The sequence below is a fragment of the Pseudomonas defluvii genome, from assembly GCF_001695625.1.
GTDB lineage: Bacteria > Pseudomonadota > Gammaproteobacteria > Pseudomonadales > Pseudomonadaceae > Aquipseudomonas > Aquipseudomonas defluvii.
In genome coordinates this window covers 1-45,092 of record NZ_MBPN01000038.1, presented here as the reverse complement: position 1 = coordinate 45,092, position 45,092 = coordinate 1, and the positions used below count along the sequence as shown (strand labels likewise).

The 45,092-nt window shown below is 61.0% G+C and carries 44 protein-coding genes; 25 read left to right on the top strand and 19 right to left on the bottom strand.

The annotated features are described in order from the left end of the window. Positions 1 to 80 precede the first annotated feature (80 nt). On the bottom strand, positions 81 to 443 hold the full coding sequence (locus EKA13_RS12855; RefSeq protein WP_065759775.1) for a cupin domain-containing protein: 363 nt from the start codon (positions 441 to 443) through the stop codon (positions 81 to 83). Positions 444 to 643: 200 nt separating this feature from the next. Between EKA13_RS12855 and EKA13_RS12850 the strand changes: the two genes are divergently transcribed. Both EKA13_RS12850 and EKA13_RS12845 read left to right on the top strand, forming a co-directional pair. Then, positions 644 to 2,137: an aldehyde dehydrogenase gene (locus tag EKA13_RS12850; protein ID WP_065759774.1), complete on the top strand. Its 1,494-nt coding sequence runs from the start codon at positions 644 to 646 to the stop codon at positions 2,135 to 2,137. Positions 2,138 to 2,248: 111 nt separating this feature from the next. After that, complete coding sequence (locus EKA13_RS12845; RefSeq protein ID WP_065759773.1) at positions 2,249 to 3,391, top strand: MFS transporter; 1,143 nt, start codon at positions 2,249 to 2,251, stop codon at positions 3,389 to 3,391. Here the strand turns inward: EKA13_RS12845 and EKA13_RS12840 are convergent. Then, the gene (locus EKA13_RS12840; RefSeq protein WP_065759772.1) at positions 3,388 to 4,926 is read right to left on the bottom strand and encodes a phospholipase D family protein; all 1,539 of its coding nucleotides are present in this window, start codon (positions 4,924 to 4,926) and stop codon (positions 3,388 to 3,390) included. The genes EKA13_RS12845 and EKA13_RS12840 overlap by 4 nt on opposite strands. A gap of 81 nt (positions 4,927 to 5,007) precedes the next feature. Beyond that, the gene (locus EKA13_RS12835) at positions 5,008 to 6,432 is read right to left on the bottom strand and encodes an aminotransferase-like domain-containing protein (RefSeq protein ID WP_065759771.1); all 1,425 of its coding nucleotides are present in this window, start codon (positions 6,430 to 6,432) and stop codon (positions 5,008 to 5,010) included. Between the two features lie 177 nt (positions 6,433 to 6,609). Between EKA13_RS12835 and EKA13_RS12830 the strand changes: the two genes are divergently transcribed. Beyond that, positions 6,610 to 6,840: a DUF1127 domain-containing protein gene (locus EKA13_RS12830; RefSeq protein ID WP_065759770.1), complete on the top strand. Its 231-nt coding sequence runs from the start codon at positions 6,610 to 6,612 to the stop codon at positions 6,838 to 6,840. On the opposite strand, the gene EKA13_RS12825 is transcribed toward EKA13_RS12830, so the two are convergent. Beyond that, positions 6,837 to 8,150, bottom strand: coding sequence for an NAD(P)/FAD-dependent oxidoreductase (locus tag EKA13_RS12825; protein ID WP_065759769.1), 1,314 nt, complete (start codon positions 8,148 to 8,150; stop codon positions 6,837 to 6,839). The two genes, EKA13_RS12830 and EKA13_RS12825, sit on opposite strands and share 4 nt — an antisense overlap. 114 nt (positions 8,151 to 8,264) lie before the next feature. On the opposite strand from EKA13_RS12825, the gene EKA13_RS12820 reads away from it, so the two are divergent. Next, complete coding sequence (locus tag EKA13_RS12820; protein WP_065759768.1) at positions 8,265 to 8,618, top strand: YkgJ family cysteine cluster protein; 354 nt, start codon at positions 8,265 to 8,267, stop codon at positions 8,616 to 8,618. Positions 8,619 to 8,621: 3 nt separating this feature from the next. Here EKA13_RS12820 and dadR read toward each other — a convergent pair whose 3' ends face one another. Further along, a complete protein-coding gene (dadR, locus tag EKA13_RS12815) occupies positions 8,622 to 9,110 on the bottom strand; it encodes a transcriptional regulator DadR (protein ID WP_042121505.1) in 489 nt (162 codons plus the stop codon). A gap of 156 nt (positions 9,111 to 9,266) precedes the next feature. Here dadR and dadA point away from each other — a divergent pair, with 156 nt between their 5' ends. The 5 genes from dadA to EKA13_RS12790 all read left to right on the top strand — a co-directional run bounded on the left by dadA (position 9,267) and on the right by EKA13_RS12790 (position 13,276). Further along, a complete protein-coding gene (gene dadA, locus EKA13_RS12810; RefSeq protein ID WP_065759767.1) occupies positions 9,267 to 10,568 on the top strand; it encodes a D-amino acid dehydrogenase in 1,302 nt (433 codons plus the stop codon). Beyond that, positions 10,540 to 10,893: a RidA family protein gene (locus EKA13_RS12805; protein ID WP_065759766.1), complete on the top strand. Its 354-nt coding sequence runs from the start codon at positions 10,540 to 10,542 to the stop codon at positions 10,891 to 10,893. Before dadA ends, EKA13_RS12805 begins: the two co-directional genes overlap by 29 nt. 90 nt (positions 10,894 to 10,983) lie before the next feature. Then, a complete protein-coding gene (gene alr, locus EKA13_RS12800) occupies positions 10,984 to 12,057 on the top strand; it encodes an alanine racemase (RefSeq protein ID WP_065759765.1) in 1,074 nt (357 codons plus the stop codon). A gap of 107 nt (positions 12,058 to 12,164) precedes the next feature. Next, positions 12,165 to 12,713 carry a cupin domain-containing protein gene (locus EKA13_RS12795; RefSeq protein WP_065759764.1) on the top strand — a complete coding sequence of 183 codons (549 nt, stop codon included), beginning with the start codon at positions 12,165 to 12,167 and terminating at the stop codon, positions 12,711 to 12,713. A gap of 140 nt (positions 12,714 to 12,853) precedes the next feature. Next, positions 12,854 to 13,276: a c-type cytochrome gene (locus EKA13_RS12790; RefSeq protein ID WP_176717423.1), complete on the top strand. Its 423-nt coding sequence runs from the start codon at positions 12,854 to 12,856 to the stop codon at positions 13,274 to 13,276. An 80-nt stretch (positions 13,277 to 13,356) separates the two neighbouring features. Here the strand turns inward: EKA13_RS12790 and xpt are convergent, their stop codons facing one another. Beyond that, on the bottom strand, positions 13,357 to 13,926 hold the full coding sequence (xpt, locus tag EKA13_RS12785; RefSeq protein WP_065759762.1) for a xanthine phosphoribosyltransferase: 570 nt from the start codon (positions 13,924 to 13,926) through the stop codon (positions 13,357 to 13,359). A 63-nt stretch (positions 13,927 to 13,989) separates the two neighbouring features. Further along, positions 13,990 to 15,999: a DNA helicase Rep gene (gene rep / locus EKA13_RS12780; protein ID WP_065759761.1), complete on the bottom strand. Its 2,010-nt coding sequence runs from the start codon at positions 15,997 to 15,999 to the stop codon at positions 13,990 to 13,992. Positions 16,000 to 16,265: 266 nt separating this feature from the next. On the opposite strand from rep, the gene EKA13_RS12775 reads away from it, so the two are divergent. Further along, positions 16,266 to 17,930: a putative bifunctional diguanylate cyclase/phosphodiesterase gene (locus EKA13_RS12775; protein WP_065759760.1), complete on the top strand. Its 1,665-nt coding sequence runs from the start codon at positions 16,266 to 16,268 to the stop codon at positions 17,928 to 17,930. A gap of 78 nt (positions 17,931 to 18,008) precedes the next feature. On the opposite strand, the gene EKA13_RS12770 is transcribed toward EKA13_RS12775, so the two are convergent. Continuing rightward, entirely contained in the window at positions 18,009 to 18,302 is a 294-nt protein-coding gene (locus EKA13_RS12770; protein WP_065759759.1) for a DUF3077 domain-containing protein, read from the bottom strand. Between the two features lie 874 nt (positions 18,303 to 19,176). Between EKA13_RS12770 and EKA13_RS12765 the strand changes: the two genes are divergently transcribed. Genes EKA13_RS12765 through EKA13_RS12750 form a run of 4 tightly spaced genes read left to right on the top strand, consistent with a single transcriptional unit; the run spans position 19,177 to position 21,377 of the window. Continuing rightward, on the top strand, positions 19,177 to 19,716 hold the full coding sequence (locus tag EKA13_RS12765; RefSeq protein WP_065759758.1) for a phage tail protein: 540 nt from the start codon (positions 19,177 to 19,179) through the stop codon (positions 19,714 to 19,716). A 34-nt stretch (positions 19,717 to 19,750) separates the two neighbouring features. Next, positions 19,751 to 20,287 (top strand): phage tail protein, encoded by a 537-nt coding sequence (locus EKA13_RS12760; RefSeq protein WP_065759757.1) that lies wholly within the window; start codon positions 19,751 to 19,753, stop codon positions 20,285 to 20,287. Between the two features lie 17 nt (positions 20,288 to 20,304). Beyond that, positions 20,305 to 20,871: a phage tail protein gene (locus tag EKA13_RS12755; protein ID WP_065759756.1), complete on the top strand. Its 567-nt coding sequence runs from the start codon at positions 20,305 to 20,307 to the stop codon at positions 20,869 to 20,871. Between the two features lie 5 nt (positions 20,872 to 20,876). Continuing rightward, positions 20,877 to 21,377, top strand: coding sequence for a GNAT family N-acetyltransferase (locus tag EKA13_RS12750; protein ID WP_065759755.1), 501 nt, complete (start codon positions 20,877 to 20,879; stop codon positions 21,375 to 21,377). A gap of 227 nt (positions 21,378 to 21,604) precedes the next feature. Here EKA13_RS12750 and EKA13_RS12745 read toward each other — a convergent pair whose 3' ends face one another. Further along, positions 21,605 to 22,219, bottom strand: a complete 615-nt coding sequence (locus EKA13_RS12745; RefSeq protein WP_065759754.1) for a hypothetical protein — start codon at positions 22,217 to 22,219, stop codon at positions 21,605 to 21,607. A 54-nt stretch (positions 22,220 to 22,273) separates the two neighbouring features. Between EKA13_RS12745 and EKA13_RS12740 the strand changes: the two genes are divergently transcribed. The 4 genes from EKA13_RS12740 to EKA13_RS12725 are packed head-to-tail and all read left to right on the top strand — an operon-like array spanning position 22,274 to position 24,471. Continuing rightward, entirely contained in the window at positions 22,274 to 22,792 is a 519-nt protein-coding gene (locus tag EKA13_RS12740; RefSeq protein ID WP_065759753.1) for a hypothetical protein, read from the top strand. Then, on the top strand, positions 22,789 to 23,643 hold the full coding sequence (locus EKA13_RS12735) for a sulfotransferase domain-containing protein (protein ID WP_065759752.1): 855 nt from the start codon (positions 22,789 to 22,791) through the stop codon (positions 23,641 to 23,643). The genes EKA13_RS12740 and EKA13_RS12735 overlap by 4 nt, the downstream gene beginning before the upstream one ends. A 59-nt stretch (positions 23,644 to 23,702) precedes the next feature. Continuing rightward, entirely contained in the window at positions 23,703 to 24,005 is a 303-nt protein-coding gene (locus EKA13_RS12730) for a PqqD family peptide modification chaperone (protein ID WP_065759751.1), read from the top strand. Next, the gene (locus EKA13_RS12725) at positions 23,989 to 24,471 is read left to right on the top strand and encodes a lasso peptide biosynthesis B2 protein (protein WP_065759750.1); all 483 of its coding nucleotides are present in this window, start codon (positions 23,989 to 23,991) and stop codon (positions 24,469 to 24,471) included. Before EKA13_RS12730 ends, EKA13_RS12725 begins: the two co-directional genes overlap by 17 nt. Here EKA13_RS12725 and EKA13_RS12720 read toward each other — a convergent pair. The 9 genes from EKA13_RS12720 to EKA13_RS12680 are packed head-to-tail and all read right to left on the bottom strand — an operon-like array spanning position 24,465 to position 35,981. Then, positions 24,465 to 26,318, bottom strand: coding sequence for an asparagine synthetase B family protein (locus EKA13_RS12720; protein WP_065759749.1), 1,854 nt, complete (start codon positions 26,316 to 26,318; stop codon positions 24,465 to 24,467). The two genes, EKA13_RS12725 and EKA13_RS12720, sit on opposite strands and share 7 nt — an antisense overlap. Beyond that, on the bottom strand, positions 26,309 to 27,535 hold the full coding sequence (locus tag EKA13_RS12715; RefSeq protein ID WP_065759748.1) for a sugar-transfer associated ATP-grasp domain-containing protein: 1,227 nt from the start codon (positions 27,533 to 27,535) through the stop codon (positions 26,309 to 26,311). Before EKA13_RS12715 ends, EKA13_RS12720 begins: the two co-directional genes overlap by 10 nt. Continuing rightward, positions 27,528 to 28,316, bottom strand: coding sequence for a WecB/TagA/CpsF family glycosyltransferase (locus tag EKA13_RS12710; protein ID WP_083199807.1), 789 nt, complete (start codon positions 28,314 to 28,316; stop codon positions 27,528 to 27,530). Before EKA13_RS12710 ends, EKA13_RS12715 begins: the two co-directional genes overlap by 8 nt. Further along, on the bottom strand, positions 28,297 to 29,589 hold the full coding sequence (locus tag EKA13_RS12705; RefSeq protein WP_065759747.1) for an O-antigen ligase family protein: 1,293 nt from the start codon (positions 29,587 to 29,589) through the stop codon (positions 28,297 to 28,299). Before EKA13_RS12705 ends, EKA13_RS12710 begins: the two co-directional genes overlap by 20 nt. Next, positions 29,586 to 30,587: a class I SAM-dependent methyltransferase gene (locus tag EKA13_RS12700; protein WP_065759746.1), complete on the bottom strand. Its 1,002-nt coding sequence runs from the start codon at positions 30,585 to 30,587 to the stop codon at positions 29,586 to 29,588. Before EKA13_RS12700 ends, EKA13_RS12705 begins: the two co-directional genes overlap by 4 nt. Next, entirely contained in the window at positions 30,580 to 32,421 is a 1,842-nt protein-coding gene (gene asnB / locus EKA13_RS12695) for an asparagine synthase (glutamine-hydrolyzing) (protein WP_065759745.1), read from the bottom strand. The genes EKA13_RS12700 and asnB overlap by 8 nt, the downstream gene beginning before the upstream one ends. A gap of 19 nt (positions 32,422 to 32,440) precedes the next feature. Then, positions 32,441 to 33,838: a hypothetical protein gene (locus EKA13_RS12690; RefSeq protein WP_125862931.1), complete on the bottom strand. Its 1,398-nt coding sequence runs from the start codon at positions 33,836 to 33,838 to the stop codon at positions 32,441 to 32,443. Then, positions 33,835 to 34,764 (bottom strand): NAD-dependent epimerase/dehydratase family protein, encoded by a 930-nt coding sequence (locus EKA13_RS12685; protein ID WP_065759743.1) that lies wholly within the window; start codon positions 34,762 to 34,764, stop codon positions 33,835 to 33,837. Before EKA13_RS12685 ends, EKA13_RS12690 begins: the two co-directional genes overlap by 4 nt. Then, a complete protein-coding gene (locus tag EKA13_RS12680) occupies positions 34,761 to 35,981 on the bottom strand; it encodes a hypothetical protein (RefSeq protein ID WP_065759742.1) in 1,221 nt (406 codons plus the stop codon). Before EKA13_RS12680 ends, EKA13_RS12685 begins: the two co-directional genes overlap by 4 nt. 258 nt (positions 35,982 to 36,239) lie before the next feature. Here EKA13_RS12680 and EKA13_RS12675 point away from each other — a divergent pair, with 258 nt between their 5' ends. Continuing rightward, entirely contained in the window at positions 36,240 to 37,199 is a 960-nt protein-coding gene (locus EKA13_RS12675; protein WP_065759741.1) for a class I SAM-dependent methyltransferase, read from the top strand. An 81-nt stretch (positions 37,200 to 37,280) separates the two neighbouring features. Here the strand turns inward: EKA13_RS12675 and EKA13_RS12670 are convergent, their stop codons facing one another. Further along, positions 37,281 to 38,432 (bottom strand): nucleotidyltransferase family protein, encoded by a 1,152-nt coding sequence (locus EKA13_RS12670; RefSeq protein WP_065759740.1) that lies wholly within the window; start codon positions 38,430 to 38,432, stop codon positions 37,281 to 37,283. A gap of 113 nt (positions 38,433 to 38,545) precedes the next feature. Here EKA13_RS12670 and EKA13_RS12665 point away from each other — a divergent pair, with 113 nt between their 5' ends. The 6 genes from EKA13_RS12665 to EKA13_RS28610 all read left to right on the top strand — a co-directional run bounded on the left by EKA13_RS12665 (position 38,546) and on the right by EKA13_RS28610 (position 44,990). Next, positions 38,546 to 39,841, top strand: a complete 1,296-nt coding sequence (locus EKA13_RS12665; RefSeq protein WP_065759739.1) for a hypothetical protein — start codon at positions 38,546 to 38,548, stop codon at positions 39,839 to 39,841. Further along, positions 39,841 to 40,908, top strand: a complete 1,068-nt coding sequence (locus EKA13_RS12660) for a glycosyltransferase family 4 protein (RefSeq protein WP_065759738.1) — start codon at positions 39,841 to 39,843, stop codon at positions 40,906 to 40,908. Before EKA13_RS12665 ends, EKA13_RS12660 begins: the two co-directional genes overlap by 1 nt. Continuing rightward, the gene (locus EKA13_RS12655) at positions 40,905 to 42,680 is read left to right on the top strand and encodes an ATP-binding cassette domain-containing protein (RefSeq protein WP_065759737.1); all 1,776 of its coding nucleotides are present in this window, start codon (positions 40,905 to 40,907) and stop codon (positions 42,678 to 42,680) included. Before EKA13_RS12660 ends, EKA13_RS12655 begins: the two co-directional genes overlap by 4 nt. Beyond that, the gene (gene wecB / locus EKA13_RS12650) at positions 42,671 to 43,801 is read left to right on the top strand and encodes a non-hydrolyzing UDP-N-acetylglucosamine 2-epimerase (RefSeq protein ID WP_065759736.1); all 1,131 of its coding nucleotides are present in this window, start codon (positions 42,671 to 42,673) and stop codon (positions 43,799 to 43,801) included. Before EKA13_RS12655 ends, wecB begins: the two co-directional genes overlap by 10 nt. 55 nt (positions 43,802 to 43,856) lie before the next feature. Next, a complete protein-coding gene (gene cysC, locus EKA13_RS12645) occupies positions 43,857 to 44,438 on the top strand; it encodes an adenylyl-sulfate kinase (protein WP_065759735.1) in 582 nt (193 codons plus the stop codon). Between the two features lie 429 nt (positions 44,439 to 44,867). Continuing rightward, complete coding sequence (locus tag EKA13_RS28610; RefSeq protein WP_269076700.1) at positions 44,868 to 44,990, top strand: hypothetical protein; 123 nt, start codon at positions 44,868 to 44,870, stop codon at positions 44,988 to 44,990. The last annotated feature ends 102 nt before the right edge of the window (positions 44,991 to 45,092 follow it).

Sequence of the window (45,092 nt, the reverse complement as noted above, 5' to 3'; positions counted from 1 at the left end):
TGCCCTCTCAGGGTGCTGGCACACAAAAAACCCGGCCTTCGTGCCGGGTTTTTTGTTGCTGTCATACCTGAACGTTGGGCTTAGGCCTTCTGTTCAAACATCACATAGATTTTACGGCACGGCTCCAGCACCTCCCAGGTGCCCGTGAAACCGGCGGGGATGACAAAACGGTCGCCTGCCCGCAGGGTTTTTGCCTGCCCTTCGCTGTCACGCAGTACCGAGACGCCCTGAAGGATCTCGCAGTACTCGTGTTCGGTGTAGTTCACTGTCCATTGGCCGACAGCGCCTTCCCATACGCCGGCGGCAAATTGCCCGCAGGGGCTGGAATAGTGGTTGAAGACCGCCTGCTCAGGATCGCCCTTGAGGATTTTCTCTGCTGCAGGGCGGTAACGTTCCGCTTCCGTCATGGCTTGGCTGAAATCGACGATCTGCTGAATCTTCATAGACGGGTCACCCTTATTGTGTTTAATAAACTGCACATCAGTAGGCTTTTTGCCTATTTGTGTCAAATATATTGATAATTTGGGTGCTGCTGGTTTAGGGTGTCTGATGCCGTCGAGCGTCGTATCGCTCCGGCAAAATTTCTGACAGCACCCGTGAGCCCTCGTGCGGTGCTGCACTTCAATAAGAGGAGGAGTTTCGTATGACCACCCTGACTCGTGCGGACTGGGAACAGCGTGCCCAGCAACTGAAGATCGAAGGCCGTGCTTTCATCAATGGTGAATACACCGCCGCCGCATCGAATGCGACGTTCGAGTGCATCAGCCCGGTCGACGGACGCCTTCTGGCGCACATCGCCAGCTGTGATGAAGCCGATGCCCAGCGCGCCGTCGAAAATGCCCGTGCCACCTTCAATTCCGGTGTCTGGTCGCGCCTGGCCCCGGCCAAGCGCAAGGCAACCCTGATCCGCTTTGCCGGCCTGCTCAAGCAGAACGTCGAAGAGCTGGCCCTGTTGGAAACCCTGGACATGGGCAAGCCGATCAGTGACTCGCTGAGCATCGACGTGCCAGGCGCGGCCAATGCACTGAGCTGGAACGGTGAGGCCATCGACAAGGTTTACGACGAAGTGGCCGCTACGCCGGATGATCAGCTGGGTCTGGTCACCCGTGAGCCGGTGGGCGTGGTCGCGGCCATCGTACCGTGGAACTTCCCGCTGCTGATGTCGTGCTGGAAGCTCGGCCCGGCGTTGGCCACCGGTAACTCGGTGATCCTCAAGCCTTCGGAAAAGTCGCCACTGACCGCCATTCGCATCGCTCAACTGGCCATCGAAGCCGGTATCCCTGCAGGCGTGCTGAACGTGCTGCCAGGCTATGGCCACACCGTCGGCAAGGCCCTGGCCCTGCACATGGACGTGGACACCCTGGTGTTCACCGGTTCGACCAAGATCGCCAAGCAACTGATGATCTATGCCGGCGAATCGAACATGAAGCGCGTCTGGCTGGAAGCCGGTGGCAAGAGCCCGAACATCGTCTTCGCGGATGCCCCGGACCTGAACGCGGCCGCACAAGCCGCAGCCAGTGCGATTGCCTTCAACCAGGGCGAAGTTTGCACGGCAGGTTCCCGTCTGCTGGTTGAGCGTTCCATCAAGGATCGTTTCCTACCGCTGGTGCTTGAGGCACTGAAGGCCTGGAAGCCGGGCAACCCGCTTGACCCGGCGACCACGGTCGGCGCGCTGGTCGACACCCAGCAAATGAACAACGTGTTGTCGTACATCGAAGCCGGTCATAGCGACGGCGCCAAACTGCTGGTCGGTGGCAAGCGTATCCTCGAAGAAACCGGCGGCACTTATGTCGAGCCGACGATTTTCGACGGCGTCAGCAATGCCATGAAGATCGCGCAGGAAGAGATCTTTGGCCCGGTGCTGTCGGTGATCACCTTCGACAGCGTTGAAGAGGCCATCAACATTGCCAACGACACCCCCTACGGGTTGGCGGCGGGCGTATGGACGGCAGATATCTCCAAGGCACACAAGACTGCCAAGGCGCTGCGTGCCGGTAGCGTCTGGGTCAACCAGTACGATGGCGGCGACATGACCGCACCGTTCGGTGGCTTCAAACAGTCGGGTAACGGCCGTGACAAGTCGCTGCATGCGCTGGACAAGTACACCGAACTCAAGGCGACCTGGATCAAGCTGTAAGCCTTGCGCGGCCGGGTGCCGCGCGCGTTCAGTGACACGGCCGGGCCTTGCATCGCAGCAAGCCCGGCTGTGTTGTTTGTGCCTGTTTAAAACAACAAAAAGGGGGCGGTAATGCGCTGGGGTACCTACTTTGCGGTACTGGCGGCAGTGCTCAGTGTTGGCTTGGCGCTAGGCGTGAGCATGCCACTGGTGTCGTTGCGGCTGGAGAGTTGGGGCTACGGTGGCTTTGCCATTGGTGTGATGGCGGCAATGCCGGCAATCGGTGTGCTGTTCGGGGCCAGCCTGGCCAGCCGCCTGGCGGCGTATTTCGGCACCCCCGGGTTGATGCGTCTGTGCCTGTGGGGCGGCGCGCTGTCGATCGGGTTGTTGGCATTGTTGCCCAGTTACCCGGTGTGGCTGGTGCTGCGCCTGTTGATTGGCATGGTGCTGACCATCGTCTTCATCCTTGGTGAAAGCTGGATCAACCAGTTGGTGGTCGAGGCGTGGCGTGGGCGCCTGGTCGCGCTGTACGGCAGCAGCTATGCACTGAGCCAGTTGGCCGGGCCGCTGGTGCTGGGATTTTTGGGGCCGGAGGGTGACTTCGGTTTTTGGGCGGGTGCAGGCCTGTTATTGCTGGCCCCCCTGTTGTTGATCGGGCGCAGTGGTGCGCCGACAACCGAAGCCTGTTCGGTGACCTTGGGTGATCTGGTCTGGTTCTGTCGCAACCTTCCGGTCATTGCCTGGGCCATTTCCCTGTTTGCCGCGTTCGAGGCGATGATTTTGACCCTGTTGCCGGTGTACTGCCTGCAGCAGGGCTTTGGCACTGAAATGGCGCTGTTTATGGTCAGTACCGTCGTGATTGGCGATGCGCTGCTGCAATTGCCGATAGGTGCGCTGGCCGACCGCATGTCGCGGCGCACATTGTTCTCGGGGTGCGCACTGGTGCTGTTGATCTCCAGCCTGATGATTCCGCTGCTGCTGCACACCTCGTTGATCTGGCCGCTGTGGGTGCTGTTCGGCGCCAGCGCCGGTGGCTTGTTCACCTTGTCGCTGATCCTGATTGGTGAACGTTACCGTGACGATGCGCTGGTGCGCGCCAACGCCCACGTGGCTCAACTGTGGGGTATTGGTTGCCTGATCGGGCCTTTGCTGGCTGGCGCTGGCAGCCAGTGGATCAGTGGGCATGCCTTGCCCTTGCTGATGGCCGTTGGCGCGTTTGGCCTAGTGTTGCTGGCCCGGCGACCGAATGCCTTTGAGGTGAAGCTGGCCTCTTAAAGCATGCGCTCCAGGCCGACGGCCTTGCTGATCCAGGCATTGAAACGACGCCATAGGCCGCCTGGCTCGGTTGTCAGGGTGTGCAACTGGTTGTTGTCCTGCGTGACCCAGGCCACGCGACCGTTTTCCAGTTTGGGCTGATAGCTCCGGGCGGGGGCCATGCCTTGAGCCGCCAGGTCGCGGGTGTACTCCGCCAGCTCGGGGCTGTCGACCAGCACGCCGACTTCGGTGTTCCACAACACTGAGCGTGGATCGAAGTTGAACGAGCCGATAAAGGTCTTCTTGCGGTCAATGACAATGGCTTTGCTGTGCAGGCTTGAGTCTGAGCTGCCGTGCAGGCGATAAAGCGGATGGCGATGAGGCGCGCCGGGCTGGCGGCGCAGCTCAAACAGGTGCACGCCATGTTCCAGCAAGGCCTTGCGGTAGGGGGCGTAGCCGCCATGAACCGCCGGCACATCGGTCGCCTCCAGCGAGTTGGTCAGCAAATTGACCGAGACACCTGCGTCAGCCCGGCTGGTCAGGTACAGCAGGCCGGTGTCGCGCGGTACGAAGTAGGCCGAGATCAGGATCAGTTCGTGGGCCACGGCATTCAGGTCGGGCGCCAGTTGCGGGGTCATCAGCAACTGTGGGTCGGGTTCTTCCGGGGCCAGTACCTTGCTGGGCGCATCCCACAGTGCCTGGTTATGGGCCCAGATCAACTCGTTGCGCCAGATGTCCAGGCGCGGCTGTGTGCGATAGGCCATCAACCGGTCGTAGAGGGCCTTGCGCTGGGTGCTGGCCTCTTGCAAGGCGCTGTCCAGGCGCTGGCGGGTGCGACGCAGGTCGTCGGCATCCGGTTGGCGCAGGAAAAAGTCGTTGATCGGCCGGCTCAGGGCACTGTTCCAGTATTGGTCAAAACTATGCCCCAACTGCTCCGCCACCGGGCCGACGCCAAGCAGGTCAATATCGGTGAAGTTCAGGTTGGGTTCGGCGTCGAAGTACTCATCACCCAGGTTGCGCCCGCCGACGATGGCCATGCTGTTGTCCACCAGCCATAGCTTGTTGTGCATGCGCCGATGTTGCCGCGACAGGTTGAACAGCCGTCCCAGGGTTCGTGTCACTCCGGTGCTGCGGCCCAGGTGCAGCGGGTTGAAGACGCGCAACTGGATGTTGGGGTGGGCCGTGAGGGTGTCGATCAGGTTGTCCAGGCCATCGCTGGTCGTGTCATCGAGCAGGATGCGCACCCGTACACCACGGTCGGCGGCTTGCAGCAGTTCGCTGACCAGTGCGCGGGTGCTCAGGCCGTCGCGGACGATGTAGTACTGCAGGTCGATACTGCTCTGGGCGTTGCGAATCAGCTCGGCACGGGCACGGAATGCTTCGCTGCTATTGGGCAGCAGGCGGAAGCCGGAGCGGCCACCGTAGGCTTGGGCCTGGCGCTGGACCGAGCGCCCGAACGCCGAGTCGCTGGCTGGCAGTGCCTGACTGACTTCACGGGGGCTGTCGACACTGGCGCAGCCTGCCAGGGCAAACACCAGCCATAGCAACAGAGGCATTAGCCGAGGGTGATTCAAAGGGCGATTCCTTAACCGCTCAGGGAGATGAACAGGGCCCGCAAGGGCGGCGCAACGTTACCCTCAGCCTATATCCTCGGCCAGTAGACGAATGGCGGTTTCACCCACTTTGCGTACCGCCGCTTCGATCTCGGCGCTGGGGCGGGCCGCGAAATTCATGCGCAGGCAGTTTCGGTACTTGCCTGAGGCCGAAAAAATACAGCCCACGGCAATTTGTACGCCCTGCTCCAGTAAAGCCCGATTCAGCCGCAGCGTATCGAAACTTTCCGGTAATTCGACCCAGAGCATGAAGCCGCCCTGTGGTCGGCTGGCCCGGGTACCTGCCGGGAAGTAGCGTGTCACCCAGTCGATCATCAGGTCACGGCTGCGCTGGTACTGGCTGCGCATCCGGCGCAGGTGTGGCTGATAGTGGCCACCCTCGATGAAGTCGGCAATCGCCAACTGCGGTTGTGTGGCGGTGCAGCCGGTGCTGATGTACTTCATGTGCAGCACCCGCTCCAGATAACGCCCGGGCGCCACCCAGCCGATCCGCAGGCCTGGGGCGAGGGTTTTCGAGAACGAACTGCACAGCAGCACGCGGCCGTCGTCGTCGAAGGACTTGATGGTACGTGGGCGCGGGTAGGTGTAGGCCAGGTCGCCGTACACGTCGTCTTCGAGAATCGCCACGTCGAAGCGTTGCGCCAGGGTCAACAAGGCCCGCTTGCGGGCTTCAGGCATGCTGTAGCCCAGCGGGTTGTTGCAGCTTGGCGTGAGCTGAATCAGCTTGATCGGCCATTGCTCCAGCGCCAGTTCCAGTGCTTCGAGGCTGATCCCGGTGAGCGGGTCGGTGGGGATTTCCAGGGCTTTCATGCCCAGGCCCTTGAGGGTCTGCATGGCGCCGTGAAAGCTGGGTGAGTCGACCGCGACAATGTCGCCCGGCTCGCAGACCGCGCGAATACTGGCAGACAACGCCTCATGGCAACCCGTAGTGACCACCAGGTCGGCCGCACTGAGGTGGCAGCCGGAGTCGAGCATCAACCGGGCGATCTGCTCGCGCAGGGGCTGAGTGCCGTAGATGGTGTCGTAATACAGGCCGGGCATGTCCTGGCGTCGGCTGAGTTGGGCGAGGCTGCGCAGCAAGGGCTTGAGGGTCGGGCTGTCGACATCGGGCATGCCCCGGCCCAGTTGCACCACGTCCTTGCGCGGCACGCTGCGCATCAGTTCGACGACCTGATCCCACTGGGAGATATCCACCGGGCGTTGTGCGGGGCGGCTGATCGCGGGCAGGGCGGGGAGGGATCGGGTGCTGGGCACGAAATAGCCCGATTTGGGCCGCGGTGCCGCCAGGCCATGGTCTTCCAGCACCCGGTACGCCTGCTGGACCGTACTGAGGCTGACACCATGCTCGACACTCAAGGCCCGTACAGAAGGCAGGCGATCGCCTGGGCGGTAGAACCCTTGTTCGATACGTGCGCCGAGCAGCTCGGCGAGGTTGACGTAAAGCGTCATGGTTCGTTCCTTGGTGATTGTTTGCGATGGTTCCATACAGATAAGGCAAAAATACAGCATTCAGTCGCCGTTTTGCCAATTCTGTATTGGCGTAATAGTTGGACTTTGAATCTGTAATGCTTTTTGCCTGACGCGCATCATGGCTCCACGCTCGGAACTACCTAGGAGGCAGGCGTGATGAACGGATTAAGCGATGTGCGGCTGAAGATCTACAGCGGTGAGTTGCAGGCGCAACAAACCCCTGACGTGTCTGGTGTGGCGTGTGGCATGGGTCGATGGGCGCTGATGGTGCACCGCTGGCACTCACGCCGCGAACTGCTGACGCTGGACGCTGAGCAGTTGCGCGACGTTGGCCTGACCCGCGAGCAGGCCCTGCATGAGGGGTTGAAACCCTTCTGGCGTCCTTAGATCAGCTCTTTGAAGCGGTGCCAGAGCATGCCCAGGGCCAGCAGTGGCGAGCGCAGGTGTTTACCGCCGGGGAAGGTGATGTGTGGCACCTGGGCAAACAGGTCGAAGCGGCCGCTGTGCTGGCCGCTGATGGCTTCGGCAAGGAGCTTGCCGGCCAGGTGTGTGGCGTTTAGGCCATGGCCGGAATAGGCCTGCGCGTAGTACACGTTGGGTTGATCGTGCAGGCGCCCAATCTGCGGTAGGCGGTTGGCACCGATGCCGATCATGCCGCCCCATTGGTAGTCGATGCGCACGTTGGCCAGTTGCGGGAAGACCTTGAGCATCTTGGGTCGCATGTAGGCGGCAATGTCCTTGGGATCGCGCCCGGAGTAGTGACAGGCACCCCCGAACAGCAGGCGGCGGTCGGCAGACAAGCGGTAGTAGTCCAGCGCAACACGCTGGTCGCAGACCGCCATGTTTTGCGGCAGCAACTGCCGGGCCATGGCCTCGCTCAACGGCTCGGTGGCGATGATGTAGCTGCCGGCCGGCAGCACCTTGCCGCTCAGTTCGGCGTTCAGGCCATTGAGGTAGGCATTACAGCCCAGCACCAGGGTGCTGGCGCGGACCGAGCCTTGTTCGGTATGCACGTGCACCTGGTTGCCGTGGTCGATGCGGGTTACGGTCGATTGTTCGAACAGGCGCACGCCCAGGCTTTCGGCAACGCGCGCTTCGCCCAGCGCCAGGTTCAGTGGGTGCAGGTGGCCCGAGCCCCTGTCGATCAGGCCGCCGACATAGCGGTCGGAGCCGACCACGCGATGCATTTCTTCAGGTTGCAGCAGGCGCAGTTCATGGCGGTAACCGAGCGCGCGCAGTTCTTCGGCATCGGCTGCGAAACCCTCCAGGTCGCTGGGTTTGTTGGCCAGGTCGCAGTAGCCCCAGGTCAGGTCGCAGTCGATGGCATGCTGCTCGATGCGCTGGCGGACGATATCCACAGCCTCCAGGCCCATCAGCTTGAGCTGGCGTACGCCGTCGCTGCCTATGATCGGGGCGAACTGGTCCAGGCCGTGGCCGACACCGCGAATCAACTGCCCGCCATTACGCCCACTGGCGCCCCAGCCGATCTTGTGCGCTTCCAGCAGGACAACGCGCATGTCACGTTCAGCCAGCTCAATGGCGGTGTTGAGACCTGAAAAGCCACCGCCGACCACGCAGACATCGCAGCTCATCTCGCCCTGCAGCGCCGGGTAGTCCGGCTGTGCGGCACTGCTGGCAGCGTAGTAGGAGGCGGTATGCAGGGCGCTGGAAGCGGGCTGCTGAACGCGGACGTTCATGTGCGTTATCCTGATTGTTATGTTTGGAAAACTTGACGGAGCATAAGCCGCGCTTTCGCGCAGAGGCAACCGTCAGGCAAAATCGACGTTCACACCGATATTGCGCAGGCCGCCATGAGTTGCAACAGCCACAAGATCCGCTTCCTGCGTGAGCAGATCCCGTCGTTTGAGTGCGTGCCGGGTTGCCATGACTGCTGCGGGCCGGTCACCACGTCGACGGAAGAAATGGCCCGGCTGCCGCGCAAGACTGAAGCGGAGCAGGACGCTGCCCTGGCCGAACTCAACTGCGTACACCTGGGGCCGAACGGTTGCACGGTGTATGAAGAGCGGCCGTTGATCTGCCGCTTGTTCGGTACCACGCCACGCTTGCCGTGCCCGCGCGGCCGCGGCCCCGAGGAACCGATTGATCCCGGGGCCGAGCAACTGATCCACCACTACATCGCCACCACCCGTCAGGTGTTGGTCTGAGCCTCAGTCCGGAATCGGCAGGTTCAGGCTTTCCTTCACTTCTTCCATGACGATGTAGCTCTTCGACTCACGCACATGCGGCAGTTTCAGCAGGATGTCGCCCAGCAGCTTGCGGTAGGAGGCCATCTCCGAAATCCGCGCTTTCACCAGGTAGTCGAAATCACCGGAGACCAGGTGGCACTCCAATACGTGGGGCAGTTTGAGCACCGCACGTCGGAATTCCTCGAAGGTATCGCCAGACTTGTAGTCCAGGCTGATTTCAACGAACACCAGCAGGCTGCCCTTCAGGTGTTGCGGGTTCAGCCGGGCGTTGTAGCCCATGATGATCCCTTCACGTTCCAGGCGTCGAACCCGCTCGGTGCACGGCGTAGTCGACAGGCCGACCTTTTCGCCCAGCTCGGTGAAGGAAATGCGCCCGTCCGTTTGCAGGATGCGCAGGATATTGCGGTCGATCTTGTCCAGTTCACGTTTACTTTGATGCTGGGTTCTCATAGGGGATGCCCCTCCGTAAAAGCTGACTCTGCCGAGAATTCTCGCCAAATATAGGCTTTTATATAGTGAAAAGCACTGCCCATACCTTCCTATACTGCGCCCATCTACGCCATTAACAACAAATGTCTGCGGTGCGCCGCGTCGAGGGATACAAACATGCGAGTTCTGGTACTTGGTAGCGGTGTAATCGGAACCGCCAGTGCCTACTATCTGGCCCGGCAAGGTTTCGAAGTGGTCGTGGTCGATCGTCAGCCGGCGGTGGCCATGGAAACCAGTTTTGCCAACGCCGGGCAGGTCTCGCCAGGTTACGCCTCGCCGTGGGCTGCACCGGGTGTTCCACTCAAGGCTATCAAATGGTTGCTGGAGCGCCATGCGCCGCTGGCGATCAAGGCTACGGCAGACATTGACCAGTACCTGTGGATGGCCCAGATGCTGCGCAACTGCACGGCCAGCCGCTATGCCGTGAACAAGGAGCGCATGGTCCGCCTGTCCGAGTACAGCCGCGACTGCCTCGACGAGCTGCGCGCCGAAACGGGCATTGCCTATGAAGGCCGCACCCTGGGCACCACCCAACTGTTCCGTACCCAGGCGCAACTGGACAACGCCGCCAAGGACATCGCTGTGCTTGAGCAGTCCGGCGTGCCTTACGAGCTGCTCGACCGTGAGGGCATCGCCCGCGTTGAGCCGGCCCTGGCTGGCGTCACCAATATTCTCGCGGGCGCCCTGCGTCTGCCTAATGACCAGACCGGTGACTGCCAACTGTTCACCACCCGCCTGGCGGAAATGGCCGTCAACCTGGGTGTCGAGTTCCGTTTCGGGCAGAACATCGAGCGTCTGGACTATGCCGGTGACCGTGTGAACGGCGTGTGGATCGACGGCAAGCTGGAAACCGCCGACCGCTACGTGCTGGCGCTGGGCAGCTACTCGCCGCAATTGCTCAAGCCGCTGGGCATCAAGGCCCCGGTCTACCCGCTCAAAGGCTATTCGTTGACCGTACCGATCACCGACCCGGCCATGGCGCCGACGTCGACCATTCTCGACGAAACCTACAAAGTCGCGATTACTCGTTTCGACAACCGTATCCGCGTTGGTGGTATGGCTGAAATCGCCGGTTTTGACCTGTCGCTCAACCCGCGTCGGCGTGAAACACTGGAGATGATCGTCAACGATCTTTATCCTCGCGGCGGTGATCTGAGCCAGGCCAGCTTCTGGACCGGCTTGCGTCCGACCACCCCGGACGGTACGCCGATCGTCGGTGCGACCCCGTTCCGCAACCTGTTCCTCAACACAGGTCACGGCACCCTCGGTTGGACCATGGCGTGCGGTTCCGGTCGCCTGCTTGCAGACCTGATGGCCCGCAAAAAGCCGCAGATCAGTGCTGAAGGCCTCGATATTTCTCGCTACGGCAACAACCAGGAGATTGCAAAGCATGGCAGTCCAGCGCCTGCTCACCAATGAGCGCATGAGCCAGATCGTTACCCACAACGGCACCGTCTACCTGGCGGGCCAGGTGGGTGACGACATGAACGCGGGTATCGAGCAACAAACCCGCGAGGCACTGGCCAACATCGAGCGTCTGCTGGACCTGGCGGGCACCGACAAAACGCGTCTGCTGTCGGTGACCATCTACCTGAAAGACATCGATGCTCACTTCCAGGGCATGAATCAGGTATGGGACACGTGGCTGCCAAAAGGTGTTGCCCCGGCCCGTGCCACGGTCGAAGCCAAGCTGTGCGAGCCTGAAATTCTCGTCGAGCTATCGGTAGTCGCCGCACTGCCGTAACCCATCCCTCACCCGGTGCCGTTGTGGCATTGCGCTACCTGCGAGCACCGGGTTTTTTACTTCTAACCAGACTGCCAGAAGGCTGCCGTCATGCGTCCTGCCCGTGCCCTGATCGATCTTCAAGCGCTGCGTCACAACTATCAACTCGCCCGCGAACTCTCCGGGGCCAAGGCCCTGGCGGTGATCAAGGCCGATGCCTACGGCCATGGCGCGGTACGCTGCGCCCAGGCGCTGCAGGCCGAAGCCGATGGTTTTGCCGTGGCTTGTATCGAAGAGGCGCTAGCGCTGCGTGCGGCCGGTATTCATGGCCCTGTCCTGCTGCTTGAAGGGTTCTTCGAGGCCAGCGAACTGGAGCTGATCGTCCAGCACGATCTTTGGTGCGTGGTGCATTCGTTGTGGCAACTGGAAGCCATTGAAAAGGCCAGCCTGAGCAAGCCGATTACCGTCTGGCTCAAGCTCGATTCGGGTATGCACCGCGTCGGTTTGCACCCAAAGGATTATCAGTCGGCCTATCAGCGTCTGCAGGCAACCGGAAAGGTGGCGCGTATTGTCCTGATGAGCCACTTCGCCCGTGCCGACGAACTCGACTGCAGCGCCAGCAACGACCAGGTCGCGGTGTTCCAGGCGGCTCGCCAAGGCCTGAACGCCGAGATCAGCTTGCGCAACTCGCCGGCGGTGCTCGGCTGGCCACAGATCCCCAGCGACTGGGTGCGCCCAGGCATCATGCTCTATGGTTCGACGCCGTTCGAGGTGCAGCAAGCCCAGGCTCAGCGCCTGCAGCCGGTGATGACACTGGAATCGAAAGTCATCAGCGTACGTGAACTGCCGGCCGGTGAGCCGGTGGGCTATGGCGCCCGGTTCATCAGCCAGCGGCCAACCCGTGTCGGTGTGGTTGCGATGGGGTATGCCGACGGCTACCCGCGTCTTGCCCCGACCGGTACCCCGGTGATGGTGGCAGGCAAGCGCAGCCAACTGATTGGTCGTGTGTCCATGGACATGCTTTGCATTGATCTGACCGATGTACCTGAAGCCGGCCTCGGCAGCCCGGTCGAGCTGTGGGGCAAGAACGTACTGGCCAGCGACGTGGCGATTCAGGCCGGGACCATTCCCTACCAGATCTTCTGCAACCTGCGCCGCGTACCGCTGGTCTATTCTGGCGATTGAGGCAACTGGACGGACTGGCAGTGGGTCGAAGTGTTGTAAATACTGAACGCTGTGCGATGATAACGTTCAATTTCGACCCCATTTGTTCGTTTAGGAGGGCTTAAGCCTTGGACGTCGGTGAACGACTGCAGGCCATACGCAAGCTCAAGGGCCTGTCTCAGCGTGAACTCGCCAAACGCGCGGGTGTCACCAACAGCACGATCTCGATGATCGAGAAAAACAGCGTGAGCCCCTCAATCAGCTCGCTGCGCAAGGTGCTGGGGGGTATCCCCATGTCCATGGTCGAGTTCTTCTCTGAAGAACTGCAGCCGGAAAACCCCACTCAGATCGTCTACAAGGCCAACGAGCTCATCGACATTTCCGATGGTGCAGTGACCATGAAGCTGGTCGGCAAATCGCACCCGAGCCGGGCCATTGCCTTCCTCAATGAGGTCTATCCGCCTGGTGCAGATACCGGCGAAGAGATGCTCACGCACGATGGTGAAGAAACCGGCATCTTGCTGGAAGGTCGCCTCGAGCTGGTCGTGGGGCTGGAAACCTTCATCCTTGAAGCCGGCGACAGCTACTATTTTGAAAGCACCAAGCCGCACCGTTTCCGCAATCCATTCGATGAGCCGGCGCGGCTGATCAGTGCGGCGACCCCTGCCAACTTCTGATAGGCCAGGCGCGGCTTATTGTCGCGTCTAATCCCCTTAGGTCTTTAGGGTTGTTTCAGTGCGGCAGGGTTCTCGTTATACTTGCGACCGCCTGCGAAACCGTGGCCGCGGGCGTGACTAGCCACCATGAGGGTGTACGTGTGAATCTAATCAAGAAAATGCTGGCCGTACCAGCTGCCGTATTGGCCCTTTGGGCAGTCAGCGCTCAAGCTGCGACCAATGACGACATTGCCAAGCGACTGGAGCCTGTTGGTCAGGTCTGCGTTCAAGGCCAGGAATGTAAAGGTATGGAAGTGGCTGCCTCTGCTGGCGGCGGCGGTTCCAAGACGCCTGACGAGATCATCGCCAAGCACTGCAATGCCTGTCATGGCAGCGGCCTGCTGGGCGCGCCGAAAATCGGTGACACTGCTGCCTGGAAAGAGCGTGCGAGCCAGCAGGGTGGCTTGGACGGTATCCTGGCCAAGGCCATCACCGGTATCAACGCGATGCCACCAAAAGGCACTTGTGCCGATTGCTCGGATGACGACCTGAAGGGCGCCATCAAGAAGATGTCTGGCCTTTAAGCCATACGCTTCCCCCGACAAAGCCCGCCGCGTGCGGGCTTTGTCGTTTCTGCGGGATGCTGTATTCCCTGCAGGCGGGCTTACAGGAAGGTAACGACGCCGCCTTCCAGCGATTTGACCCGTGCCAGCGACTCGACGCGGTAGCCTTGGCTGTCCAGTTCGGCACGGCCGCCCTGGAACGACTTCTCGATGACGATACCCAGGCCGGCCACGCTGGCACCAGCCTGCTTGACGATCGAGATCAGGGCCTGGGAGGCTTTGCCGTTGGCCAGGAAGTCGTCGATCACCAGCACGCGGTCGCTGCTGTTCAGGTGACGCGGGCTGATCGCCACGGTGTTTTCGGTCTGCTTGGTGAAGGAGTACACCGAGGCCGTCAGCAGGTTTTCAGTCAGGGTCAGTGACTGGTGCTTGCGGGCGAAGATCACCGGAACGCCGAGCTTCAGGCCGGTCATTACCGCCGGGGCAATGCCGGAGGCTTCGATGGTGACGATCTTGGTGACGCCCGAGTCGGCGAACAGACGGGCGAACTCGTCACCGATCAGTTGCATCAGCGCAGGGTCGATCTGATGGTTGAGAAACGCATCGACTTTCAGGACCTGATCGGAAAGCACAATGCCTTCTTCGCGAATCTTCTGGTGCAGTGCTTCCACGGCGGTAAATTCCTCGATGTAACAAAAAGGCCCCGGCAGCGTGCCAGGGCAAAGGTGGATTATCTAACGTTTGAGCATGGCGCGGATATCCGCCAATGCGTTATTGCCACGTGCGGCCTTGACCTCGGTCGGGGCATCGTCGAGGCCTTCCCAGACGAGGTCGTCGTCGGGCAGCTCGTCGAGGAAACGGCTTGGCGCGCAGTCGATGATTTCGCCGTACTGCTTGCGCTTGGCCGCAAAGGTGAACGCGAGGGTCTGGCGAGCCCGGGTGATGCCGACATAGGCCAGGCGGCGTTCTTCTTCGATGGTGTCGGCTTCGATGCTGGAGCGGTGCGGCAGAATTTCCTCCTCCATGCCCATGATGAACACGTAGGGGAACTCCAGCCCTTTGGACGCATGCAGGGTCATCATCTGCACACCCTCGGCGCCTTCTTCCTCTTCCTGCTGGCGTTCGAGCATGTCGCGCAGCACCAGCTTGCCGATGGCTTCCTCGATGGTCATGCCACCGTCTTCGTCTTTCTCGAGGGTGTTCTTCAAGGCCTCGATCAGGAACCAGACGTTGCCCATGCGAAAGTCTGCCGCCTTGTCGCTGGAACTGTTCTGGCGAATCCAGTTCTCGTAGTCGATATCCATGACCATGCTGCGCAGGGCCGCGATCGGATCGTTCTGCGCGACCTGCTGGCGTACGCCGTCCATCCAGCGTTTGAAGCGCTGCAGGCGGTCAGTAAAGCGGCTGTCCAGGTGTTCGCCAAGGCCCAGCTCTTCACTGGCGGCGTACATCGAGATCTTTCGCTCGGTGGCGTAGTTGCCAAGCTTTTCCAGCGTGGTCGAGCCGATTTCCCGGCGCGGTACGTTGATCACCCGCAGGTAGGCGTTGTCGTCGTCCGGGTTCACCAGCAGACGGAAGTAAGCCATCAGGTCCTTGACCTCCTGACGGCCAAAGAAGCTGTTGCCGCCAGAGAGCCGGTACGGAATCTGGTGGTGCTGCAGTTTCAGCTCGATGAGCTTGGCCTGGTAGTTACCCCGGTACAGGATCGCGAAGTCACTGTAGGGGCGGTCGGTACGCAGGTGCAGGCTGAGGATTTCCATGGCCACCCGCTCGGCTTCGGCTTCCTCGTTACGGCAGCGGATCACGCGGATCTCGTCGCCGTGGCCCATCTCGCTCCACAGTTGTTTCTCGAAGGCATGCGGGTTGTTCGAGATCAGCACGTTGGCGCAGCGCAGGATGCGGCTGGTGGAACGGTAGTTCTGTTCGAGCATGACCACCTTCAGCGAGGGGTAGTCGTCCTTGAGCAGCATCAGGTTTTCCGGGCGCGCGCCGCGCCAGGCGTAGATCGACTGGTCATCGTCGCCGACCACGGTGAACTGGTTGCGCGTGCCGATCAGCATCTTCACCAACAGGTACTGGCTGGCGTTGGTGTCCTGATATTCGTCCACCAGCAGGTAGCGCACACGGTTCTGCCATTTTTCCAGGATGTCGGCGTGTTCCTGGAACAGCTTCACCGGCAACAGGATGAGGTCGTCGAAGTCCACCGCGTTGAACGCCTTGAGCGTACGCTGGTAATGGGCATAGACGATGGCGGCGGTCTGCTCCTTGGGGTTGCGCGCTTTTTCCAGGGCTTCTGGAGGCAGCACCAGGTCGTTCTTCCAGGCGCCGATCATGTTCTTGATCTCGTCGACGCCGTCGTCCCCGGAGTACTCCTTCTGCATGATGTCGGTCATCAAGGCCTTGACGTCGGCTTCGTCGAAGATCGAGAAACCCGGCTTGTAGCCCAGCCGCTGATGCTCCTTGCGGATAATGTTCAGGCCCAGGTTATGGAAGGTCGAGACGGTCAGGCCGCGCCCTTCGCCGCCGCGAAGCAGGGTACCGACCCGTTCCTTCATCTCGCGCGCGGCCTTGTTGGTAAAGGTCATGGCCACGATGTACTGGGCACGGATGCCGCAGTTCTGGATCAAGTGGGCGATCTTGCGGGTGATCACGCTGGTTTTGCCGGAGCCGGCACCGGCGAGCACCAAAAGTGGGCCGCCGACGTAGCTCACGGCTTCTTGTTGCCGGGGGTTGAGTCGGGACATGGGGGAACCTGGGGTCGCCTGAAAAATAGCCGGGCATTTTAGCAGGCGTGACGAGATTGTGCCGCGACCGTCTGACAGTGTGACGTAGCACGCGATCTAGATTTGCTGGTTCTGTTACTTTCCCGCAGGATGCGCTGCAACGTGTGTGGATGTCGGCAAAGGAATGGCATGTGTTTAAGTGAAAATCATTACTATTAATGGTTTAGGATAGGGCATCCCTGCTACTCATCGTCATTTAGACTGCGTCAACGTGCTAAGGAGCCAGCTTGTCTACGCCTGTCGAACCTTTGCGTTTGCTCCTGCTGGCTGATGAGCCGAGCTGGGCCACGGCGCTGCAACACTGCTTGCAGCCGCTGGCCGGTGGTGCCGTGCTGATCAATGCGCCGAACTGGGAGTCGGTCGACAGCTTGTTTGTCAGTGACCGCAATGCGCTGGTGCTGGCCACTCCTGCGCTGCAACCGGCGCCAGGTCGTTGCGACCTGCCCATGCTGCTGCTGTTGGAAGAAGAACCTGTGCAGCCCCCGCTGGGTGTCAGCGACTGGTTGGTGCGTGAAGCGCTGAGCACCGATACCCTGCGGCGTTGCCTGCGCCATGTGCGTGAGCGTGGCGTACTGGAGGCCACCTTGCAGCGCCTGGCCGAGCAGGACCCACTGACCGGCATCGCCAATCGTCAGGGTTTCCAGACCCTGCTCACCGCACGCCTGGCCGATAACGAGGGCCGCGGTGTCGCCCTTGGCCACCTTGACCTGGACAACTTTCGGCACGCCAACGACGCCTTGGGCCATCAGGCGGGCGATCGCCTGATCCTGCAAGTGGTCGGTCGGCTCAAAAGCCAGCTCGAAGCGGGTGATCAGGTGGCGCGTCTGGGCAGTGATGAATTTGCCCTGCTGATTGATACCCGCCGTGAGCCGCAGCGTGCCGAATGGATGGCTGAACGTATCGTCGAAGCGTTGGCCGAGCCTTACTGGATCGATGGTGAAAGCCTCTTGCTTGGTTGCAGTCTGGGCGTGGCGCATGCCCGTGCCGAGGGCGGCGCAGACCCACTGATGTGGCATGCACATATCGCCATGCAGCAGGCCAAGGGCACCCAGGGGTGCACGTTCCATGTGTTCAACGAGCGTATCAATCGCCATGCGCGCAGCCTGGCCGACCTGGAAACCGAACTGCGCCGCGCCTTGCGCCGTGACGAACTGGAGTTGCACTACCAGCCTCGTTTTGACCTGAAGAGTGGCCAGATCGTCGGGCTTGAGGCGTTGGTACGGTGGCGGCATGCCGAGCGAGGCCTGCTGCCGCCCAGCGAGTTCGTGCCGCTGGCCGAACAGAGCGGGCTGATCGTGCCGTTGGGGTACTGGGTGATCTCTCGTGCCCTGCGCGACATGCAGGCACTGCGTGAGCATGGGGTGGCCCCTCTGCATATGGCGGTTAACCTGTCGTTCCGCCAGTTCCAGGACAGCCAGTTGCTGGCCACCTTGAGCCGGTTGATCGTCCAGCATGGGGTTGACGCGCGTTGGCTGGAGTTTGAGTTGACCGAGACGGCCGTGATGCGCCGTAGCGATCTGGTCAAACAGACCATGGATGCGCTGGGCCGGCTTGGCGTGCGTTTCTCCCTGGATGACTTTGGTACCGGGTTCTCGTCGTTCGTGCACCTCAACAGCTTGCCGATTACCTTGCTCAAGGTGGACCGCAGCTTTGTCGGTGGCATGGAGCAGCGCGAAGAGAACCGCCAATTGGTTCACGCCATGATCAACCTGGCGCACAACCTGAAGCTGGAAGTGGTGGCCGAAGGGGTTGAGACTGAAGAACAGATGGCGTTGCTGCGCAGCTTCAACTGCGATCAGGCGCAAGGATACCTGATCAGTCGTCCGCTTCCGATCGACGAATTGCTGGCCTACCTGACGCAAGGCGCTGCTCCCCTGAAAGCGACTGTGTAGGCGCTGGCTTAAGGGGAGCAGGCTTGCCTGCGAGGGTGTTGGTTAAGCGCCTGCAGCGCGGTGTGCCGGGGTCTCGCTCTAGCGCGCTTCAATACCATCAAGCAGCGCGTCCACCAGCCCTTTGGCCATTTCAACCGAGTGCAGTGTCGAGCGCAGCAGGTTCCTGTTGGGCGTCTTCGTTTCGGTCAACAGCGTGTCGGCAGTATCGTAGGCGCAGCCCAGGTAGAGCGAAACGTGTACCAGTACATCATGGGCAGCGATGCCGGGGCATACGGAGAAAAGCGGGGCGTGGCCAGCGGCGCAACTGCCGAAAATCGTTTGGGCGGTAACGTAGGTGTGATCGAGGGGCGGATCGGGGACGATTTTTTTCATGATGAGCTTCCCTAGTCGTTGGAGAAGCTGCGCCCACTCGTTACCACACGAGAGGGTGGCAGCTGTACGCGGGGTGGTAAACCGGTGGACATAGGGACATCCGGCAGGCCCTGGGGCCTCCCGCGCACAGCTGCCATAAACCAGGGTCTATGGATGTCTACGTCCGCTCGGGTTACCACACCCGATCGCTGTACATTCAGCGACGAAGCCAGCCTAGAGGGCCGGGTTTCTGGGGACAAGTCATCATGCATAGACAGACTGCGTAGGGTATTTCCTAGGACGTAAGTTCAGCCAGCCATTTTGCCTATTCGAATCAAAATCTAACATTTGAGTCATTAAAAGACGGTGAGCCAACATGCTTGGCGCGTACCTATCGACACCCTTTCTGTTGGGGGCCTTGAGGTATTTGCATTGGGTTGGATATCTGCTAGATATATAACCGTCGTTGATATCGTTTTGACTTTACGCTCGTGTGGCATGGGCAATCCAGCCATGGAGTAGAGGCGAAACCGTCGAAAAGGCTGGAGTTCTCCCGACGGGTTTCAAACAGGATGAACGTTTCAATTGGAGGCACGGATGTCGCCGTTGACTGCGCAACACTTTTCGGGAATTGCGACAGGTCACGTCACTGACAAAGCAAACCCATTTCTCCGTTTACCCAATCTTCTGAAGTGTCGACACCGTCTCGATACCGTGTTCCGGCGAGTGGCGTCTTTTGCCCAGGCCCATCCCAATAATCGCCAGCGTTTTTATGATTAAAAAGTGCACGTGAGCACAGGGTGCGTTATTGCCTTGGGCTGCGATGTGCATTGCGTGCGTCGAGGTTAATCGGTTGAGTCTTAACTACATGCTTTTCTAAGGAAAGGAGCGGGGGATGTCAGATTATTTTTTGGGTGAAATTCGCTGGTTTCCGACGAGTTGGGCGCCCAGCGGATGGCTTGCATGTGATGGAAGAGACATGCCAATCGCTCAGAACCAGGCCTTGTATGCCTTGCTTGGGACAAGGTACGGAGGGAATGGGGTAACGACGTTCAAGCTACCGGACTTGCGCGGCCGTGCGGCCCTGCACTATAGCGGGGTTCAACCTGATTACATACTTGGAGCCAAGGCGGGTACGGAAACCGTCACGCTGACTGCTGCACAAATGCCTGCACATACACATGACTTCAATGCATCAACGGCAGAGGGAACGGCTCCGCAGCCGAAGGACAATCTTCTGGCGGATGCCGCTGCAGCGGGTGGCGTGACTGACCCACGTCTCTACGGGACGCCTGGCACACCTGCCGCCATGATCCCGCTGAACAATGAAAGTGTATCGGTGTCAGGCAGCAGTGCAGCGCATACAAACATGCAGCCGTTCCTGGTGCTCAATCCTTGTATTGCCGTCTCGGGCATATTCCCGCCACGCAGCTGACGCTAGTTGACCCCAGCATTGAGGAATCAAAGACATGGTTGATTGTTATGTAGGTGAAGTGCGTTTGTTTGCTGGCTTGAGAGTCCCCGAGAACTGGCATGCGTGTGATGGCACTCAGCTGTCGATCAGCGGCAACGAGGCGTTGTATTCATTGATTGGCACGACCTATGGCGGAAATGGGGTGACGACATTTGGGCTTCCTGATCTACGTGGTCGTGTGCCTATCGGGCAGGGGCAGGGAGTAGGACTGACGGCCAGGGGTATCGGCGTGGCCAGTGGTGCTGAGGTAGTGGCCTTGGATCCGTCACAGATGCCAGCGCACGCGCATGTAATCATGACTGCAGGTGCAGACGCTAGTGCTGCCACGCCAGGATCAGCGGTGACCTTGGCCAATACGACTTTACCTTTAGCCCAGTACCTCAAGAATGGCGTAGCTTCTTCACAGCAAGTACAGCTGTCCGCTTCTACCGTCGCACCTGTGGGATCAGGTCAGCCGCACAACAACGTCATGCCCAGCGCGGTTTTGACGTACATCATTGCCCTGGTCGGTATTTACCCAACACAATCTTGATATCAGGAAAGCTCAACATGGATGCTTTTATCGGTGAAATCAGGTCGTTTCCTTATGGATACGTCCCTGACGGCTGGCTGGCCTGTAACGGTACCGTTCTGTCGATACAGGCATACGCAGCGCTGTACTCGCTCATTGGCAACAAGTGGGGAGGGGACGGCAAGCAGACGTTCGCGGTGCCTGACCTGAGGCAGCGCGTGGTCATGGGCAGTGGTGCAGGCCCAAACCTGACCCCCCGTACCTGGGCCGACACGACCGGGGAGGCAGCGGTAGAGTTGACCGAGGCTCAGCTACCCGCTCACAGCCACTCCGTGACGGTTAAGTACCCCGTGCTCACAAGCGCGGCAACCGATATGCAGGCTACACCGGACGCCAACAACGCATCATGGCTGTCCAGGGCGATGGTCCTGAATTCGGCGCCGCCAGCCGTAGTGAAGGCCTATGCTTCAGGGGATCCGAATACTCAGCTTTCCTTAACGACGTTATCCCCTCAGGGCGCAGGAGCCGCCCATGAAAACCGGCAACCTTATCTAGCGCTTGAGTTCTGCATTTGTTGGAACGGTACTTACCCTAGCTTCAGTTGAGGGAGATGCGCGTGTTGCCCACGGAATATCTGCTATCGGGCTTGGCATTGCGCGGCGAGAACCCTGACGACAGGCCGTTCCTGGAACGGCTTTTCGTCTCGAACCGAGCCGCAGAGCCGGGTTTTGCGGCCTGGCCGGAACAGATGCGGCATACGTTCCTGGTCAGCCAGTTTGATTTGCAGCGCCGTCATTATGCCAACGCCTATGCCGGTGGCGATTTCTATATCGTCGAACACAATGCAGGCGCCGTTGGCAGGCTTTGCCTGTTCAGGACGGATCACGATGTGCGGGTGGTCGATCTATCCCTGACCCCGGAGAGCTGCGGCATCGGGCTCGGCTCGGCGTTGCTGCGTGCGGTGCAGCGTCAGGCCGGCATGCAGGGCAAGACCGTCAGCCTCAACGTGGAGATGAGCAACCCTGCTCTGCAGCTCTACCGGCGTCTGGGCTTCGAGCAGATCGGCCAGTCAGATCCCTATTGGCATATGATCTGGCGCCCATCGACATGAGTGCCTTGACGGGCATGTCTTGTATAGCAAAAAGCAATTATGTAGGCTTTCAATCGTTATTTTACTGCGGATTGGCTGCAGTAAAACCTGCCAAAGGATACTGGTCGTGACCTCCCACAATACTGTTGATGCAAAGGGCGCCCAGCCCGAGATCCAGAAAAAAGAGTGGTTTACGCCTGAGGTGCGCGATCAGAGCATTAACAGTCTTACTGAGTTTGTTAAATTCGTTAATACAACTGAGGGCACAGCCACGAGCGGGCCTGTTTCCTGAGCTGTTTCTCGTGCAGCCGTTCGGCGAGTGATATCACTTGGCTTTTGTACGCCAGCGCTTTGTCTTTGAGGTGTTTCAACGGCTGACAGGCATCTACGATGTTCATCGCGGCTTTACGCTCACTGGCGGCAGGCTTGTTCTTGCGGGTTCCTGAGTGATAGGAGCTTTGCCTGTCGTTGGTCCGGGCCAAGCCATTTTGAATGAGTTCATTGCTAATACACGTAGGTTCGCCTTGGTCGATTATCTTGTTTGTGGGCTCTCTGTCCGTTCCGAGTTGCTGCTGCCCGGCATCATGAAAGCCGAGGCCCCGGTAAGCGAGCCGGATGTGCTGGTGCGACGGGCAACCGTTCCTTTGCCTTATAGCCCTGAGCAGGATCACGGCCTGAATTGGCGTGTTGACGGTGCCGATGTGTTGTTCCGGGTGCCGGGGATCGTTCGGTTTCTGATTGCCGGTGGCCGACAGGTTGAGTTCGAGCTCGAAGCCTCTGGCCGCGATGACGATGTTGTGCCGTTTTTTCTCAGTACCGTGGTCGGCGTGCTGCTGCATCAGCGCCAGCGCTTGGTGCTGCATGCGTCCGCTGTTTCTTTTAGGGGGCAGGCTATCGCGATTTGCGGGCCGAGTGGGGTGGGCAAATCCACCTTGGCGGCGGCGTTGTGCGAGGCGGGCTGCAGTTTTGTCAGTGATGATGTTTCGGTCATTCACACGGCCACTGCGGGCAGGCCCTTGGTGATTCCGGACGGGCGTCAACATCGGCTATGGGCTGATAGCGTTGCACGCCTTTCCCTTAACGACCGTCAGGGTGCAGCTGTACGGGCCAGCCTGCAGAAGTTTCATGTGGATCCGGCCAGTGAAGGCCAGCCAGTGCCCGTTCCCTTGCAGGCCATCGTAGTATTGCGTGAGGCGCGGGGGGCGCACCGTCCTGGGCTTGTGCGGCTCTCGTCCGCTGATGCCGTCGCGTTGCTTCGCAATGACGTGTTCCGTGGCCTGTTCGCGTCGCGTCTGGGGCGTGAAGCGCAGTTGTTTGTCCAGATAGCCGCGTTGCTGGGGCAGGTTCAGGTGTTTCGGCTTGATCGGCACGCCGACTTTGCTCGGCTTGGCGATGATGTGCGTCTGGTGCTGGGCTGTCTGGAAAGCGCCAAATGACAGCTCGCGACCACGGCGTGGTGTGGCTGGCCTCCTTTCCCAAGTCAGGCAATACCTGGTTACGGCTGTTGCTGTCCAATCTGTTGTATGCAAATGAACAGCCGGTCGATATCAACCAAATCACCTTGCCGGGCAACTCGCCCATTAGCCGCCATGTCATTGAAGCGCTGACACTTATCGATACCAGCCTGTTGACCCACAGCGAGGTGGACCGGCTACGCCCGCAGTGGACCCGATTGGCAACAGCCGATGCGACGGAACGTTCTTATATCAAAACGCACGACCTTTGGCGCCTCAACGCTACCGGTGAGCCCATACTTGGCCGACTCACCCACAGTGCTGCGATGTATGTCGTTCGCGATCCGCGAGACGTGGCCGTGTCGCTGGCCCATCATTTCGGCTGTTCGCTCGACAAGGCCATTGGCTACCTGAATGACGGCTCCGGTGACGTGGGCCGTGTTCCGCGCCGGTATGTCGCTCGATTCGACAGCGTCTTGTACAGTTGGAGCCAGCATGTGAGCAGTTGGCTTGAGCAGCGCGAGGTTCCTGTGCACCTGCTGCGTTATGAGGACCTGCTGGCCAATGGTGCGGCAGCATTTGCTGAGGCTGTTGCGTTTCTGGGCCTCGACGTGTCGGCCCAAGCCATAGAGCGTGCCGTGCACTTTGCTGCGTTCGATCAATTGCAGCGCCAGGAGCAGACGCATGGCTTTCGGGAAAAGCTTGGCCGAGCCAGCGCGCCGTTCTTCCGCTCGGGGCGGGCGGGGGCGTGGTCCGAGGTGTTATCCCCGGCACAGCAAGAGCGCATTGTGTGCGCCCATCGTCCGCTCATGGAGCGTCTGGGTTACCTATGAGCCGCGCGCGGTAATGGTTTTTATCGGATGACCCATACAGTCATGGAGCAGAGAAGTTAATGATCGATACAAGGCTGCTTTCAGAGGGCGTGTTCCAGCGCACCGAAGGGTTGCTCGCGGCTGAGGCGGGTGAAGAGTTGTTGATGATGAGTGTTGATCTGGGCAGGTACTTCAACCTCAATGCGGTTGGCGCCAGGATCTGGGCGCTTCTGGAGAAACCGCTGATGGTGGAGGCCATGCTTGCTACATTGCTTGCCGAATACGATGTCACCCCTGAGGTGGCACGCCAGGAGCTGGAAACCTTTCTCGGCGCCTTGCATGAGCGCGGTTTGGTCACGGTCAGCGATGCGTTGGCTGGCTAAATACCGGCGTATATCCCGCGCCGACCGCTGGCTGACGCTGGAGGCTGCGGTATCGCTCCTGTGCGCGGCGGCCATGCTCAAGCTTCTACCGTTTCGTTGGGTCGCCAGAGGGGCCGGGGAGTTGTCAGGGCAAACGCAGCGGGGTCAAGTGTCGTCGCTGCCGCCCCTGCACCCTGCATTGCCGGGACAGGTCGGGTGGGCCGTGGTGCGTGCTGCTCGGCACCTGCCATTGAAGCTGCTATGCCTGCCCCAGGCCATTGCTGCCCAGCGCATGCTGCGTCGGCGTGGTATCGCCTCCACCCTGCATTTTGGTATGGCGCTCAGCACGGATGGCAGTCGCCGCATGTTGGCCCATGCCTGGCTGACCGTAGGCGAGCAAGGGGTGATCGGCATACCCGCCAGCCAGGGTTTTAGCGAGCTGGCTCGTTTTTCCCAGGAAGTATCTGGCGCGCCCCCTGTTCAGTGATGTTGCAGCAACCAGGCCATGGCGCGCAGCAGTGGCATTGGCACAATGGCACCTGCGCTGGCCATGCGCGTCCGGTTCTCGGCCAGCACGAGGTGTTTTGCATCCTTGATCGTGGGCAGGTGGTCGATGCGGCGCTGTATCGCCTGCAGGTCAAAAAGATCGCCTGCGAGGGGATGGGCGCGCAGTGCTTCCATCTGCGCGTGCAGCGCGTCGCGTTGCGCCGCCTGGATCATCAGTAGTTCGGGAAATGGGCTGAGCTTGTTACGCCGCCAACGAATTTTCTCGGGCAGTACATTGGCCATGGCATCGCGGAACAGGCGTCGTTTCCATCCGCCGCGACAAAACAACGTGCTGGGTAACGACCAGGCGAACTCGACGACCCGGCGGTCCAGTAGCGGAAAGGAAAACGCGATGCCATAGCGCGCGCCCATTAGCGCCCAGTGCTCGGTCCTGCGCGCCAGGTGCGGCTGTGCCGCCAGCAGTTGCCAGCGATTGCCCACCGCATTGGCGCCAATTCTGATGCCTGGGCCGATGATGCGATGGTCGTCGAGCTTCAACATGTCTTGCAGTTTGTACGGATGAGCCCCGGCGGTAGGCCGCTGGCGCAAGAAAGCGAGGGCGGCGCCCGGTATGAGGTAAGGCAACAATTCGGCGCGTATTGTTCGAAGTGGGGATTGCCCGTGTTCGTTGGCCAGCGCCCGAAACTCTCCGACCAGGTAGCGCCATTGCCCGCCCAGTAACGCTTCTGCCAGCGCCCCACGACCGTTGTAGGTGGCCCCTTCGTCGCCACCCCAGCCCGACAGCAGGGTCGTCACACCGTGAGCGGCGGCATGTGCGCAGACCTGGTTATCCGGAAAAGCCGGGTCGCACGGTACCAATTGATCGACATCCATGCGTGGGAAGACAAACGCTGCTTGATTGTCGATCCGGATCGGCTGCCAGGCGATGTCAGGCTCCTGACGCAATACCGCCTCGACGTAATCGCCTTCGCCTTGCAGGTCCAGCCCGGTCAGGGTGCCGGGCAGAAAGGAGTAGCCCAACAGTGGCTGGTTTGCCTGGCGTTGCAGGCGGGCCGCCAGGACTGCCAGGGACGAAGAGTCCAGGCCACCGCTTATGTGAGCGCCTACCGGCCTTTCGGCAGGCAAGCGGCAACGCACCGCTTCGCGGACGAGCGTGGCCATTTCTTCGGCGGCCTCTTCCGGGCTGCAGGTACGCTGCCCACCGAGGGTTGGCTCCAGTCGCCAGTGATGCTGGCGCTCGATGTGCAGCGGCGATACGCGTATCCGCTCGCCCGGTGCGAGCCGTTCGATGCCTCTGAAAAGCGAACGCTCCGGTCCGTGCAAGGCGCCGAGCAGGTCACTCAGGAAGTAGTCCTGATCAAGCTCTCGGGTGACGAAACCGCCAGCGTGGATGGCCCGGGGGAGTGAGCCGAAGGCGAACAGGTTGCCTGGCTGATGGGTGAAGAACAGCGGTCGTACCCCCATGCCATCGCGGGCGCAGGTCATGGTACTCGAGCGTGCATCCCAGAGCGCTACGGCGAACTCACCGAGTATGCGTTTCAGCGCTTCGGTGTGGGGGGCTTCCAGCGCTGCCAGTAGCTGCCTTTCGCCGTCGATCTGTGGCTCGTGTATGCGGGCATCGGCAGCCATCACCGCACCGCTTGCGGCGTGCGGCAACGAGGCTTCCCCCCCACTGAAGTCCAGCACTGCCAGTGCGGCAGGCCCTTGCAGAAGGCGGGCGACACTTGGTGTCAAGCCTGGCTCGATCATCGCACTCACCATGCGCTCCAGGCATGTGGCCTCGGCTGTTTGGCCATCCAGATGTACAAATCCGCAAATCAGGCGCATGGGTGGGCTTCCAGATATTCCAGTGCGATGGTGGCAAAGGGCGTATCACCCAGCGCAGTGTCGTCGATCAATTGGTGAAACAAGCATCCCCAGCCGGCGTTGGTTTCGATCAGCACGGGACCGTCAGGCGTTACCGCGACATCCCAGCCCAGAAAGACGAAACGTTCAAACGCTTGGCGATGGGCGCGTTGCACCAGTTCCACGCAGGCCTGCCAGTGAGGGATCGTAATTTCGGTGATGGCCTTGCCCGTCAACGGATGATGCGTAACCACGTCGCCCTTGGCGGTGAGGCTGCGTGTGACCTTGCCGGTGCCTGCATTGATCGCACAGAGGATGGGGCGGCGTCTGCCATGGTGTTCATCGGTGAACAGCGTCATCAGTTTTGCGACCACCTGCACCTCGCCCGCCAGGGTGATGCCGGTGACGATGCGCAGCGTTACCAGCGGCCCGTGGGACAGCTCCGCAAGCGTGGGATGGTTGTGCAACCAGGGTTGCACAATGCAATCGCGTTGTCGCCAGTGCTCCAGCAGTGCCGTGGGCTGCAGGTTCTGACCATTGATGTCGCGGTAGCCTGTTGCTTCGCGCAGCCACTGTTGCGCGCCGCTACCCTGGCTGCCGTGTAGGTCCTTGACCCACAGCCTGGCCTGGTCTGGCAGAAACGGGGTGTGCGATGGATCTTGTCGCCCTTCGCGGAATACGGCGAGGGTGGGGATACAGGGCAGGGCGTGGCGCTGGCAAATGTCGGCGAAGCGCGCCTTGTCCTGAACGTCCGTCTGCGAGGCGCCGCGTCGTGTATTCAAGGTGCGTAGCAGGTTTGCCTCGCACCAATAAAAGTAATCGCCGGCCAGGTGCTGGCGCGATTTATCGGCGAGTCGGTAGCTGTTGAATTCCACTGGCGGCACATTGTGCAGCATTGCCAGGCGCCACATCTGCCAACCCTGCCGAACGCTCTCCCAGGGGCTGCTCGGACGTATGTCCGCTGGTGCTTGGCGCAGGTTGCGTCGGGTTTCCAGCAGGGCACCGATGGGCCAGGCCAGGGTCATGAGGGCGCGCAAGGCCCAGCGCTGCAGCAACGGTCGATGGGCGAAGTATTCAGAACGTGCCACCGAACGAATGCGCCCCATGGGTGTGCGCGAGGAGCGCAGAACCATGAAGGGGAAGCCTCGTTTGCTCAGCCCGAACGCCCGGGCGGCTTTGACCAGGCGTGCCTTACGCATTGGTGCCCGACCCGGCGTGGCGCTGGAAGAGGCCTTTGAACTTGGCGACGATCAACAGAAACAGGTAGGCGACGTTGGTCCGTACATAGCGCCATAGCAAGCGACGGGGCTCCATGAGCAGCCGGAAAAACCACTCCATGCCAATGACTTGCATCCAGCGAGGGGCACGCGGCAGTGTGCCGGAAAGCACATCGAACGAGCCGCCGACCCCCATGCCGATCTTTACGCCAAGGTGCTGCCAGTGTTTTTGCAGTAGCAGCTCCTTCTTTGGGGAGCTCATGCCGATGAACAGCATGTCTGCACCGCTGGCACGAATCGCTTCGACCACATCGGCTTCTTCTTCGGCGCTGAAGTAACCATCACGCACCCCGACAATGCGCAGTTTCGGATAGCGGCCGAGTAAGCGCTGAGCAGTCAGTTGCACCACCTCCCTGCGAGCGCCCAGCAGATAGACAGAAGCCCCGGTTTCCGCTGCCAGGGCGCACAGATCACCCAACAGATCGATGCCTGCGCGGCGTGGTGGGACCGGTATGTCCAGAAGCTTGAGCCCGAGTGAAATGCCGGCACCGTCAATATGCACCCACTCGGCTTCGTTCAGCGCGCCCATCAGCAGCGGTGCGCTACGGGCGTCGACCAGCTTGGCAACATTCAGGCCCTCCAGGTGCAGGCGGCGCTCGCCGGCAAGGGAGCGCTTCGCTTCCTCCATCAGATCGTGTGGGGCGATCAGGTCGAGGGGGCATCCGAGAAAGTCGATCCGACGGTTACCGGGCTGAGTATTCATAGCGCATCCCTGCTGCATAATGTTGTGTTTTGGGCAGGCTGCGCAGTGTGGCACCGCAGAGCAGCCAGAAAGCGCCGGTACCGGAGACTGCCAGTACGTGCTCGGAACTGATCAGGGTCGTGGCGACACCGAGCGACAGCCAGAAAACCGCCAGGGCCATGGGCTCGCGGTGCTGGCGATAGCCGCGCCACAAGGCCAGCGCGACGTTGGCATAGAAGTACAGGAAGAGCAGGGCGGCGGGCAGGCCCAATTGAAAGGCGATACTGAATATGGCCCCTTCACCGCCACCGATGGCCGGGCGGCTTTCTTGTGCGGCGATTGCGCCTTGCTCACCTAACCCGGCTCCCAGCAGCAATACCTTGGGCAAGTCCTGAAGGTTTTTCTGCAAGGCCATCCAGTGACCGATGGTTGAACCATCCTGAAATCGGATGCTGATGAGCACGATGCCGTATGACGCAATAGCGATAGCAATACAGGCACACCCCGCGATCACCAGGCGTGAATACCGGGAGCGGAACAAGGTCGTGCCGGTCATCAGGTAACCGACCAGCGCCAGGCTGCCCGCGAGCATGGCGCCTCGGGTCCCGGACATCCAGATACCGATGAACATCAGGCCGCACAAGGCAAGGCCGAACCAGCGTGCGCGCCGCTCTAACCAAGCGATTGCGGTCAGCGCGACGACGGCGAGGAACATTCCCTGGGCCAAAGGCGAGGCCAGCAGGCCTGCGGCCCGGCGATCCAGCTCGAGGTTGGAGTAGAAATTCCAGGGCAACCCGGTGTCCGGTTGAGCCCCCAGCAGCAAGCCTTTGACATGCAGCATGTAGCTCGGATACGCGAGCGTGTCGATCCAGAAATGGGTGTTTCGTTGTTCCCAGGCGCCGAACAGGGTACTGGCGATGCCCAGCGTTATCAGCAGGGCGGCACAACTGCGCAGTTGCTGGCGTTCCCGGACGCAGTAATAGCCCGCCAGAAAGAACAGCATGGGTATCAGCAGAGTGCCGAATGAGCCGACCAAGATGCCAAAGGAGACGCCGCCGCGATTGAACAGCAGGTACAGCATTGCCAGGCTGCCATAGGCCAGTATTGGCAGCAGCAGGCGCGTCGGCATGCGTACGCTGAGCAGGCAGCAGCCCGCGAGGACGATGACCAGCAGGTCGCGCAGATTGCGCAGCACGCCCGCGCCAGGCCACGCGCCGCCATCATACAGCCAGGCACTGCCAAGGTCGCCCAAGTGGACCCAAAGTATGATGATCACCAGCGCCACGAACCTCATCGGCGCGGCTCCTGACGCTGCCGGGCACGATGTTGGCGCAAGCGCTGCAGCTCGCCGAGCGCGCCAGCTCCGAGCAGGCTCAGGGCCGCACGCTTGAGCATGGCCTTCAGGCGGTCTTTGAAGCCCCAGTCAACCCGTTCAATCCATTGATCAACGGTATTGACGCTTGCCTTGGCAGCGGGCGCCATGGGGGATTGCACGAGGCGTTCCGGGCGTTTTGCTTCAAGCCACAGCGTGCCGGGCAATGCCGTCAGTGGATGAGCGCCGCAGTAGGTGACCTGCAGACCGGCTGCTTCGGCGAGGCGTTGCAGGTTGTCGGCGCAGAAGTAACTCAAGTGAGCTGGGTGCACGAACAGGCGGGTCTGCCAGTCGCTCATCAGGTCCGGTACCTCTATCCATAGCTGTCCGCCTACTCGGAGCGTGCGTGCGGCTTGTTCCAGGAAACCCCGAGGGTCGATCAGGTGCTCCAGGACATGGAACGCTACCAGCGCGTCCAGGTGCTCTGCTGGGAGGGCGGTCAGGTCGTTGATGAACGCGACTTGCGCGTGCGCCAGCAAGGCGCCGCGGTGCGAGGTGTCCGGCTCGTTGGCCGTCAGTTGCAGGTCTGGGCGCAGCATTGAGGCCTCGCCGAGAAAAGCACCGAAGCCCGAACCCATTTCAAAAAGATGCGCCTTCTGTGGCAGCTTCGGCGCAATCAGCGACAGACGCAGGCGGGCAGTTTCCCGGTCGCCGCGCCAGGCAAAGAAGCGCGTGCTGCTGCGCCAGGGTACTTCCGCCGGAAACAGGCGGCGGTAGGCGCCTTCATAGAACCGCGACAGGCCGGCTTCGGTAAAGCCTGGCGCCAGATAAACCGCCGCACAATGTCCGCAACGCCTTAGTTGCTGGCCTGATCGGGCATAGACCTCCGGCCAGAAATGCCGCTGTGCCTCGGTGCTGCCGCACAGGCGACACTGGCCGCAGTCCGCTGCCAACCCCCAGTCCACGCTGTGCTCACGCATGGAACCTCCGATACCAGAGTGCGACGGACAGTGCCAGCCACAACGTGCTGTGCTGGCGGGGCTGGGCGAGCTGGGCGCGTAGCCCATCCACGTCGATGAATGCCGCCAGCCCGGAGGGCAGGTCATCGAGCAACTCGCGCCACGGCAAACGACCGACGAGAAACTGTTCGGCATGACCGAAACCGGTGTTCTTCGGCGTTTCGATGATGGCCTCGGGCAGCAGCCCTTTGAAGGCGTCCCGGAGTAGCGCCTTGGAGCGTCCTTCACCCACCCGCGTCAATGCCGGGGTGGCAAAGGCGCGTTGCACCAGGCGATGGTCCATGAACGGGCTGCGCAGTTCGATACCCGCGCTCATGCTGTTGCGGTCGGCCATCCGCAGGCTCATGGGCAGCAGGTTGTCGAGTTCATCCTGGCGCAGCCGGGTTTCCAGATTGCTGCGCATGCGTTCTTGCAGGTATTCCAGGCGATGCCGCTGCGACGCCCAGAGTGCCTCGCTCATCAGGCCGACGCTGGGTCTTTTGCGCCGCAGCAATGCCCCCACCGCAGGCAGTGGCAGGTCCCAGACCAGGCGATTCAAGAGCAGGCCGGGCGCGAAAGTGCGGTACCTGAGCAGGCGAATCATATGCAGCAGTTTGCCCGCCTTGAGCGCATCCCTCGCTGCCAGGGCGTGGTAACGCGCGGTGTACCCGCCGAACAGCTCGTCGGCGCCTTCCCCGGATAACACGACTTTGTAGCCTTGTTCGCGGATGGCACGGTAGGTTCTGAAGCCGGCAATCGCCGACGGCGTGCTGAACGGCTCGCCCTGGACGCTGACCAGGTTCATTAGCTCATCGGCTGAGGGGATGGGGTTAAAGCGCAGTATTCGATGCAAGGCCGCATGACCACTGTCGCCCATGAACTCTGTGGCTCTGGCCGACTCATCGAACGCCGACTGCACAGCGTCGTGATAGCCGTAGGTAAAGGCGCCCGACAGCCGCTGTCGGTGTTGCTGGCTGGCGCCAAGCGCGACATGCGTGATGATGGAGCTGTCCAGCCCGCCGGACAGCAGGCTGGCCACGGGGACGTCTGCCTGCAGGCGCAGGCGAATTGCATCTTCCACCAGCTCGCGCACTTCAGTGCTCGACAGCGGTTCTGCGCTACCGGGCTCGGGCCAGTCATGATAAGGGGCGGCACTGAAACGCCCGGCTCGGCTCATGCGGCAGACCTGGCCAGGCGGTACCGCCTGAACGCCGCTAAAGAACGTGGCGGTGCCTTGCTCGGAAAAGCCGGTGACCAGGAAATCGAAGAGTTTCTCTGGGTTAGGGGCTGGGAACCCGCCACGCATTGCGGCAATTGCGCTGATTTCGCTGGCCAGCGTTACGTGGTGCCCATCGTGATGCAGGTACAGCGGTTTCACGCCGAGCCGGTCGCGGCAATAGATCAGATCGCCGCTGGGCGCATCCCATAGCACCGCCGCCCACATGCCGTTGCAGCGAGCAAATACCTTTTCACCCCAGAGGCGCCAGCCCTGTAGCAGCACCTCGGTGTCGCCGTCTGTGACGAACAGGCAGCCCAGTGCGCGAAGCTCTTCGCGCAGCTCGACAAAGTTGTAGATCGCACCATTGAACACCAGCACCGTACCGCTGATCGGACAGCGCATAGGCTGTTCGGCAGCGCTGCTGGTATCGAGGATGGCCAGTCGGCGATGGCCGAGCAGGGTCGCGGGTGCCTGCTCTACGGTGAGTAGCCCTTCTGCATCCGGGCCACGTCGGGCCAGGCTCGCCAGTGCCGATCTGGCCCGTTGTTCCAGGCCGGCGGAGGCGCGGAGCGCGCGCACTGCAATCAAACCGCACATGACAGCTGCTCCGGTGTGTTCATGGGTGGGCGCCTGCGCGGCGGACGGGCAAATAGCAGGGCATCTGCCGCAGCAGTCCGATCAGGATTGGCAGCAACAGCACCGTGCCGATCGTCATCGCCCAATCGGTTGCGTCAGCAACACACGCGAGCAGCGACAGGGCCAGGGTCGTCAGCCCAGCGAGCCCGAAGCGCAGTTTGAGCAGTTTGAGCTGCCAGACCAATATCGCGAGTACGCCTGCCATGCGGGCCCACAGCAGGTAACCTGCGTCGCCTGCCCATGCGGCGCCGATCTGCAGCAGTGCGCTGCCGGTCATGCCGATCGCCAGCAGCCTCATCAAGCGACCTTCCTGGCGAGCGCTGATGAGCAGCGTGGCGAGCACCCCACTCGATGCTGAGAGCCCCCAAGCGAATATCACGATTGCTGCCAGCCCCAGCCATGGGCGCTGCTCAGTAAACAACGCCAGGTTCTTTATCAGCAGGCCCGCCAGCAATACTGTTGCTGTGCCCCACAGCAACAGTGAGGCCACAGTCAGAATCCGCGCCTGCCCGGGTGCCGTGTTGGCAGTGGGCAGCAGGAGCCGTGCAAGCTGGGCCTGTATCCCTGAAAGGCCACTGAGCACGTGGTTCAAGATCAGGAAAAACGGCAGGAAAGTCGGTGCCAGCGGCGCCAGCAGAAACGGTGTGAGCCGATCATGCAGGGTGCCGCATATGCCGATCAGCGAGAGATGGACGGCAGCGCCTATCTGACCTTTGCCCACCAAAGGCAGCCAGAGCTTGAGTTGGCGGCTGCAGAACACATTGACGAGTGCCTGCACCAGATAGCCAAGGCTGACCGATAGCCCGGCGGTGGCCGCCATCGACTGCGCGAGCGTGTCCTGTAACAGGTACCAGAAGAGCAGTGCGGCGGGCCAAGCAACTTGTGTGACCAGCAGACCGGCCAAACGCCGCCCCTCGGCGATCATTGGCGACGAATAATTGAACAGCGCGAGCAGGCAGGCTGGCGCGGCCCAGAGCAGGTACTCCTGGCTGGCACCCTCACTGCCCCATAGCTGCCAGCCGAGTGCGCTGGCGGCCAGCAGCGCGGCGGTAGCGGCCAACCGATGTCCCAAGGCATATCGCCAGGTGTGTTGCCAGTCGGGCGAGTTGCCGGATTCGCGCAGGAACAGTGACGAGTAGCCGAGGTCCGCCAGGAAAATCAGCGTAACCAGCAGCAGGTGGGCGAGTCCGGTTTCACCGTATTGCGAAGGGCCCAACAGGTACAGCAGGCGTAACTGGAACAGGAAATTGGCCACTTGGCCCAGCGCGTACGTCGAGGCCGCGAAGAGCAACGGCTGGCTGATCGACCCTGCCTTGGGGTGTCGAGCGTGTTTGCCAGGCGTCGGTTGAGCGGGCTCTTGAGAGGCGCCTGGATTCACTGCGCACTGTCCGGAAACACGACCCTTCGCAAGGCTTCATCGAAGCGCAAACGTGGCTGCCAGCCAAGCAGTTCCAGCGTGCGGCCGGGATCACCGAGTTGGCTGGGGCGGTCGACTCGGCGCTTGCGCGCCGGGTCAACTTCAACCGTTACCGGCATGCCGAGAATCTGGCCCAGTTGCCGGACCAATTGCTCTACGGAGTGCTCCACGCCAGAACACAGGTTCAGGGTATCGAACGGAACATCGTGGCGAGGGTCGAGCAGCATGGCGATCAGGCCGCGAGCGATGTCGTCAGCGTGCAGGTAGTCGCGCCTTGGGGTCAGGTTCCCCAGGCGCACGCGCCCATCGCTTGCACTGCGCAGTTGTGCCAGCACCTCGGGAATCAGGTGCCCATTGGGATCGTCATGGCCAATGGCGTTGAAGATCCTGGCTGCTCGGCCCACGCGTTGGCCGCGGCTGGCCCAGAACTTCAACTGTTGTTCGTTGCTGTACTTGGACAGGGCATAGTTGTCGCAGGGCGCCAGCGGGCTGGTGAGTTCTGCCAGCGGGGCTTCCTGCCAGGCATAGACGGCGCCGCTTGACGCAATCACGATGCGCCTGATGTCTGCCTGCTCCGCGGCGGCCAGTAATCGCTCGGTACCGACGACGTTGACGTCAAGGCAGTGGGCGCGTTGGGTTTCGCAGGTGGGAATGTGATGCACCGCTGCCAGGTGGATGATGGCATCTGGACGAAACGCGTCCAGCAGGGCTGTCAGTGTTTCGCTGTTGCACAGATCGCCGCACACCGCCAGGGTGGCTTCCTCCGGCATCGGCAGGCCGCTCGACAGGTTGTCCAGCACCGCAACTTCGCCGCCAGCCTCGCGCCATTGTCGGGTAACGCGACGCCCCAGCATACCGGCTCCACCGGTGACCAACAGGCGCATCATGGGCGCACCTCGACGATCAGTCTGCGACGCAGGGGGCGTGGCAGCCAGGTCAGGATTTCACGATCCCGGTGCATCAGGGCATGGATTGCCAACAACAGCGACAGCCCCGCAAACAGCACCCCAAAGACGGTCAGGCCAGCCATGATGGGGTTGCGTGCTGTTACCAGCGTGCCGGAAAGCGCCGAGCGGGTCTTGATGCCGATGGCCTGCTGTCGGGCCTCGGCCAACGCCAGCTTGAGGCCCATGTCCTGGATCGCTTCCTGAGCAACAGCGGGAAGTTGCGGGTTGTCGGCGAGCAGTTTGCTTCGGTTCTCGCGTAATTTGTCGATGATCTCCTCCCCGGAGGAGACATTGCGGACGGTCTGGTCCATGCCCGCCAGCAATTGCGTTGTCCAATCGAGCTTTTCCAGCTCACGACGGATTTTGCGCGATTTGGCTTGCAGCTCGGAAACGGTCGCTTCCAGCGCCACGATCTGCGGCAATGGAGCGAGGTACTTGCCGCCACCGTCGCTCACCGATACAACGGTGTTGGCCTCCATGTGCCGCAGTTCGGGGTAGCGCTCCAGCAGCCGGCGCATATCTTCGATACGTTGGCGGTACTGCTCGATGTCGAAGTCTGCTTGCAGCAAGTCGAGGTGCAACTGCGGGCGCCGGGCAAGTGCCTGCTGGCCTTCTCGGATCAGGCCTATCAGGCTGTTGGCCAGCAAGGCTTCGCGCACATGTCGGGTTAGCAGCTCAAAGGTACGGCTGGCCTGCGCGTCATCGCGTGCCTGTACTGAAAGGCTCAAACCCAGGCCCCGGGTCTTCTGGAGTTCGGCGACCGGCACGTCGCGCAGATCGTCTCTGTTCAGTGCCGAACGGTAAAGTACCGTGCGGGCCCAATACGCGGGGTTCAGCGCCATTTGTTTGAGTTGAGGGGGTATGTTCCCGCCATCCGCATCGCTGAAAGACTCCGCCACCCAGCGTTCGTCCCACAGGAACGACTGGGCTTGTCGCCATTCTTCCAGCGAAATGTCGGGAACCTCAACTAAGGCCGTTACGTTATACAGGGGGCGCTGGGCAACCCACCACGCTGTGCACACCGACAGGACCAAGGCTGGTAGCAACAGTAACCGGCCGAAGCGTTGGTAGAAGCGCAATACACGCAGGAACAATTCGCCGAGTGAAGTTTCGTCATCGTGAGGCCGCTTCGGGCCATGTGCTGCTGTTGAGTACATGCATCCAACCTGAAGGGAACGCTGATGGCCTCCTGCCGTCCGTCCGCTATCCGGTCGAACACCCATGCTGTCGAGGTGTTGTGAATTTGCCATAGCCTGCAGGCTGTTGCAATTGGCCAGTATTTACGCCTGCATTTAGTCACTCGACCTGACCGTGGCCGCTCTTTCAGGCGTTCGCAGGTGCTTCTCGATAGGGTACTTGCGCGACATGGCCTCTTCGGGCACGGTTTCGTTCTTTATCTACATGAATGGATATCAATGCCAGTGCCTCGAGCCTTTTCCCTGCTCACCGATCTGCGCACGCTTGATCAGCGTCTGGTTGCGCTGTCTTGCCCGTCCTGTGGGTTAAATGATCCGCATCCGGTCTGGCGCCGTGATCGTTACTTCTTGCGAGTGAATCTCTCGGTCTGCCGTGGTTGTGGCCTGGTGTACTTGGCGCGCGGGCTGCAGGGGGATGTTCAAGCGTCGTTCTATGAACAGGTCTATCCGCGGCTGATGGTTCAGCCACCTTCGGACCAGATGCTCTGGAACTATCGCCTTATTGCAGGCTATCGGCACAGTGAGATTACCTCGGTCATCGGTGCGATTGAGTCGGTGCTGGATGTGGGGGCCGGCCTTGGGTTTTTCCTTGCGGCGTGTCGCAGTAATGGCTGCCAGCAGTACTTGGGCCTGGAGCCTGGCGGGCCGCAGCGCGATCATGCGGTACACACGCTGGGGTTAGGGGACAAGGTTCGCGCGCAAGGGCTGAATGCAAGCACTCAGTTGCCGTTCAAGCCGCAACTGATCACCTTGTTTCATGTCCTTGAACACCTGGAAGAGCCTGGCAAGGCGCTTCAATGGTTAGCCGGGCTGATTGATCCGCAAGGGTGGCTGGTCATTGAAGTACCCGATATGGGTGCCAATTGGCCTGGGCTGGGCTTGTGGCAAATTCATGTTTCCCACCGTAGCTATTTTTGTGCGCAAACCCTTGAAGCACTGCTGCGCAATAATGGCTTCTCGGTGCATCGCATCTGCCGTGAGGCTCATGGCATTTATGAAGGCAACTTGCGGGTCTATGCCAGGCCTGGTGCTCAGGCAGTTACCTCTGCGCCGTTAACCCCGCAACGACTGACCGAACTGACCGCGCATATTCACAGGCAGATTCGGCCCTTGAGTCTTCGCAATGGCTATCCGCGCGCGGCCGTGCGCCTTGGCAGGTTGTCACTGAAAGGCCGTTGAGCCCGGCCCCGTGCCTTGCACTGGCTCAGAGAGGCGTTCGTGCAATGGCTGATGGCGCCGCACGGCCATTGGGGCGGCTATTCAACGAAACCGTCTAGCGAGTCGGTAAAGGCGGATTAAGGGATAGAGAAAGGACAGGGCCGGTGGAAGCGTCATCCAGTTACTGTCCTTGTCGGTCGGGCTCAGCCAACCACTCAATGCATGCAAGCGCCCGCTCAGGCTGTCCTGCAGGGCAATGTCCATGGACACCCGTTTCAAGGGGCCAAGGCGTTGAGCCACTTCATCGTCGGACAGTGATTCACGAATCGCCTCCAGCGCCAGCGCGGCCATGATGTGGCTGGCCCGACAAGGGCGGCGAACCCGCTGGAGTGGAGCGGCTACTGGCGTGCCGAACAATGTGTCGAGCAGCGTGAGGCAGGTATCCAGCATTGCGCAGGTGCCCGTTCGCTGAATCTCGCGGGCAACGCGTTGCATGTCCAGATCGGGTCGTTGCAGCAGGGCGTGAATATCCATCAGCCAGATCAGTCTGCGAAAGCAATGCTGGTTTGCATGCGCAATGAGGTAAGGCAAGGCATGGATGGGGTCGAGGCTGGCCACCTGGGTGCCTTGCAGGTCAACCTCCTGAGCCATCCCCTGGGTGTCCGCGATCAAGTGTCGGTGGCGCAGCAGCCGACGGTGCAATTCGACACGCGGGCGACGTTCCCGGTGCAGCAGGACCAACTCGTGGGTGCCTCTGGCAAGTGGCAGGCGCTGCCCTGGCGCAGGCGCGTACCCCTGCTGTTGCAATACCTCAAGCGCTGCCGGCCACTGCTCCTCGCTGAGCAGGATGTCCAGGTCTACGCCACCACGTGTGCTGAGCGCGCCGTGAGCCTGAACGGCCAGTGCCGGGCCCTTTAGCGCCAGCGGCTGCAAGCCGCGTGCTGTCATTGCCGGGATCAGGTTCTGGAGTGCCGCACCCAGTTGCAGGGCTCGCAATGCAATGCGTCGCTGTTCCTGGGTGAGTGCCGTTGAGTGCGTCCGGTCGAGGGCTTCGACGCGCGTGCGATCGAGCAGGCCTGCAACACCATGGTGTCGTACAAAAGCGTTGAGCGCCTGGCTGTCTACCTCTGCGACGTGCTGGCCGAAGCCCATCAACCAGAGGGTGGCGCGCAACAGTGCGTCGTTGGACGGTACATTTTGGAGGTGAGCGCGAGGTATCTCGCTGCTTGCAGCAGGGGAACGATGAGTGGGCATGATTGGCGTGGATATCCATCCTTGGTGGGCGCGCGGCCCATTTCCAATGGGAGGTTGGCAACTCAATCAAGCATCTGTAGCGTAGTGCCATCAACGAATAGGGATATTACCCGATGAAGTCGTCGGTTTGGCGGGGATCTTTCTCGGAGCACCTCACCGCGTTGCGTCAGCACTTTGGCGATGAAGCGGTAGATGTACGTCACGAGCTGTTCTACCTCGCTGCAGGAAAAACGTCCTTGGCGGCGGGGCTGCGAGCCTTCGGCGCTTTACTGCGCGATGCCTGGCTATTGTTGCTGCGCGCAGGCCCTGGTTTGCCGGTTTCTGCAGGGCGACAGGCGATTCTGCTGACCACGCTTCATGGCGCCAGTGGCTGGGGTACGCTGGAGCGTAGCCTGCCAGCGCTTGCATTGGCTGGGTATGAGCGGCTGATACTGGCTCACCCACGGTTATCCTCCAAGGCTTTCCCATCGAATCTGCAGGTTGCGCGCCCCGCACGGGCTGGCGTAGCCGATCTGTTATCTAGCTTGCGTGTTCTCGTCGACACCCTGTTGTTGCGGCGCCCGCTGTTACTGGCCTGCTGCCTGGCCCGGCGTCGGCTGTGGCAGGGCAGTCTCAGGCGGACGCTGGCCAATAGCCGCGGCGTGCTGTTGCTGCACAATGACTTCGACCTGATGAGCCGGGCGGCGATCAACAAAGGCCTGCCTGCCATTTGCTTGCAGCACGGCGTGCCTACCGATGAATTTTTTCCCACCCGTGCGGACTGGTACCTGATCTGGGGAGGTAGCAGTCGTCAGGCGTTCGATGCAGTCGACAGCCGGTCCAGCCGTCTTGTCGAGGACGCACTGGGCCGTGGCCAGGTACCGCTACGTGCGCTGGAAGCGCCAGACGGGCTTGCCTTGCTGTCGCAAACTCATGCGTACGTGCTGGGAGACCGTATTGATAACGCGTTGCGCGAGTTTGCCGATGCCCTCTTGAAACGTGCCCCGCAGGCGAGGATCCTCCTGCATCCATTGGAACGCGAGCCTTATACGGGGCCCGCGGCGCTGGCGACCCGGCATCCTCCGCACCCGGAATTGCAGCCCGGTGCGTGTGCGCCTCGCCTGGTCATGGGCTATTGCTCCACGGCCATGCTGGATGCGGCGTTGGCAGGGCATTGGGTGGTCGCGCTGCAACTTCCGCTCGACGGTAATCATGCGGCCCGCAGCGTACTGGCCGCCCCATTGCGTGCCGATACGGCCGAGCAGGCCGTGGCTGTTTATAGGCGCTTGCGCGAGGATGCCGAGTTTCGTCGCGAGGCGGCCGAGGCGCAGGCCCAGTGGTTGCGCGCCAGTTTTTCCAGCCAGTCCGGAGGGCTCACAGGGTTGCTTGAACGAATCGACCAGCCGTCGTCTGCGGCGTGTACGCAGTGATGCGCGTACTCCATGTCAGTAAGGAATTCCAGCCGTTGTCCAGCGGTGTGGCGCGCCACATCCAGGGGCTCGTCCAGGCAATGCAGGAAAATACCGAGATTGAACTGCACATTCTGGCCCCGACAATTGATGCGGGCGCTGCCCCCTGTCGCGTGCAGCAAGGTGGGTACAGGCACCTGTGGGCGGCGGTTGGTGCCAGTGACCTGGTGCATGTCCACGGTGCCCGCACCCCGTTCGCTGCGTCTGCCGCGTTTCTCGCGTGGCTGCGCGGTGTGCCGGTGGTCTACACGCCGCACTGTTACTACGACACAGGGACGCCGTGGCGCCGAGCGCTCAAGGCGCTCTGGGACAGCACGATAGAGCGGGCTTTGGTGCGCGCTGCCGGTGTGGTGGTGCTACTGCATGAGGGTTGGGTCGCCGATCTGGCCCGGCGCGGCCTGCATCCGGCCAGTGTGATGATCGTACCCAACTGTATCGAGGGGCGGCGTCAGGCCGTCTCGGCTGGCGTCGACCGCCTGGAGGGCGCACCTGCGTTGTTGTCTGTTGGGCGGCTTGACCCGGTCAAGCGCCTGGACGATGTAATTGCTGCGTTGGCCACGCCGCCGCTCGCGCAAGCGGTGCTGCATATCATCGGGCGAGGCGAGGACCGCGCCAGGCTCGAAGCCTTGGTCATGCAGTTGGGCCTTGCCTCTCGCGTGCGTTTCCATGGCTGGCAGGATGATGCTGTCAGTGAACAGATGATGGCAGGCTGCGATGCGATGGTCCTGGCCTCGGAGCGCGAAGGCATGCCTACCGTGGTATTGGAGGCGCTGCTGGCCGGGGTGCCGATTGCCTGCTCGGATATCGAGGGCTGCCGCTCCATCACCGACGCGGTTGGGTGGGGCGAGGTGTTCGCGGTCGGCGATATTGCTGCTTTGAGCGAATGCCTTTCTCGCACGGCCCGCAGCGCTGTGCCGGATACCGTCATTGAGGCGGTCAAGGAGGGTTTTACCTGGCAACGCAAGGCGCCCGAGCTGGCCGCCTACTACGCCCGCCTGGTTACGCCGCGTCGGGCGGTGAGCTCATGAGTATCAACAAGCCTGTGGCGTTGTTGCAGATTCCATCACGTGCCCTGGGCTTTGTCAGGCAGTGCGGCGCAAGCAGGGCAAGCCTTGCTTCGATGCTGTTGCTGCTGCTGGGCAAGGCGAGCATTGACGCGTTATCCGCCCTGCTGTTGGCAGGCGTCCTTGCCCTCATGCTTCCTGTGGGCCGACCTATGGGGGGCTGGTATGCACAGGTAGAAGCCTTCTCGTATGGTCCATTGCACGGTGTGTTGTCGCCAATGCTGTTGCTGGTGGCGATCCTGGTGCTGTGCAAGGGTATTTTGACGCCGCTGCTGCTGTGGTTGCGTGGCTGGCTGATCGACCAATGGACGCTGCTGGTGTCGATGAGTGTCCTAGAGCGAGAGCTGGCGCCGGGTGTTCGGCAACGGCAGGAAACCCATGCGCAGAGCAGCAATGTTGCGGTCAATTTTGTGGTGCCAAGGATCGTGATGGGGGCCATTCTGCCGAGCCTCGACCTGCTGACGGAAGCTCTGCTGATTGGTGTCCTGCTGAGTGTCTTGGTGGCGCTGGAGCCTGTTGCCACGTCGATGATGGTTGTGGCCTTGCTGGTTGCGCTCTGCATTGGCAACGTCGTGTCACGCCTACTGATGGGCGCTCGCGGCGACCTGAAATTCAGGCATCAGACCTTGATGCAGCGCTGGGTGACCGACAGTGTCGCCTGCCTGCGGGAGATTCGGCTCTACCAGCGAGTGCCTGCGGTTCTCGCCCGGTATCGTCCGGTCGCCAGGCATTTCTCCAGAGAGAGTGCCCGTGAGCGGACATTCATGGACATCCAGTCGCCGGTTATGGAGCTGTTTTTCCTGCTGGTCCTTGGCAGTGCTGTATTGGTGGCCAGCGAGGGTTCCGGGCAGGCGGACTTCCATTTGCTAGCACTGTTTTCGGCAGTGGGGCTGCGTTTGATTCTTGGCTTCCGACGCATCACGAGCATTTTGCAAACCTTGAGGTTCGTTCGTCCTGCCTTGGCGCAACTGACCGCCGTAGCGCCGCGTGCAGCCAATGAGGCGCTCATCGCACCGTGTGAAGATGAATCAGAAAAGCAATTGCTGCTCTGTGAGTCGTTGCGGTACCGCTATCCCGGTGCTGGCCAAGACGTTATCTGTGGCTTGAACCTCTGCTTGCGCAAGGGGGAGTGGACAGGGCTGGTCGGTGAGTCCGGGGTCGGGAAGTCGACGCTGGTTGACCTGCTGATTGGCGCGTTACAGCCCCTCCAGGGCCGTATCCAGTGGTTCAGTGCAGGGCGTGCGCACGCTGACATTGGCTATGCCGGTGCATCAACGACGCTGATCCCCGGGACGTTGCGTGATAATGTCAGTTTTCTGGGCGAGTACTGTACTGACCAGCAATTAGTGGAAGCGCTTCACATCGCGGATATCGGGTCGTTGCTCGAACGCCTGCCAGAAGGGCTGGATACACCGGTGGAGGTTTTCGAACAGCGGATTTCCAGTGGTGAGCGGCAGCGCATCGGGCTGGCGCGCGCCTTGCTCCACGCTCATTCGTTGCTGATCCTTGATGAGGCAACAGCGTCCCTGGATCAATCGACTGAAAGTCGTTTTTTAGAGGGGCTGCGCACTGCGCGGCCAGGCTTGGCGGTGTTGCTGATCACGCATCGCTTGACGGTCTTGCGCTACACCGACCGCAGCCTGCTGATGGTCAATGGCGCACTGGATGAGTTCATTCCCGATCCACACATGATTCAGGCTACAGGACAGTTGGGGCATAAGGATAAATGCATATAGCATTCGTATTGGGCACTCGCCCCGAGATCATCAAGCTGTCTTCGTTGATATCTGCCTGTATCCGTGACGGTGTGCGATACACCTTGATCCACACCAATCAGCATTATGCCGCGGCCATGGATCGTCTGTTCTTTGAAGAGCTTGGTTTGCCTCGTGCGCATTTCAACCTGGGCGTGGGCTCTGGCCCTGCAGGCTTGCAACTGGCCCGGATGATGATGGGCATCGAGCCGGTGTTGCAGGAAGTGAAGCCTGATTGTGTCATTGTCCAAGGGGACACCAACAGTGCATTGGCAGGTGGGCTTGCCGCCAGCAAGGCCTGTATTCCGGTCGTTCACGTGGAGGCCGGGTTGCGCAGTTTCGACCGGAGTATGCCGGAGGAAACCAACCGGGTGCTGCTGGATCACCTGTCCAGCTTCTGGTTCTGCCCATCGCCCCTGCAGGTTGAGCTGCTGGCCAGAGAGGGTATTGAGGGCCCGAATGTGCTCATTACCGGTAACACGGGTAATGACGCGACCCTGCTTCATGCGCGTGCGGCTGCCGAACGATCCGTCATCCATGAGCGGCTGGGTTTGCAGCACGACAACTACCTGTTGCTGACCTGTCATCGCCCCTCCAATACCGACGACCCTGCGCATTTTGCGCAACTGATGCAGGCGGTGCAGTGCCTGGCTGAAGAGCAACAGCGGCAGGTGGTGTTTCCCGTCCACCCACGTCTCGACCAGCGGCACTGGAAGGTGCTGCAGGGTACGTCGCGTATCCGCACCATTGATCCGGTGGGTTACCTGGACATGCTGGCCTTGCTGCAAGGCGCAGCCTTGGTCTTGACCGACAGCGGCGGGTTGCAGGAAGAGGCGTGCGTACTGCAGCGGCGCTGCCTGATACTTCGCCCCAACACTGAGCGCCCGGAAAGCCTGGAAACCGGTGGCGCCCGCCTGGTTTCCCATGTGGGTGCCAACAGCCTGGTCGAGGCGGCACAAGCACTGTTCAATACGCAGGTGACCTGGAAGAACCCGTTTGGTGATGGCAATGCCCATCGACAGATTCTTGATGCCTTGATGGGCCAACTCAATGTCGAGGCGGCGCTGCGCCCAGGGGCATTGCCTCGGCCGGTCGTGTCTTGAGCGCCATCGTCAACCCATGGTTCAACCGTATCGTTCCACCAAAGCTGAGTCGAACATGACCAACGAAAGTGATGAGTCCAGTGGGAATGGATTTGCATTGTTACTGACCGGCCTGTCAGGCGCGGGAAAGTCGAGTATCGCCAGGCATCTGGTTGAGTACCTGCAGCAAGAGGCAAAGCGCCGGGTTACATTGCTGGACGGTGATGAAGTGCGTAAGCACCTTTGTGCCGGGTTGGGATTCTCAAGAGAAGACCGCATGACCAACGTCCAGCGTTTAGCGTATGTCGCTTCTGAAGTGGTCAAGCACGAGGGGATAGCGGTGTGCGCCGTCATCGCGCCCTATGCGCAGAGCAGGATTGCAATGCGTGAAATGGTTCAGCGATATGGGCGTTTCTACGAGGTTTACGTCAATACGCCTATTGGCGTCTGCGAATCCCGTGATGTCAAAGGGCTCTACGCGAAGGCACGGTCGGGCGAAATCCAACTGTTTACCGGCATAACAGACCCGTACGAAGCTCCCGTGCAACCCGATCTGGAAATTGATGCGAGTGTCGGATCGCCCTTGGCGTCGGCTCATCAGATCGTTGATTTCCTGATGCGCATCAGCAAGGACCGACAACTTTTGTCCAGACGCTGAACGCCTGTGTCCTGTCGGTTGTCCACAGCGAACGGCGTTGTCCGTTGGCTGGGCAGCGGCGGGCGTCAGCGTACTTGTCGAACAATGGGGGTGATGAAGGTTGGGCGGTGATGCTTGCCCTGGTGGCGCAAGGCCGACCCTTTGGAGCCAAAGGGTAAGGAAAGATGGCGCACTCGGCGGGATTCGAACCCACGACCCCTCCTTCGGAGACTAATAACGTACAGGAATCTTGGTTGGCGGTAAGCGTTCAAAAATGCCTCTAAGTGCCGCACTGCAAGGCTTTCGTCTTCTACTGTGTCTTGCAATTTAAAGCTAATAACGACATCTGAGGGCAGTTATTCTTGGCACAAAAAACGAAATCCGGGATATCGATTTTGACCACTAGCCGGACCTTGAAATGAGGTTCACCTGCCAGGATAAATACGTGCCATGAAACAGCGAGTTAACTTGGTAGGCTCGTTTTCAGAAACCTTTGCCAATATGACCGTCATGGAAGAAAGCGCGCAACAACGTTCAGAACGCGATTTATCCGCTCGCAGCCAGCACGCATGACTGTTACTTGCCTCGCGTCGTGCTCTAAAGTGGACCCATCGGTCAAGACAGTTTTTCAGCGAGTTTAAGCTGCGTCGCTTACTGCCACTGCAGCTGGTCGGC

What these genes read in the sequence shown, in the direction of transcription:
- EKA13_RS12855 (WP_065759775.1), bottom strand. Translation starts at nt 443, where the DNA reads ATGAAGATTCAGCAGATCGTCGATTTCAGCCAAGCCATGACGGAAGCG.
- EKA13_RS12850 (WP_065759774.1), top strand. Translation starts at nt 644, where the DNA reads ATGACCACCCTGACTCGTGCGGACTGGGAACAGCGTGCCCAGCAACTG.
- EKA13_RS12845 (WP_065759773.1), top strand. Translation starts at nt 2,249, where the DNA reads ATGCGCTGGGGTACCTACTTTGCGGTACTGGCGGCAGTGCTCAGTGTT.
- EKA13_RS12840 (WP_065759772.1), bottom strand. Translation starts at nt 4,926, where the DNA reads ATGCCTCTGTTGCTATGGCTGGTGTTTGCCCTGGCAGGCTGCGCCAGT.
- EKA13_RS12835 (WP_065759771.1), bottom strand. Translation starts at nt 6,432, where the DNA reads ATGACGCTTTACGTCAACCTCGCCGAGCTGCTCGGCGCACGTATCGAA.
- EKA13_RS12830 (WP_065759770.1), top strand. Translation starts at nt 6,610, where the DNA reads ATGAACGGATTAAGCGATGTGCGGCTGAAGATCTACAGCGGTGAGTTG.
- EKA13_RS12825 (WP_065759769.1), bottom strand. Translation starts at nt 8,150, where the DNA reads ATGAACGTCCGCGTTCAGCAGCCCGCTTCCAGCGCCCTGCATACCGCC.
- EKA13_RS12820 (WP_065759768.1), top strand. Translation starts at nt 8,265, where the DNA reads ATGAGTTGCAACAGCCACAAGATCCGCTTCCTGCGTGAGCAGATCCCG.
- dadR (WP_042121505.1), bottom strand. Translation starts at nt 9,110, where the DNA reads ATGAGAACCCAGCATCAAAGTAAACGTGAACTGGACAAGATCGACCGC.
- dadA (WP_065759767.1), top strand. Translation starts at nt 9,267, where the DNA reads ATGCGAGTTCTGGTACTTGGTAGCGGTGTAATCGGAACCGCCAGTGCC.
- EKA13_RS12805 (WP_065759766.1), top strand. Translation starts at nt 10,540, where the DNA reads ATGGCAGTCCAGCGCCTGCTCACCAATGAGCGCATGAGCCAGATCGTT.
- alr (WP_065759765.1), top strand. Translation starts at nt 10,984, where the DNA reads ATGCGTCCTGCCCGTGCCCTGATCGATCTTCAAGCGCTGCGTCACAAC.
- rep (WP_065759761.1), bottom strand. Translation starts at nt 15,999, where the DNA reads ATGTCCCGACTCAACCCCCGGCAACAAGAAGCCGTGAGCTACGTCGGC.
- EKA13_RS12770 (WP_065759759.1), bottom strand. Translation starts at nt 18,302, where the DNA reads ATGAAAAAAATCGTCCCCGATCCGCCCCTCGATCACACCTACGTTACC.
- EKA13_RS12765 (WP_065759758.1), top strand. Translation starts at nt 19,177, where the DNA reads ATGTCAGATTATTTTTTGGGTGAAATTCGCTGGTTTCCGACGAGTTGG.
- EKA13_RS12760 (WP_065759757.1), top strand. Translation starts at nt 19,751, where the DNA reads ATGGTTGATTGTTATGTAGGTGAAGTGCGTTTGTTTGCTGGCTTGAGA.
- EKA13_RS12755 (WP_065759756.1), top strand. Translation starts at nt 20,305, where the DNA reads ATGGATGCTTTTATCGGTGAAATCAGGTCGTTTCCTTATGGATACGTC.
- EKA13_RS12750 (WP_065759755.1), top strand. Translation starts at nt 20,877, where the DNA reads ATGCGCGTGTTGCCCACGGAATATCTGCTATCGGGCTTGGCATTGCGC.
- EKA13_RS12745 (WP_065759754.1), bottom strand. Translation starts at nt 22,219, where the DNA reads ATGCAGCACCAAGCGCTGGCGCTGATGCAGCAGCACGCCGACCACGGT.
- EKA13_RS12735 (WP_065759752.1), top strand. Translation starts at nt 22,789, where the DNA reads ATGACAGCTCGCGACCACGGCGTGGTGTGGCTGGCCTCCTTTCCCAAG.
- EKA13_RS12730 (WP_065759751.1), top strand. Translation starts at nt 23,703, where the DNA reads ATGATCGATACAAGGCTGCTTTCAGAGGGCGTGTTCCAGCGCACCGAA.
- EKA13_RS12725 (WP_065759750.1), top strand. Translation starts at nt 23,989, where the DNA reads ATGCGTTGGCTGGCTAAATACCGGCGTATATCCCGCGCCGACCGCTGG.
- EKA13_RS12720 (WP_065759749.1), bottom strand. Translation starts at nt 26,318, where the DNA reads ATGCGCCTGATTTGCGGATTTGTACATCTGGATGGCCAAACAGCCGAG.
- EKA13_RS12715 (WP_065759748.1), bottom strand. Translation starts at nt 27,535, where the DNA reads ATGCGTAAGGCACGCCTGGTCAAAGCCGCCCGGGCGTTCGGGCTGAGC.
- EKA13_RS12710 (WP_083199807.1), bottom strand. Translation starts at nt 28,316, where the DNA reads ATGAATACTCAGCCCGGTAACCGTCGGATCGACTTTCTCGGATGCCCC.
- EKA13_RS12705 (WP_065759747.1), bottom strand. Translation starts at nt 29,589, where the DNA reads ATGAGGTTCGTGGCGCTGGTGATCATCATACTTTGGGTCCACTTGGGC.
- EKA13_RS12700 (WP_065759746.1), bottom strand. Translation starts at nt 30,587, where the DNA reads ATGCGTGAGCACAGCGTGGACTGGGGGTTGGCAGCGGACTGCGGCCAG.
- asnB (WP_065759745.1), bottom strand. Translation starts at nt 32,421, where the DNA reads ATGTGCGGTTTGATTGCAGTGCGCGCGCTCCGCGCCTCCGCCGGCCTG.
- EKA13_RS12685 (WP_065759743.1), bottom strand. Translation starts at nt 34,764, where the DNA reads ATGATGCGCCTGTTGGTCACCGGTGGAGCCGGTATGCTGGGGCGTCGC.
- EKA13_RS12680 (WP_065759742.1), bottom strand. Translation starts at nt 35,981, where the DNA reads ATGTACTCAACAGCAGCACATGGCCCGAAGCGGCCTCACGATGACGAA.
- EKA13_RS12675 (WP_065759741.1), top strand. Translation starts at nt 36,240, where the DNA reads ATGCCAGTGCCTCGAGCCTTTTCCCTGCTCACCGATCTGCGCACGCTT.
- EKA13_RS12670 (WP_065759740.1), bottom strand. Translation starts at nt 38,432, where the DNA reads ATGCCCACTCATCGTTCCCCTGCTGCAAGCAGCGAGATACCTCGCGCT.
- EKA13_RS12665 (WP_065759739.1), top strand. Translation starts at nt 38,546, where the DNA reads ATGAAGTCGTCGGTTTGGCGGGGATCTTTCTCGGAGCACCTCACCGCG.
- EKA13_RS12660 (WP_065759738.1), top strand. Translation starts at nt 39,841, where the DNA reads ATGCGCGTACTCCATGTCAGTAAGGAATTCCAGCCGTTGTCCAGCGGT.
- EKA13_RS12655 (WP_065759737.1), top strand. Translation starts at nt 40,905, where the DNA reads ATGAGTATCAACAAGCCTGTGGCGTTGTTGCAGATTCCATCACGTGCC.
- wecB (WP_065759736.1), top strand. Translation starts at nt 42,671, where the DNA reads ATGCATATAGCATTCGTATTGGGCACTCGCCCCGAGATCATCAAGCTG.
- cysC (WP_065759735.1), top strand. Translation starts at nt 43,857, where the DNA reads ATGACCAACGAAAGTGATGAGTCCAGTGGGAATGGATTTGCATTGTTA.
- EKA13_RS28610 (WP_269076700.1), top strand. Translation starts at nt 44,868, where the DNA reads ATGAAACAGCGAGTTAACTTGGTAGGCTCGTTTTCAGAAACCTTTGCC.